General features: G+C 64.7%; 43 protein-coding genes (1 of these 43 running past the window's edge). 19 read left to right on the forward strand and 24 right to left on the reverse strand.

The annotated features are described in order from the left end of the window. Positions 1–757 carry the 3' portion of an AraC family transcriptional regulator gene (locus AC1DHL_RS10070; RefSeq protein ID WP_478161904.1) on the forward strand. It extends 311 nt beyond the left edge of the window, so the window shows 757 of its 1068 coding nt (coding positions 312–1068); its start codon lies off the left edge, out of view; the stop codon is at positions 755–757. Positions 758–762: 5 nt separating this feature from the next. Here the strand turns inward: AC1DHL_RS10070 and AC1DHL_RS10075 are convergent, their stop codons facing one another. The 8 genes from AC1DHL_RS10075 to AC1DHL_RS10110 form a co-directional block, all read right to left on the reverse strand. Beyond that, the gene (locus AC1DHL_RS10075) at positions 763–1128 is read right to left on the reverse strand and encodes a hypothetical protein (protein ID WP_478161905.1); all 366 of its coding nucleotides are present in this window, start codon (positions 1126–1128) and stop codon (positions 763–765) included. Then, positions 1125–1583 carry a hypothetical protein gene (locus AC1DHL_RS10080; RefSeq protein ID WP_478161906.1) on the reverse strand — a complete coding sequence of 153 codons (459 nt, stop codon included), beginning with the start codon at positions 1581–1583 and terminating at the stop codon, positions 1125–1127. The genes AC1DHL_RS10075 and AC1DHL_RS10080 overlap by 4 nt, the downstream gene beginning before the upstream one ends. Before the next feature lie 6 nt (positions 1584–1589). Next, positions 1590–2579 (reverse strand): Bug family tripartite tricarboxylate transporter substrate binding protein, encoded by a 990-nt coding sequence (locus AC1DHL_RS10085; RefSeq protein WP_478161907.1) that lies wholly within the window; start codon positions 2577–2579, stop codon positions 1590–1592. Between the two features lie 35 nt (positions 2580–2614). Beyond that, complete coding sequence (locus tag AC1DHL_RS10090; RefSeq protein ID WP_478161908.1) at positions 2615–3673, reverse strand: beta-keto acid cleavage family enzyme; 1059 nt, start codon at positions 3671–3673, stop codon at positions 2615–2617. 208 nt (positions 3674–3881) lie between these two features. Further along, a complete protein-coding gene (locus tag AC1DHL_RS10095) occupies positions 3882–4580 on the reverse strand; it encodes a glutathione S-transferase (protein ID WP_478161909.1) in 699 nt (232 codons plus the stop codon). Continuing rightward, on the reverse strand, positions 4547–5893 hold the full coding sequence (locus AC1DHL_RS10100) for an MATE family efflux transporter (RefSeq protein ID WP_478161938.1): 1347 nt from the start codon (positions 5891–5893) through the stop codon (positions 4547–4549). The genes AC1DHL_RS10095 and AC1DHL_RS10100 overlap by 34 nt, the downstream gene beginning before the upstream one ends. 143 nt (positions 5894–6036) lie before the next feature. After that, on the reverse strand, positions 6037–6624 hold the full coding sequence (locus AC1DHL_RS10105) for a DUF2239 family protein (RefSeq protein WP_478161910.1): 588 nt from the start codon (positions 6622–6624) through the stop codon (positions 6037–6039). A 64-nt stretch (positions 6625–6688) separates the two neighbouring features. Continuing rightward, positions 6689–7186, reverse strand: coding sequence for a hypothetical protein (locus AC1DHL_RS10110; RefSeq protein ID WP_478161911.1), 498 nt, complete (start codon positions 7184–7186; stop codon positions 6689–6691). 177 nt (positions 7187–7363) lie between these two features. On the opposite strand from AC1DHL_RS10110, the gene AC1DHL_RS10115 reads away from it, so the two are divergent. Genes AC1DHL_RS10115 through AC1DHL_RS10125 form a run of 3 tightly spaced genes read left to right on the forward strand, consistent with a single transcriptional unit; the run spans position 7364 to position 11108 of the window. Beyond that, entirely contained in the window at positions 7364–9718 is a 2355-nt protein-coding gene (locus AC1DHL_RS10115) for a Tex family protein (protein ID WP_478161912.1), read from the forward strand. A 43-nt stretch (positions 9719–9761) separates the two neighbouring features. Further along, entirely contained in the window at positions 9762–10832 is a 1071-nt protein-coding gene (locus AC1DHL_RS10120; protein ID WP_478161913.1) for a patatin-like phospholipase domain-containing protein, read from the forward strand. 54 nt (positions 10833–10886) lie between these two features. Next, positions 10887–11108 (forward strand): hypothetical protein, encoded by a 222-nt coding sequence (locus AC1DHL_RS10125; protein WP_478161914.1) that lies wholly within the window; start codon positions 10887–10889, stop codon positions 11106–11108. A 29-nt stretch (positions 11109–11137) separates the two neighbouring features. Here the strand turns inward: AC1DHL_RS10125 and AC1DHL_RS10130 are convergent, their stop codons facing one another. From AC1DHL_RS10130 to bla, 4 genes are read right to left on the reverse strand one after another with little or no spacing between them, the layout of a single operon-like run. Further along, a complete protein-coding gene (locus AC1DHL_RS10130) occupies positions 11138–11503 on the reverse strand; it encodes a nitrile hydratase accessory protein (RefSeq protein WP_478161915.1) in 366 nt (121 codons plus the stop codon). Further along, the gene (nthB, locus tag AC1DHL_RS10135) at positions 11500–12162 is read right to left on the reverse strand and encodes a nitrile hydratase subunit beta (RefSeq protein WP_478161916.1); all 663 of its coding nucleotides are present in this window, start codon (positions 12160–12162) and stop codon (positions 11500–11502) included. The genes AC1DHL_RS10130 and nthB overlap by 4 nt, the downstream gene beginning before the upstream one ends. Next, positions 12159–12788 (reverse strand): nitrile hydratase subunit alpha, encoded by a 630-nt coding sequence (nthA, locus tag AC1DHL_RS10140; protein ID WP_478161917.1) that lies wholly within the window; start codon positions 12786–12788, stop codon positions 12159–12161. The genes nthB and nthA overlap by 4 nt, the downstream gene beginning before the upstream one ends. A gap of 38 nt (positions 12789–12826) precedes the next feature. Next, entirely contained in the window at positions 12827–13705 is an 879-nt protein-coding gene (gene bla, locus AC1DHL_RS10145) for a class A beta-lactamase (protein ID WP_478161918.1), read from the reverse strand. Positions 13706–13799: 94 nt separating this feature from the next. Between bla and AC1DHL_RS10150 the strand changes: the two genes are divergently transcribed. Then, positions 13800–14675, forward strand: coding sequence for a LysR substrate-binding domain-containing protein (locus AC1DHL_RS10150; protein ID WP_478161919.1), 876 nt, complete (start codon positions 13800–13802; stop codon positions 14673–14675). An 81-nt stretch (positions 14676–14756) separates the two neighbouring features. On the opposite strand, the gene AC1DHL_RS10155 is transcribed toward AC1DHL_RS10150, so the two are convergent. Together AC1DHL_RS10155 and AC1DHL_RS10160 are read right to left on the reverse strand one after the other, a co-directional pair. Further along, a complete protein-coding gene (locus AC1DHL_RS10155) occupies positions 14757–15317 on the reverse strand; it encodes a dihydrofolate reductase family protein (protein WP_478102796.1) in 561 nt (186 codons plus the stop codon). Between the two features lie 65 nt (positions 15318–15382). Next, complete coding sequence (locus AC1DHL_RS10160; protein ID WP_478102798.1) at positions 15383–16369, reverse strand: serine hydrolase domain-containing protein; 987 nt, start codon at positions 16367–16369, stop codon at positions 15383–15385. An 827-nt stretch (positions 16370–17196) separates the two neighbouring features. Between AC1DHL_RS10160 and AC1DHL_RS10165 the strand changes: the two genes are divergently transcribed. Continuing rightward, the gene (locus AC1DHL_RS10165; protein WP_478105859.1) at positions 17197–17448 is read left to right on the forward strand and encodes a type II toxin-antitoxin system Phd/YefM family antitoxin; all 252 of its coding nucleotides are present in this window, start codon (positions 17197–17199) and stop codon (positions 17446–17448) included. Beyond that, positions 17435–17800: a type II toxin-antitoxin system RelE family toxin gene (locus tag AC1DHL_RS10170; RefSeq protein WP_478161920.1), complete on the forward strand. Its 366-nt coding sequence runs from the start codon at positions 17435–17437 to the stop codon at positions 17798–17800. Before AC1DHL_RS10165 ends, AC1DHL_RS10170 begins: the two co-directional genes overlap by 14 nt. Positions 17801–17946: 146 nt before the next feature. On the opposite strand, the gene AC1DHL_RS10175 is transcribed toward AC1DHL_RS10170, so the two are convergent. Next, entirely contained in the window at positions 17947–19083 is a 1137-nt protein-coding gene (locus AC1DHL_RS10175; protein ID WP_478161921.1) for an iron-containing alcohol dehydrogenase, read from the reverse strand. Positions 19084–19208: 125 nt separating this feature from the next. Between AC1DHL_RS10175 and AC1DHL_RS10180 the strand changes: the two genes are divergently transcribed. The 3 genes from AC1DHL_RS10180 (at position 19209) to AC1DHL_RS10190 (ending at position 21837) form a co-directional block, all read left to right on the forward strand. Further along, entirely contained in the window at positions 19209–20144 is a 936-nt protein-coding gene (locus AC1DHL_RS10180) for an alpha/beta hydrolase (protein WP_478161922.1), read from the forward strand. After that, positions 20141–21010 carry a YbgC/FadM family acyl-CoA thioesterase gene (locus AC1DHL_RS10185; RefSeq protein ID WP_478161923.1) on the forward strand — a complete coding sequence of 290 codons (870 nt, stop codon included), beginning with the start codon at positions 20141–20143 and terminating at the stop codon, positions 21008–21010. Before AC1DHL_RS10180 ends, AC1DHL_RS10185 begins: the two co-directional genes overlap by 4 nt. A gap of 98 nt (positions 21011–21108) precedes the next feature. Beyond that, positions 21109–21837 (forward strand): alpha/beta fold hydrolase, encoded by a 729-nt coding sequence (locus AC1DHL_RS10190; protein WP_478105864.1) that lies wholly within the window; start codon positions 21109–21111, stop codon positions 21835–21837. A gap of 16 nt (positions 21838–21853) precedes the next feature. Here the strand turns inward: AC1DHL_RS10190 and AC1DHL_RS10195 are convergent, their stop codons facing one another. Continuing rightward, entirely contained in the window at positions 21854–22942 is a 1089-nt protein-coding gene (locus tag AC1DHL_RS10195) for a YeiH family protein (RefSeq protein ID WP_478161939.1), read from the reverse strand. 176 nt (positions 22943–23118) lie between these two features. Between AC1DHL_RS10195 and AC1DHL_RS10200 the strand changes: the two genes are divergently transcribed. Beyond that, entirely contained in the window at positions 23119–24030 is a 912-nt protein-coding gene (locus tag AC1DHL_RS10200; protein WP_478105865.1) for a LysR family transcriptional regulator, read from the forward strand. Here the strand turns inward: AC1DHL_RS10200 and AC1DHL_RS10205 are convergent. Genes AC1DHL_RS10205 through AC1DHL_RS10240 form a run of 8 tightly spaced genes read right to left on the reverse strand, consistent with a single transcriptional unit; the run spans position 24018 to position 30941 of the window. Continuing rightward, a complete protein-coding gene (locus AC1DHL_RS10205) occupies positions 24018–25238 on the reverse strand; it encodes a porin (protein ID WP_478161924.1) in 1221 nt (406 codons plus the stop codon). The genes AC1DHL_RS10200 and AC1DHL_RS10205 overlap by 13 nt on opposite strands. Before the next feature lie 32 nt (positions 25239–25270). Then, on the reverse strand, positions 25271–26023 hold the full coding sequence (locus tag AC1DHL_RS10210; protein WP_478105867.1) for an SDR family NAD(P)-dependent oxidoreductase: 753 nt from the start codon (positions 26021–26023) through the stop codon (positions 25271–25273). 2 nt (positions 26024–26025) lie between these two features. Next, positions 26026–27195 carry an acyl-CoA dehydrogenase family protein gene (locus AC1DHL_RS10215; protein WP_478161925.1) on the reverse strand — a complete coding sequence of 390 codons (1170 nt, stop codon included), beginning with the start codon at positions 27193–27195 and terminating at the stop codon, positions 26026–26028. A 21-nt stretch (positions 27196–27216) separates the two neighbouring features. Then, positions 27217–28296, reverse strand: a complete 1080-nt coding sequence (locus AC1DHL_RS10220) for a phosphotransferase (RefSeq protein WP_478161926.1) — start codon at positions 28294–28296, stop codon at positions 27217–27219. Beyond that, a complete protein-coding gene (locus AC1DHL_RS10225; protein WP_478105870.1) occupies positions 28293–29096 on the reverse strand; it encodes a TauD/TfdA dioxygenase family protein in 804 nt (267 codons plus the stop codon). The genes AC1DHL_RS10220 and AC1DHL_RS10225 overlap by 4 nt, the downstream gene beginning before the upstream one ends. 25 nt (positions 29097–29121) lie before the next feature. Continuing rightward, complete coding sequence (locus AC1DHL_RS10230) at positions 29122–30093, reverse strand: quinone oxidoreductase family protein (protein WP_478161927.1); 972 nt, start codon at positions 30091–30093, stop codon at positions 29122–29124. Positions 30094–30125: 32 nt separating this feature from the next. After that, positions 30126–30488: a hypothetical protein gene (locus AC1DHL_RS10235; RefSeq protein ID WP_478161928.1), complete on the reverse strand. Its 363-nt coding sequence runs from the start codon at positions 30486–30488 to the stop codon at positions 30126–30128. Positions 30489–30491: 3 nt separating this feature from the next. Then, the gene (locus AC1DHL_RS10240; protein WP_478161929.1) at positions 30492–30941 is read right to left on the reverse strand and encodes a hypothetical protein; all 450 of its coding nucleotides are present in this window, start codon (positions 30939–30941) and stop codon (positions 30492–30494) included. Positions 30942–31098: 157 nt separating this feature from the next. Between AC1DHL_RS10240 and AC1DHL_RS10245 the strand changes: the two genes are divergently transcribed. The 8 genes from AC1DHL_RS10245 to AC1DHL_RS10280 form a co-directional block, all read left to right on the forward strand. Continuing rightward, the gene (locus AC1DHL_RS10245; protein ID WP_478105874.1) at positions 31099–31389 is read left to right on the forward strand and encodes a UxaA family hydrolase; all 291 of its coding nucleotides are present in this window, start codon (positions 31099–31101) and stop codon (positions 31387–31389) included. A gap of 11 nt (positions 31390–31400) precedes the next feature. Further along, complete coding sequence (locus tag AC1DHL_RS10250; RefSeq protein WP_478105875.1) at positions 31401–32555, forward strand: UxaA family hydrolase; 1155 nt, start codon at positions 31401–31403, stop codon at positions 32553–32555. A 7-nt stretch (positions 32556–32562) separates the two neighbouring features. Beyond that, positions 32563–33255 carry a GntR family transcriptional regulator gene (locus AC1DHL_RS10255; protein ID WP_478161930.1) on the forward strand — a complete coding sequence of 231 codons (693 nt, stop codon included), beginning with the start codon at positions 32563–32565 and terminating at the stop codon, positions 33253–33255. A gap of 23 nt (positions 33256–33278) precedes the next feature. Further along, positions 33279–34310 (forward strand): Ldh family oxidoreductase, encoded by a 1032-nt coding sequence (locus AC1DHL_RS10260; RefSeq protein WP_478105877.1) that lies wholly within the window; start codon positions 33279–33281, stop codon positions 34308–34310. A 40-nt stretch (positions 34311–34350) separates the two neighbouring features. Continuing rightward, positions 34351–37920 (forward strand): indolepyruvate ferredoxin oxidoreductase family protein, encoded by a 3570-nt coding sequence (locus AC1DHL_RS10265; protein ID WP_478161931.1) that lies wholly within the window; start codon positions 34351–34353, stop codon positions 37918–37920. A gap of 119 nt (positions 37921–38039) precedes the next feature. After that, positions 38040–39362: an MFS transporter gene (locus AC1DHL_RS10270; protein ID WP_478105879.1), complete on the forward strand. Its 1323-nt coding sequence runs from the start codon at positions 38040–38042 to the stop codon at positions 39360–39362. A gap of 48 nt (positions 39363–39410) precedes the next feature. Next, on the forward strand, positions 39411–40409 hold the full coding sequence (locus AC1DHL_RS10275) for a tripartite tricarboxylate transporter substrate binding protein (protein WP_478105880.1): 999 nt from the start codon (positions 39411–39413) through the stop codon (positions 40407–40409). Positions 40410–40481: 72 nt separating this feature from the next. Continuing rightward, a partial coding sequence (locus tag AC1DHL_RS10280; protein WP_478161932.1) for a Rossmann-fold NAD(P)-binding domain-containing protein occupies positions 40482–41157 on the forward strand: 676 nt, incomplete at its 3' end.

Genomic DNA, 41157 nt, shown 5'->3' on the forward strand with positions numbered 1-41157 from the left:
CACTCTTTGCCGCTACCTGAAGCTGGTGAACACCTCGCTGACGATCCGAGTTGAAGACACCGCCAGCATGGTCATCATCCGGGAAGACTTGCTGCCAAGCCCCGGGCTGGCGATGCGACAGTCGATGGAACTCGCTGTGGGCGGCACGTTTCGCATGCTGAGCGAATTGATCGGGCCGCATTGGCAACCGCTTGAAGTCTGCTTTACACATCGCCCACCCAAGGACGTCTCCGCACATCGGGCATTCTTCGGACGGAACGTCAAGTTCAATCAGGAATTCAACGGCTTGGTCTGCATGGCGATCGACTTGTCAAAGCCGCGCGAGTCCGGAGACCAGGTGTCGGCGGGATTCGCGCGCAAATACCTGGAAGCGGCCCTGAAGGATCGGAGCGAAAGCGCGCAAGAAGCCTGCCGCCAGATCATCCTGGCACTGCTGCCTGGTGGCACGTGCAGTGCACAGGAGGTTGCACGCCTCCTGCGCGTCGATCGTCGCACGCTGTACCGTCAACTCGATGCGGAGGGTCTCGCCTTCAGCCGCGTGCTCGACCAAGTGCGATCGGATCTGGTCAAGCGCCATTTGCGCGAGAGCGACCTGCCGCTTGGCGAGGTGGCCGAGCTGCTGGGCTTCTCCAGGCTCAGCAGCTTCAGTCATTGGTTCCGCAGTCTTTTCGGCTGCAGCGCCTCGCAATGGAGCAAACAAGCCGCTGATGCGGCCGCTCTCGGCGAATACGGGACTGAATCGTCCAGTCGTCTGTAGGTGCCTCAGGCAATTTTTCGCGCTTGTTCTGCGATCAGGTCCAGCAACTCAAGTGCTCTGTTCGCAGCGTCCGCACCTCCGTCCATGTCTCCGCGGACGAACTGCGGGCGAAGTTCCTCGATTTCTTCAAGTCGTGCGATCAAATCAGGCGCCGCAAGCTTGTACTTGCGAAGTACGCTGACTGTGCACATGGATGCATGCACCATGTCTTCCGACGGCTCACTGACGCCGCTTTCATGCAGCACATGGTTGACCCAGTGCGTACCTGCAAGCATGGCAGCTTCAATCCGAATTTCCCAATCCGAATCAGTGAGCTTGACAAGCGATCGTTCAATTCGTTCTGCCTTGTCGCGGTGATTTCCTGGGGTCATGGATGTGTGCCCTGAGGGACCAATGCCTCGTAGACGGATAGTGCTTGCGACAGCGCGAGATTGCAGTCATCGACAATCGCTGGGGTTGGGGTGCGATCTCCGCGCAAGCAAGGATCACGGTGTTCTTCCAGTGCATGCAATGCTGCCTCCAGGCGCTGGATGGGCTCTGGCATGTCGCCAGGAATGGGCGGCCAGCCGACATGGCTCACATCCCCCGGACCGCGCAGTTCCCTGCAGCAGCTTCCGTCACTCTGGGGTACGACGTGCACACCGGGGATCGTGGAAAAAGCGCGATCTTCGCTGGTAAATCCTGTTGCATGCAGCGAGGCGTTCCACATGTTGGTTCCCGCGGTAAGGCTCGTCCAGTACCAGAGTTCAAAGTCTGCAAGAGGGTCGAGTCGATCGCGGAGCTGCAGAAGGCGACTGATCTTGTCAACGTGAGAGGCGATCTTCATGGTCTCTCAATCCGGCCTGATATTTCCGTCCACGACGACCTTCCGCCAGGTCACCAGGTCGCTCTCTATCATTTGCGCGAATGCCTGACGACTCACGGGGGTTGCAGGCGGGATATTCATCTGGCGAAGGGATTCTCCGAATTCTGGCTGCACCAATTCATGATTGATGGCCGCATGCAGGCGCTCAAGCAACCCCGATGGCGTATTTTTGGGTGCAAAAACACCTTGCCAACCCGTGGCGGTAAATGGATAGCCTTGCTCGGAAAGCGTTTTGACATCGGGCAGTTTGGGGCTGCGCATCGTGCCTGACAATGCGATGCCGCGCAGCTTCCCTTGCGCAATAAAGCCCAGCGGAGAAACCACGTCCACCCAGCCGATGGGAATCACGCCGGAGACAATGTCAGTCAGCAACCCGGGTGATGTCTTATAGGGGACGTGATTGATGGTCAGGCCTGTTCGTTGCTTGATCCACTCCATCGTCAGGTGGCCGTTCGAACCGACGCCCCAACTTCCATACGATTGGTATTTTTTGGGATCGCTTCGCAGCAGATCAACCAGTTCGGGGAGCGTGTTCGCGGGCACCGAAGAGTGCACTGCAAGCAGCACACCACCTACGGAAGATAGCGCCAAGGGCTCCAGGTCTCGCAAGGTTTTAATCGGAAGGTCTGGATTCAGGGCCTCAGCCATCACCATGGATGAGGCTGTGCTGTGCAAAAGCGTATAGCCATCCGGTGCGGCGGTTTTGACCGCGGAGGTACCGATCAATCCATTCGCGCCAGAGCGATTTTCTATGACAAATGGCTGGCCCAGCGTTTCCCCAAGCTTGGTGTAGAGTTTTCGCGCCATGGCGTCCAACACGCCGCCTGCTCCCCCTGGCACGATGACTTTAATGGGGCGTGATGGCCAGCTGTTGCTACCTTGAGCGCCGGCCAAATTGCTCATCAGAGATGCTGCCGCGCCAAGTACCAGCTCCCTGCGAGTCAATGATGTAGTCATCTATTGTTTCCTTGAAGGTTCGCGTGCCTGAGGCTTCAGGTCGGCTTGCGCAGGAATCCCTGGTTGCCGCCATTGCGATTGGGCGCGAAGCCATTGGCCTGAAGCGTCTCTTCCGTCGTTTCGTAGAAGACCCCGATCTTCATGATCTCTCGTGCCTGCTGCGCTGTCGCGATGGGGCGGCCAAATTCGCCAGAGATACGCACCAATTGCTTGATCTGCTCGACCGAACTCATCTTGCCCGTGCGAGTCTGGTTCCAGAGCACGTCCTCGATGCCGCACCGCACATGCAGGCCCAAGGCGATCCCGATCATGTTCACGGGCAGCACATTGAGCACCGAACTCTCCACCGTCACCACCGCGCCGTCGGGCGCAGCACGCAGGAAGTTGGCCAGGTTGTAGATGTTCGCTTGATCCATGCCGCCGCTGATGGCGACCCAGTTCATCACCAGTGGGCCCTTGTAGACGCCGCGGCGAATCATCCGCTCGATCGTTTCAAAGCTGTTGATGTTGTAGCACTGGAACTCGCTCTGAATTCCGGCAGCGGTCAGGCGTCGAATGTGCTCTTCGGCCCAGCTGGGATTCGAGGGCACGACCATGTCCTTGTAGGTTGCATAGAGGTGAGGGAATCCCCGCGAAACTCCCTTGAAATCATCAATGCCCGCATGCTCCGTCACATTCATCTGCGTCGTGTTGACGGTCACCGTCACCTGGTCGGGCTTCGGAGTAAGTTCAGCCAACATATGCCGCGTGTCATCGCTCAGCCACTTGGCGGCGGCGCCATCATCCTCGGGCGCGAAACTGATGGAGCCGCCCACCTGGATGATCATTTCCGGCACCCGGGCGCGCACCCCGGCGATCAGCTCATTGAACATGGACAGGCGCTTGCTGCCCTTGCCATCGGCTTCACGCACATGCAGATGCAGCACGGTGGCACCGGCTTCGTAGCAATCCACGGCCTTCTGGATCTGCTCCTCCATCGTGACCGGGATGTCTTCCGGGAAGTCCGAGGGAATCCAGCCCGGCGCATAGGGCGCGGCGGTAATGATCAGCGGCTGCTGGTTCTCGGGATACAGGTGGCCGTCAAGGAAGTTCATGGCGATGGGTCTCCGGGTTGAAGGGTGAATGTCGAGAATGGGTTGCGTGTGCCGGTCCGTTCGGGAGCTGGGCCCATGCAAGCAGTATCTGGCGCGTCGGCGACAAGCCCTTGCTTATTTGGGACACAAGTTTGTCAATTTGGGCGGGAAGAATCGCGAGCCAAGACACAGGCGTTGCCCCGCGCCAGTCGGGCTCGGAGACCCGAGCTCAAAGCTGCCGCGCCGGAAAGGCAATGCCAGGCTCGCCGGCACGCCACTGCGGATACTTGTCCATCACCTGCGCGAAGACTGGCGCGCTCAATCGCGCCGAAAGCCATTCGCGCAATCGTGGCCACGGCTGCGCATCGAACCACGTTGCATCGACTTGCGCAAACTGCCGCACGAAGGGTGCGATCGCGATATCCGCGAGGGCAGGGTGCTCGCCGTGCAGGCAGCGTGATGCTTGCAATCGCGCATCGAGCCGCATCAGGAATGCAGCGCCGCGCGTGCGGTGCGCGGAGGCGTCGCCGTCCGGCTGCCGTTCCGGATACTTGTAGCCATCGAGGTGCCGCTTGAATTCGCCATCGCATTCGACAATGAGCGACAGCGTCTCGTCGAGCCGCTTTCGATCCGTCGGCAACCAGTGCGCCGGGTCGTTGCGCCGCAAGGCCCAGAGCATGATGTCCAGGCTCTGGTCGATCACACGGCCGTCCACGTCGACCAGCACCGGCACGGTGCCCTTGGGCGAAGCGGCGAGCAGTTCCGCCGGCTTTTCGCGCAGGACGACTTCACGCAGCTCGCACTGCTGGCCGCTGGCCGCAATCGCCATGCGTGCCCGCATGGCATACGGGCAGCGCCGGAATGAATACAGGACGGGCAGTGCGTCCGAAGATTTCAGATCAGCCGACGAATCGTCTTCTTGCGCCATACGAAGCGGTAGTAGCACGCCTGCATCGTGAGCATGGCCGTGAAGGCCACCGGATACGCGATCCAGATTCCGTTGAGACCCATCCGATGGCTCATCCACCACGCGACCGGCACTTCGATCAGCGCGATGCAAAAGATCGAGATGCTGGTGGGCACCAGCACCGAGCCGCTGGCGCGCATGATCCCCGAGAGGGCGGAGCCCATGCCGAAGATCACCGTGCTCCACAGCATGATGTGCAGCAGCGTTTGCGCCACGTCGATCACCGGCTCGCTGGTGATGAAGAAGCCCATCAGCGGGCGCGAGAACAGATAGCCGAGCACAACGAGCGACCCCGTGAGCACGAGGTTCATCTGCAGCGCGGTGCGCGTGATCGCGCCGAGGCGATTCACCTGACCGGCGCCGATCGCCTGCGCGCCGAGGATGGACGCCGTGATCGCGATCGAGATCGCCGGAAACTGCACATACGCCACGACCTGGTTCACTGCGCCGTATGCTGCCGTCGCGTGCGAGCCGTAGGCATTGACGAAGGAGAGCAGGGCGATTTCGGCCAGCGACACGACGATCATCTGCACCCCGGTGGGCACGCCGACCTTGAGCACAGCCTTGAGCAGTGCGGGCCGCACCCGCAGATGGCGCACGAAGTCGGCATCGGGCGCGAGCGGGCTCTTCTTGTGCCTCAGGTGAAAGGCCAGCCAGATCGTCGCGACCACGAACGCGATCACCGTGGCGCACGCGCCGCTTGCCACGCCCAGCTTGGGCAGGCCGAACCAGCCGCGAATCAGCGCCGGCGTGATCACCAGTCCGAGAAGCGTGGAGATCATCAGCGTGTAGAGCGGCGTCACCGTGTCGCCCACGCCGCGCAGCATCGCCGTCGACAGCAGGAACACGAAGAGGCCGGGCATCGCGATCAGGATGATTCGCGCATAGCTCGTGGCGTCGGCCAGGATGTCCGGCGGTGTGCCCAGCAGATTCAGCATCGGCTCGGTGAAAGCACCGCCGAAAAGCGCCACGCACAGCCCGAACAGCACGCCGACGGTGAGCGTGGTACCGGCGACGGCCCGCGCCTTGTCGGGCTCGCGCGCACCCCAGGCCTGCCCGATCAGCACCGACGCACCGGCACCGAGGCCGATGGTGAAGGCGATGAAGAAGAACATCACCGGGAAGAAGCTCGACACCGCCGCGAGCGCGCCGACACCGATCATTTGTCCGAGATAGACGTTGTTGAGCGTGCCCGACAGCGACTGCAGGATGTTGCTCAGCAGCATCGGCGCGAGGAACAGAAGGAAGGTCTTCCACAGCGGCCGCGACGCCATGGCCGCCGCGCGCGGATTGGCGTGCGAGGCAATCGGCGGCGGCACCGGGTCGGCGACCGATGCGGGCGGTGCGGCGATTTCGCCCGCGTGCTGGATGTCGTCTGCGTCGATGGCGGTGGTTCCGGCTGTCTGGATCGGCGGCTTCATGCGGCGCTCCAGGCCGCGGCGGCGAGTTTGTGCAGGTGCGACCGCAGATCGTCGGGCCAGGGGCCGATGAGTTCGTCGAAGCGCTCGCGCTCGCCGGCAAAGAGCGCGCGGGTGGCTTCCTCGAAGCCAGGCAGGTCGCCCGCGATGGCCGTCATGAAGCGATAGGTGGTTTCGCGTGCGGCGCGCTTCGCATCGCGGTCGGCATGCACGTGGCGCGCCTCGTCGACCAGACGCCGCAGGGCCACCGAGGCGCCGCCGGGTTGCCGCGCGAGCCAATCCCAATGGCGCGGCAGCAATGTGACTTCGCGGGCGACGACGCCGAGCTTCGGGCGCCCGACGCTGCGTGCAGACTGTTCTTCGGATGACGAAGCTTGCGGCTCGGGGGCGGGTTCGTCGCGCAGATCGAGATCGAGGCGCTCGCCCGTGGCGTCGTCGAATACGAAGGGCAGCGCCGTGTCCGTTCGGCCGCATTGCTTGCGCAATTGCGCGATGACCTGCGAGCGCGGACCCGAGGCGATGCGCCGGAAGCCCGCGAAGGCCGTGAGATGGGATTCGGAAGGGGATTCTGAGGCGGATGGGGTCATGGGGCGCGAATAATACCCGGGCAAAAAGCAATCCGCAATCTACCCGGATGAAATTTCTTCAGGATCACGGTGTCCGTCGCATGCTGCGCCACCAGCGGCACGTGCTGCTCTTCAAGCGACGACCTGCACGCCAAGGCGCGCTTTGCCGCACGAGGGAAAGCAGGTTGTCTTTCCACGCTTTCCAGCGCGGATACCACTGTGCGAACCAGGGGATGCGCATCAGCGCCGGCTCGACGAGTTGGAACAGGCGCGCGAGGATCGCCGTCCCGGCCACCTTGGCCGTGAGCAGCAGGATCACGGCGCTCTTGGCGTGTCCCTCGGCCAGCAGGAACAGGCCCGCCAGCTTGACCGGCAACAACAGCAGCATCGGCGAGAAGAAGACCAGCACGGCGCCCCATGGCGGCAAGCCTCGCACGACGCTTTCCACGCGCGCCCAGATGGGCAGACGGGCCAACAGCGCCCCAACCTTGGCAAGCGGTTCCCAGCCCCATTCCTCGAACAGCAGCACCGGCACCAGCAATGCCGTCAAGATCGCCCGCAGGATATTTTTCAGGAAGCGCATTGCGGGCCATTGTGGCCGGCCCGACATGGCGATCCGGCGGTCGATCGTCGCGAGTCGCTACACGAAGTAATTACACGAAGAAATGCGGGCCGGACCACACTTTGCCTATGGCAAACTTCGCCGCTTTATCCGCAAGGCGCCCGATGGCGGCGCCGGACCCAGGGACGTCCTTCAGACATGCAAAAAATCATTCGCCAGCTCGCCGCCGAGATCAAGGTCGGTGAGCACCAGGTGAAGGCTGCCGTCGACCTGCTCGACGGTGGCGCCACCGTGCCCTTCATCGCGCGCTATCGCAAGGAGGCCACGGACGGTCTCGACGACATCCAGCTGCGTGAACTGGAGGTGCGCCTCTCTTACCTGCGCGAACTCGAAGATCGCCGCGCGGCGGTGCTGAAGAGCATCGAGGAGCAGGGCAAGCTCACGCCCGAACTGCGCGCTGCGATCGACGCCGCGCCGACCAAGCAGGAACTGGAAGACCTCTACCTTCCCTTCAAGCCCAAGCGCCGCACCAAGGGCCAGATGGCGCGCGAAGCGGGCATCGAGCCGCTGGCCGACAAGCTCTTTGCCGACCCGACCTTGAACCCGGCCGATGAGGCCGCGGCATTCGTCAAGCCGGCCGCCGACGGCCTGGATTTCTCCACCGTGCAACTGGTGCTCGACGGCGTCCGCGACATCCTCTCCGAGCGCTGGGCCGAAGATGCCGCACTCGTGCAGCGGCTGCGTGAGTGGCTGTGGGCCGAGGGCCTCTTCAAGTCCAGCCTGATGGCGGGCAAGGACGAGAACAACGCCGACGTCGCGAAATTCCGCGACTACTTCGACTACGACGAACCCATCGGCCGCGTGCCTTCGCATCGCGCATTGGCGGTGTTCCGTGGTCGCGCGCAGGAATTCCTCGATGCCAAGCTCGTGCTGCCGGTCGAGCCCGAACCGGGCAAGCCTTCGATCGCCGAAGGCAAGATCGCGCTGCACCTGGGCTGGAGCCATGCAGGCCGCGCGGCCGACGACCTGATCCGCAAGTGCGTCGCCTGGACGTGGCGCGTCAAGCTGGCGCTGTCGACCGAGCGCGACCTGTTCACGCGTCTGCGCGAAGAGGCGGAGAAAGTCGCCATCAAGGTCTTCGCCGACAACCTGCGCGACCTGCTGCTGGCCGCGCCGGCCGGCCAGCGCGTGGTGATGGGCCTCGATCCGGGCATCCGCACCGGCGTCAAGGTCGCCGTGGTCGATTCGACGGGCAAGTTGGTCGAGACCGCCACCGTGTTCCCCCACGAGCCCCGCAAGGACTGGGAAGGCTCGCTCCACACGCTGGGTAAGCTGTGCGCCAAGCACAGTGTGAATCTGATCGCCATCGGCAACGGCACCGCCAGCCGCGAGACCGACAAGCTGGCCGCCGATCTCATCAAGCTGCTGGCCAAGATGAGCGCCCAGGCGGGCGTCGAGCCGCAAAAGATCGAGAAGGTGGTCGTGAGCGAGGCCGGCGCTTCCGTCTATTCCGCGAGCGAATTCGCGTCGCAGGAAATGCCGGATGTCGACGTGAGCCTGCGCGGCGCCGCCAGCATCGCTCGGCGCTTGCAGGACCCGCTGGCTGAATTGGTGAAGATCGACCCGAAGTCGATCGGCGTCGGCCAGTACCAGCACGACGTGAACCAGAGCGAACTCGCACGCACGCTGCATGCGGTCGTCGAGGATTGCGTGAACTCCGTCGGCGTCGACCTGAACACCGCCAGCGTGCCGCTGCTGTCGCGCGTGTCCGGCCTGTCGGCAAGCGTCGCCAAGGCCGTGGTGCGTTGGCGCGAGGCCAACGGCGCGTTCGCAAGCAGGCAGCAGTTGCTCGACGTGAGCGGCTTCGGCGCCAAGACCTTCGAACAAAGCGCCGGCTTCCTGCGCATTCGCGGCGGCGCGAATCCGCTCGACATGACCGGCGTGCACCCGGAAACCTATCCGGTCGTCGAGAAAATGATCGAGAAGACAGGCAAGCCGGTGGTCGAGTTGATGGGCCGCGCGGAGATGCTGAAGACGCTCAAGCCAGAGCTTTTCGCGAACGAGAAATTCGGTGTCATCACCGTCAAGGACATCCTCGGCGAACTGGAGAAGCCCGGCCGCGATCCGCGCCCGGATTTCAAGGTGGCGCGCTTCAACGACGGCGTCGAGGACATCAAGGACCTGGTCGAAGGCATGGTGCTCGAAGGCACGGTGAGCAACGTGGCGCAGTTCGGTGCCTTCGTGGATCTTGGGGTGCACCAGGATGGGCTGGTCCACGTCAGCCAGCTTTCGCACAAGTTCGTCAACGATGCACGCGAGGTCGTGAAGACCGGCGACATCGTCAAGGTCAAGGTGATGGAAGTCGACGTGGCGCGCAAGCGCATCGGCCTGTCGATGAAGCTCGATGCGGCACCGTCGCGTCGCGACAGCCCACGCGAGAACCGGTTCGAAGGCGCAGGGCGCGGACAGCAGGGTCCGCGCCGCGACAACTCGCCGCAGCCGACTGGGCAAATGGCGTCGGCCTTCGCCAAGCTGCAAGGCCTTCGCAAGTAGGCGTCATGGCGGTGGGCGCACGATTCTTGCCAGCGGTGGAGGCATGAAGGCGCTTCGCATCTACGCAGGGCCGGTTGCTCGGGAACACATCGCTGCACAAGGACTGCGACCGCAGGACGTGCGCACCGTTCCTGGCGCGGCGGGCGGGCCCAAGGGCCTGATCCTCGGTCCGATCGATTGCTTCCTGTTTGGCGAATGGCTGCCGCAGTCCACGCAGGCCATCGATCTGGTCGGTGCGTCGATCGGCGCATGGCGGCTTGCCAATGCCTGCCTCACCGATGCGAAGACGGCCTTCGAGCAGTTCGAGCACGGCTACATCCATCAGCATTTCGAGGTGCCCGTGGGCAAGAAGCGCCTGAGTGCCAGGCAGATCAGCGCCTTGTTCGGCGAAGGGCTGCGCGACTTCTATGGCGGTCGCACGCAGGAAGTGCTTGGCCATTCGCGCTACAGCCTGCACGTGATCACCGCGCGGGGGCGCCACATTCTGGGCCGCGAGGGCCGCGCTCGCACGCCCGTCGGCTACCTCGGCGCCTTCATCACCAACAGCGTGCGCCGCAAGAGCCTGGGCGCCTGGCTCGAACGCGTGGTGTTCTCGACGCCGGGTGCGAAGCTGCCTTTCGGCACGCAGGATTTCCGCACGCGACAGGTCGACCTGATCGAAGCCAACTTCGAGTTGGCCTTGCAGGCTTCGTGCTCGATCCCGTTCATGCTCGAGGCGGTGCACGACATTCCCGGCGCACCGCCCGGCGCGTACTGGGACGGCGGCATCACCGACTACCACCTGCACCTGGACTACGCCAACGCGGACGGCATCGTGCTGTATCCGCATTTCCAGAAGGCCGTGGTGCCGGGCTGGCTGGACAAGGGATTCAAGTGGCGCCACAAGGCCACAGGCTTTCTCGACCGCATGGTGGTTTTGGCGCCAAACCCGGAATGGGTCAAGTCGCTGCCGAACGGCAAGCTGCCGGACCGTAACGACTTCTTGCGCTACGGCAACGATGTGCCGGCGCGCGTCAAGGCATGGAGCACGGCGGCGAAGGAATCGCAGCGGCTGGCGGACGAGTTTGCTGAATGGCTCCACAAGGGCAGGGCGGACGAGGTCCTCTCGCTCTGATGGCGCGACCTCGCGCTCCGGCTAAAGTCGAGGGCACACCGGAGACATACCCCCATGACCGTCACCCGAATCGTCGGATTGATCCTGATCGTTGCGGGCATCGCCGCGCTCGGCATGGGCGACTTCAGTTTCACCAAGGAAACCCATCAGCTCAAGATCGGTCCCGTCGAACTCTCGGTGAAGCAGAAGCAGGAAGTCGATTTCCCGATCTGGGCCGGCGTGGCCGCGATCGTGGTGGGTGGGGCGTTGCTCGTATTCGGCGGCAAGAAGGGCTGAGACGTCCGCTTCCTCGGCTCGACGGGCCCTCAGCCGAAATCCTGTTCACGAAGCTCGATCGGCTGGCCGTGCGGCGTGCGGTCGGCGGCGTGGTCCCAGGCATCACGGTAACGCGCCAGTTCTTCGGACGAACTTGCCCCCTTGCTGGCGACCAGCGTCTCCAGCGCGGCGAGCCAGTGGCGGTAGTAGGTGTCGCCCCTGTCGGCGTCGCCGGCCGCCTGCGCGGCGCTGATCTGGAGGGCGAGTGCGTCCGCCCATTCGGGCCAGGTGAACAGCCCGCGCTGGTGGAGCGACACGGTCATCGCGAAGGCGTGCGCCTCCCATGGTTCGCGGAAGACGGGCTCGACGCCGTCGTTCGTCGGCATATTGGGCAACAAGGGCGTTGCGGCGATCATGTGGCGGGCTCCAGGTAGCTTTCCCACGCATCGACCGACACGCTGAGCCCGGGCCCGGCGCCCGCGCCCCACAGCGTGTCTCCATCGAAGACCACCGTGTAGAGCCATTGCGGCTGTTCGCCCAGGCCCTGCGCGTGCGCGTCGGCGAAGACGTGCATGCCGTGCAGATGTTCGATGGTGCCGACCTTGCCCTGCACATACCCGGGAAGGCGGGTGTGATGCTCGACGTGGCCGGCGCGCGTGCGCACGCGTTGACCGATGGCGAAGCGTGCCGGTGCGGTGGCTGGCCGCTCGACGGACGTGCCTCGCGCCAGCGCCGCCGGAACGTCGGCTGCCTGCAGCACGCGCTTCACCGGCTGCGGCGGGTGCAGCATGCGGCCGGCGGCCAGTTCGTCTGGCAGCACCTGCGAGCGTTCGGCCATGAGCTTTTCGAGTGCGGCCAGCCAGATCTGGTAATAGCTCAGTCGCGAATAGTTCGGTAGGGTTTCCCGCGCGCTGCGGCTGGCGTCGATGTTCCAGGAGCCGGTGCCGCCCATGGCCAGCGTCAGTGCCAGCACGCGCGCTTCCCATGCCGAATGAAAGGGCTCGCCTTCGTGTTCGGGCACGATCGCGTCAGGCATGTCGCGGCCTCCGAGGTCTGCATGGGAGGTGTAGGTCATTGCGTGGCCTCCGGTGTGCGCGGCAGGCCGGTGCCGATCATGGCGTCGCGCGTCACCAGTTCTGCCAATGCCTCTTCGCTCCAGCCTTCGGTGCCGGCAGGCCGTTGCGGAATCACGAGATAACGCACCTCGGCCGTCGAATCCAGCACGCGTATCGCGGTCGATTCGGGCAGATCGACACCGAACTCGGCCAGCACGCCGCGCGGGTCCCTGACGGCGCGCGAGCGGTAGGGCGCGCTCTTGTACCAGGTCGGTGGCAGGCCGAGCACGGGCCACGGATAGCAGCTGCACAGCGTGCAGACCACCATGTGATGACGGTCATCGGTGTTGGCCACGGCGACCATGTGCTCGCCCTGGCGACCGGTGTAGCCGAGCGAGGCGATCGCGGCGGTGGCGTCTTTCAGCAGCCAGTCGTGAAACGCCGGGTCGACCCAGGCCTTTGCGACGACTCTGGCACCGTTGCGCGGGCCGATCCGGGTCTTGTAGGTGTCGATGAGCACGTCCAGCGCGGCCGGGTCGATGTAGCCCTTTTGCGTGAGCACGGTTTCGAGTGCGCGCACCCGAAGGTCCATCTCGCCCAGCTCGCTGTGGTCGTCGTCGTGATCGTGGTGGTGATCGTGTGCCATGGCCGCATGCTAGCGCCGCACGGCGATTTCGGGCGATCTCAGGACGCTGCTGCGATCGCCGCGCCGACCGAGGCAATCGTGGCGTTGCGCGCCTCCATCGAGGCGGTGCTCTCGGTCAGGTAGACCGTGACCAGGATCGGCGCGCGCCCCGGCGGCCGCAGGATCGCGATGTCGTTGGCCGTGCCGCGGTCACCCGATCCGGTCTTGTCGCCGACCTTCCAGTCGGCCGGTACGCCGGCGCGCAGACGTTGTCCGCCGGTCTGGTTGGCATCGAGCCAGCCCAGCAGGTCGGCGCGCGACGACGCCAGCAACGTATCACCCAAAAGAATTTTTCGCATGTTCGCCAGCATCGCGCCTGGCGTGGTGGTGTCGCGCGGGTCGCCCGGAAGGGCTTCGTTGAGCGCAGTCTCCGTGCGGTCAAGGCGTGTCTGCGCGTCGCCGATCGAGCGGGCGAAGCGCGTCAGGCCGGCCGGCCCACCGATGCTGGCGAGCATCAGGTTGCCGGCCGTGTTGTCGCTCTGCGTGATCGCTGCCTTGCAGATTTCCGCCAGTGTCATGCCCGCGCCGCCGACGCGCTTTTCCGTCACGGGTGAATAGTTCACGAGATCGCTTGCGCGAAAGACGATGCGGCGATCCAGTCGTTCTTTCTTCTGGTCGACACGAGCGAGGATCGCCGCGGCGGCCAGGAGCTTGAAGGTGCTGCACATCGGAAAGCGCTCGCTGTCGCGATGCCCCGCGCGCAGGCCGCTGCCGGTGTCGAGCACGGCGATGCCGAGCCGGGCGCCCGCGGCTTTCTCGATCTCCGCGAAACGCTGCGAGAGTTTGGGTTCGTTGCCAGTGCGGGCGAGGGCCGAGGTGCAAGCCAGGGAGCCGAGAGAGGCCAGCAGGCCGGCCGAAAACAGTCGTCGATGAATCATGCGTTCTCCTGAAAGCGGATGACTTTCGGCGCTTTCGGGCGGTTTCACAAACGATGGTATTTTCTGGCTCGCAAAAGAAAAGCTTTGGTCAGCGATGGCACGCACTCATCTTCCCCTCAACGCCTTGCGCGCCTTCGAATGCGCTGCGCGCCATTCCAGTTTCACGCTTGCGTCGGCGGAACTCAACGTGACCCAGGCCGCGGTGAGCCAGCAGGTGCGCGGACTGGAATCGCGGCTCGGCGTCGCACTGTTCAGGCGCCTGCCGCGCGGCCTCGCGCTCACGGACGAGGGCCATGCGCTGCTGCCGGTGCTGGCCGATGCCTTCGGGCGCATGGAGGCGGTGGTCCAGCAGTTCGACAACGGTCATTTCTTCGAGGTGCTGAGCATCGGCGTGGTCGGCACCTTTGCGGTCGGCTGGCTGATGCCGCGGCTGCGGATGTTCCGGGAAAACTGTCCCTTCATCGACCTGCGCTTGATGACGCACAACAACGTGGTCGACCTGGCCGCCGAAGGGCTGGATTTCGCGATCCGCTTCGGCGACGGCAACTGGCAGGGCCTGCAGGCCGATCACCTGATGGCGACGCCGCTGACGGTGCTTTGCGCGCCCGCGACGGCAGCGCGCGTGCGTCGCGCGCAGGACCTGTTGCACGAGACACTGCTGCGCTCCTATCGGGCCGAGGACTGGCCGGGATGGTTCACCGCCGCCGGGCTCGATGCCCCCGCGATTCGCGGCCCGGTGTTTGATTCGTCGCGACTGATGGTCGAAGCCGCCATCCAGGGCGCAGGCGTCGCGCTCGCGCCGGCCTCGATGTTCGAGCGCGAGCTTCAGGAAGGCCGGCTGCTCCGCCCGCTGGCCACAGAGGTCATGACGGGCAGTTACTGGCTGACGCGGCTGCGGTCGAAACCCATGAGCCCGGCGATGAAGTTGTTCCGCGATTGGCTGCTGGAACAGACCGGCAACGTCGACTGAAAGTCCGTCGCTGTCGACGCGCGAATAGCGCGCTGGGCGCTCCCCGGAAGCAGTCGTCCAACGCTCCGCTGCAACCGATTGTTAGCCGCGCGCGCGCCGGTAGTGCATGGCGACCGCGCCGTTGCTGAGCGGCTTCGCCGAGATCAACTCAAGCCGTCGCGTGCTGGGCAGCCCGCTCTGGTACAGGGTCGGGCCGTGGCCGGCGATCCTGGGGTGAACGAGGAACTTGTACTCGTCGATCAGATCCAGGCGGTCCAGCTCGGTCGCGAGCTTGCCGCTGCCGAGGAGCACTCCGGCCGGGGTCGCGTCCTTGAGCTTTTGCACGCCCGAGCGCAAGTCGCCGGCGATGTGGTGGCTGTTGGTCCACGGGAAGTCCGTTCGTGTCGACGACACGACGTACTTCGGCTTGATCTCCAGTTTGACCGCCCATTCGCGCACCGTCGGCGGCGCCTCCACATCRCCGCGGGCGACCGCCGGCCAGTAACTCTCCATCATCTCGTAGGTGGCGCGGCCCCACAGCATCGCCCCACCCTCGTCCATGAGGCGGGTGAAGAAGGCGTGCGTCTCGTAGTCGGCGATTCCCTCCTGGTGGTCAACGCAGCCGTCCAGGGTGACGTTGAGGCTGAAGGTTAGAAGTCCCATGCGAGTCTCCTCCGAGTTGGGCGGTCCGCTGGACCGTCGCCCCTAGTCAGCGATACCGCCCGTACTCAGCCTTGGGGCGGAATGGATCGTAGGACGTCCCTGAAAACGCCAAACTGCAATTTGAATGCTTGCGGGCTGTAGTCTTGGTAGTAGCCTGCCGTCACCGCGACAACGAGTTTGCGCTCCGGGACGATGCGAATTGACTGGCCGCCGCGACCCAGTGCGCCAATCCAGGTAACCACACCGTCGTTGGTCCGGGCGCGGCCGAGCCACCAGAGATACCCATAGTATTGATCGTCCGTCGCCTTGATCTTTGATGTCGTCGAGGTCTCGATCCAATCTCTGGAGACGATTTGACGGTCGTTCCACCGCCCGCCCGCGAGGACAAGCTGGCCGATCTTTGCCATGTCGCGCGGTCGCAAGCGTAACCCTCCTCCGGCATCGGTATCGCCCTTGACCCGGCTCCACTCCACGTCGGTAATGCCCAGCGGTTCGAACAGCACTTCTCGGGCAAATTCGTCCAAGGGCCGTCCGGTCGCCTTGCGAACGATGACGGACGCGAGGGTCAGCGCCCCGGTGTTGTAAAAGAACTCCTGGCCTGGCGGCGAAGTCGAGGCCAAGCCGAGGACATAGCGAGACGGGTCCGCCGACCTGTGCATGCGCGATTCGTCGTTGTTCTCCCCGGTGGCTGGAGTCGCCTCCACCCACTCCAGACCCATCGTCATGGTGAGCACGTGCACCAGTTGAATGCGATCCTTCTCAGGCGAACGCAAGTCTGCGCACTCGGGGAAGAAGTTGAAGATCGGTTCGTTGACGCTGCGGATCAGTCCCCGATCGATAGCGATCCCGATTGCAAGCGACGCAACGCTTTTTGAAACCGACTTCATGTTGTGCAGGGTGTCGACATCAAAGACGACTTCTTTCACCCGACTGCCAAAAAACAGGCTGGGTACCTCGTCGGGACCGCTGAAGTACCGCTCGAACACCAGCTTGTCGCTGCGTGCTACCAGCACGGCATGTATGTTGGATGAGACCGCGAGTTGAGCAGCCATCCTGCACAGCGCTCCGCCGTCGATGAGCTTGTCGTCAATGTTGGCGGAGACCGCCCACCCATCGTCTCGCGCAGGTGGAGCACCGCAACCATCGGACGGGCCCGCGAACGCTGGCAACCCAGGGAGCGATGCAAGCGCAGTTCCGCCGAGAAGTGAAGCAAACTGGCGCCGCCTCATATTCCGTCCTTTCGTCCAGGTGAAGCCCGACGCTGGGAGTGTAGGACCGCCATTGGCTGAAAGCCGAGATCACTTTGACCACCGGTTGCTTGCGCCACCGTCCTTAGAGGCTGTTGGTCAGCCTTCTTGCCAGGATTCTGACCGACAAAGGAAGGTCCGGTCTTGGCCGCTTCTGCCCTCCGAGGCACGCGCATCAGCCTTTTGAGCCGAGCCCCTTTCGCACGGGCTGGCCCTCGATACCGAACGCCAGAACTGCGGGCCCGTCAGGTACGAATCCATTGCGGAGGTAGAACGTTCGAGCTGTGCGCGTGCTCTCCAGGCGCAATGCCTCGACCCCTGCCCGAGTCGGCGGTCCAAGACACCGCGTCGGGACCCACAGCCATCGCGATGGACGCGACAGCGCAGAGAGAGGCGAAAACGACAGCTTTGCGCATTTGACGTCCACTCGACTACAACATGAGCGCACGGCTTCGCTATCCACGACCGAACAATCCAGGCCGAGTGCTTGCCTTCGGAGGTGCCCGCGCGCATTAGCCTCTATCTTGACTTGTCCGGCGGTGCGCCTGGAGACCAGTACTACCGCACCGCAGGAACGCGCTTGACCAAGGCTTAGAGTGTAGCTATATTTAGCTCCAAATACGGAGCTATTTATGGAAGCCATTCTCGCCGACGTCGCCGTAAGCATGTCCGAGTTCAAAAAGAACCCGGCCGCAGTGCTAAGGGAGGCGAACAACCGTCCCGTTGCGGTACTCAACCACAATCGCGCCGCGTTCTACATGATCGAGCCTCGCCTCTTCGAGGCCATGATGGAGGAACTCGCCGACCAGGAGCTGTACCGCAAGGCCGTCAGCCGCTTGGCCGAGAAGTCGCGAGCCGTCGAGGTCGACATTGACGACCTCTAAAGGCAAGCCGAAGCACAAATACAAACTTCGCTTCATGCCGGAGGCCTTGGAGGAGTGGCGCAAGCTTGATGGCTCTGTTCAGGCGAACCTCAAGAAGCTGCTCGCCAAGCGACTCGACAACCCTCATGTGCCTGGAGGAGAGCTGCATGGACCGCTCGCGGGCTGCTACAAGATCAAGCTGCGGCAGCAAGGCGTGCGCCTGGTCTACTCGGTCGAGGACGACCACTTGCTGGTGACTGTTGTGGCCGTCGACAAGCGAGAGAACGGCGTGGTCTACCAGTCCGCGCTTGCACGCCTTTCTGTCGCGGCGGTTGCGCTTTCGAAAGCACTGCGCGAGAAGTTGAAGAAGTAGTCAGCAGGTTGGCGCGGTCTGCTCGGCACAAAGCAACTGCATGAACGCTGTGGCGCAGACAAGCTTCAACCTCGGGTAACGGAAGCGGTTCATGTGGCGTCCTTTTAGGATGAATCGTTGAACGTTCGCATGGCCTTGCTTTGCTTCTACATCGACGCTTCAAGCATCCGCCGATAGTCGTCCCGTGTGGCGAGCCGCGGGTTGGTCTTGTGGCAATGGTCGACCATCGCGCCGTCGATCACCTGCTCGAAGATGTCCGGCGTCACGCCGACTTCAGCCAGGCCCTTGGGCAGTCCCAGGCGCGCGCACATTTCACGGATCGCGTCGCCGAGGTCACCGGCCGAATCCAGATGCATGGCGTGCGCCATGCGCTGGAGGCGCTGATCCTTCTGAACCGATTCGGCGCCGGCATTGAAGTGGATCACCGCCGGCAGGAAGAGGGCGTTCAGCGTGCCGTGGTGCAGCCGGGGATCGATGCCGCCCAGGCTATGGCTCAGCGAATGCACGCAGCCCAGGCCCTTCTGGAAGGCCATGGCGCCCTGCATCGAAGCGCTCATCAGGTTGAGCCGTGCCTCGCGGTCGCTGCCGTCCTTGGTGGCGCGTTCGATGTAGCCCCAGGCCCGTTCGAGCCCGTCGAGCGCGATGCCGTCGGCCGGCGGATTGAAGGCGGCCGACATGAAGGTTTCCATGCAGTGCGCAATGGCGTCCATGCCGGTCGCGGCGGTCAGCCGGGGCGGCAAGCCGAATGTGAGTTCGGGATCGCAGATGGCGGCCTTGGGCATCAGGAACCAGTTGTGGAAGCCGAGCTTGCGGTGGTCGTCGACGATCACGATTGCGCCGCGCGCGACCTCGCTGCCGGTGCCGCTGGTGGTGGGCACGGCGATCAGCGGCGCGACGCGCTCGGTGATCTTCGTCGAGCCGCCCTCGATGGTGGCGTAGATCTTGAGCGGGCCTTCATGCGTGGCCGCGATTGCGACGCCCTTGGCGCAGTCGATGGCGGAGCCGCCGCCGACGGCGATCAACCCGTCGCAGTTCTGCGCGCGGTACTGGGCGGCGGCGGCGCGCACGGCGGCTTCGGTCGGGTTGGAAGGTGTCTGGTCGAACACGGCCGCCGGCATGTCGCCGAGCGCGTCGAGCGCCTTCTGCAGGATGCCGGCCGCGCGCACGCCTGCGTCGGTCACGACCAGTGGCCGCTGGATGCCGATGCGTTCGCATTCGCTGCGAAGCAACTGGATGGCGCCGAAATCGAACTGGATCTGGGTGAGGTATTGAATAAGGGCCATGGTGCTTTTGGGTTTGTGCGGACGGTACGATGCGAGCCCTCGAATCTAACAAGCACGAAGCACTTTGGACACTCAAGAAACCCCTGCGCCAGACGCGATCGGGACAGCCGGCGGGGACTGACGAAATGGTCGCGCTCACCCCCAAGATGGCCAGCGTGGTCGAACGCATGGCGCGCGCAGGGCGTCCGCCGCTGCACGCGCTGCCCCCCGCCGAGGCCAAGGCCGCCTACGAAAAAGGCGCCGGTGTGCTCGAAGTGCCCAAGCCGCAGCTTGCGCGCGTCGAGGATTTCACCTTGGCCGCTCGCGACGGCTACGCACTTCCGGCGCGCTTGTATGCGCCGTCGAACGCGGTGTTGCCGGTGCTGCTGTTCTTTCACGGCGGTGGTTTCACGGTCGGCAGCATCGCCACGCACGACATTTTGTGCCGCGTGCTGAGCGAGAAGAGCGGCTGCGCGGTGGTTTCGCTGGACTACCGGCTGGCCCCGGAGCACAAGTTCCCGACGGCGTCGAACGATGCGTGGGATGCGTTCGAACACCTCGCCGGGAACGCAGGGCAGTGGGGCCTTGACGGCACGCGCATCGCGGTCGGCGGCGACAGCGCCGGCGGCACGCTGGCGGCGGTGTGCGCCATCCTCGCGCGAGATGCGGGAATTCCACTCGCGCTGCAACTGCTTTTCTATCCAGGCACCGCCGCGCACCAGGACACGCCTTCGCACAAGAAATACGCCGAGGGCCCACTGCTCGGCGAGGCGCTGATCAGCTATTTCTTCAACCTGTATGTGAATTCGCCCACCGATCGCGACGACTGGCGTTTCGCGCCCCTCAACGCCGAAGACGTCGAAGGCGTCGCGCCGGCGTGGATCGGCTTGGCGGAATACGATCCGGTCGTGGACGAAGGCATCGCTTATGCCGACAAGCTGCGCGCCGCGGGTGTGCCCGTCGACCTTGAAATCTATCGCGGCGTGATCCACGAATTCGTCAAGATGGGCCGCGCCATCCCCGAAGCGCTGCAGGCGCATGCCGATGCAGCCCGCGCACTCAAAGAAGCCTTGCAACCATGACTGAACAGCTCAAGAAATCCGACTTTCGTTTCTTCCACCGCCTGCGCGTGCGCTGGGCCGAGGTGGACATGCAGAAGATCGTCTTCAACGCGCACTACCTGATGTATTTCGACACGGCCATCGCCGACTATTGGCGCGCGATGGCGTTGCCGTATGAAGAGGCGATGCAGTCCCTGGGCGGCGACCTCTATGTGCGCAAGGCGACGGTCGAGTTCAATGCCTCGGCGCGGGTGGATGACCTGCTCGACGTCGGCATGAAGTGCGTGCGCGTGGGCAATTCGTCGATCTTGTTCGTCGGCGGCCTGTTCCGCGGCGATGAACTGCTGGTGAGCTGCGACCTGGTCTACGTGTACGCCGACCCGGCCACGCAGACCTCCAAGCCCGTGCCGCCCCTGCTGCGCGAGATTCTCGCGGGCTACGAGGCGGGCGAGCCGATGCGCGACGTTGCCACCGGCAACTGGGATTCGCTCGGGGAGGGCGCCGGCAAGGTGCGGCGCGAAGTCTTCATCGAGGAGCAGCGCATTCCCAAGGAACTCGAATGGGACGAGCACGACGCAAACGCGGTGCATGCCGTCGCGCGCAATCGGCTCGGACAGACGATTGCGACGGGCCGGTTGGTGGCGGAGTCAGCCGGTATCGGGCGCATCGGACGCATGGCCGTGCACCGCACGCTGCGCGGTGGCGGCCACGGAGAGGCGGTGCTGCGTGCGCTCGAAGCCGTTGCGGCAGCGCGCGGCGACCGCGAGGTCACCCTGCATGCGCAGCGCAGCGCCGAGGCTTTCTATACGCGGCTCGGATACGCACCGCACGGCGAGCCCTTCGAGGAAGCGGGCATCGCCCACATCGAAATGCGCCGGAAGCTCTGACCTCGCCGGCATCTGCCGGCATCGGCCGGGATTACCCGATGGCACGCGGCACAGGCGCCGCTCAAGATGGCCGCTCCTCATTTTTCGGAGACACAGCGATGGCCAACTTTGTTCTCGTCCATGGCGCCTGGCACGGCGGTTGGTGCTACCGGGAAACGGCGGATGCGCTGCGCGCGGCCGGACACACGGTGTTCACGCCCACGCACACGGGCGTCGGCGAGCGCGCGCACCAGTCGGCGGAAAACATCACGCTCGAAACCCATATCCGAGACGTCTGCGGCTGCATCGAGTGGGAAGAACTGAGCGACGTGATCCTGGTCGGCCATTCGTATGGCGGCATGGTCATCACCGGCGTGGCCGACCGCATGAGCGACAAGATCCGCTCGCTCGTCTATCTCGACGCCTTCGTGCCCGAGCATGGCGATTCGCTGAACGGCCTGCTGAACAAGGCGCTGGCGCCTGAAGTGGCCGCGCAGTTTCTCGGAGCCTTCCGTGGCACCGCCTTGCAGGACCACAGCGGATTGATGCAGCCGATTCCCGCCGAGATGTTCAACATCGCCCCGGCCAACCGCGCGCGCGTCGACCGCCTCTGCCGGCCGCAGGCGCTCGCGACCTTCGAGATGCCGCTGCTGCTCACTGGCGCGCTCGACAAGATCAAGAACCGCCTGTACATCCTCGCGGACAACTGGGACCCGAGCCCGTTTCGCTATTTCGCTGCCAAGGTCGAGAAAGCGTCGGGTTGGCGGCTGGTCAAGATGCCGGTAAGCCACGACGTGATGGTCGACATGCCCAAGGAACTTGCGGCGGAACTGCTCAAACTGGCCTGAACGCCGTCGCTGCCGCTCAGTTCAGCAGAGCCGTCACGCCAGTGTTGATGGCGAGACCGCCGAAGATCAACCAGGCGAACAACACGGCTGCCAATGCCAGCGGCTTGATACCGGCCTTGCGGACCGCTGAAACGTGGGTGGAAAGGCCCAGACCCGCCATGGCCATCGCGAGCAGTACGCCATCGATGCTGGTGATTTGACTCACGACGGCAGGCGGCAGCACGGCGAGCGAATTCAATCCCGCCACGGCAACGAAGCCAAACGCGAACCAGGGGATGACGAGGCCGCCGCCTTGCTTGGCATCGCCGCGGTTCTCGGTGCGGTCCGACGCGTCGTCGCGTCGTGACGACCGGGACAACCACGCCGACAGGATGATCAGGAATGGCGCCAGCATCATGACGCGGACCATCTTCGCGATCACTGCCGTGTTCGCGGCTTCTTCGCCGACCGCGCGTCCGGCTGCGACCACCTGGGCCACCTCGTGGATGGTCGAACCCGCGAATACGCCGTAGGCGTCCTGCGACATCGGGATCAGGTGGTATTGCGCATTCAGGTGGTGCAGGACGGGGTAGAGAAACATGGCGAGCGTGCCGAACACCACCACCGTGGCGACGGCGACCATGACCTGCTCGGCGCGGGCGCGCACCACGGGTTCGGCAGCCATCACCGCGGCCGCGCCGCAGATCGAACTGCCGGTACCGATCAGCATCGCCGTCTTGCGATCGAGGCCAAATACCCGTGTGCCCAGAAAGCAGGCCAGCCCGAAGGTGCTGCAGATCACCAGCGCGTCGATCGCCACGCCTGCCCAGCCCACGTTGCCGATGTCCTGGAAGGTGAGGCGCAGGCCGTAAAGAATGATGCCCAGCCGCAGCAGCTTTGCCTTGGACAGCGTCACGCCCGCGTCGGCAACCGTGCTGATCCGCGAATACACGGTGTTGCCGACCACCATGCCCAACACGATCGCCAGGGTGAGCGCGCTGATGCCGTTGGATTGCAGCCAGCCCAGTTGCGCCAGATGGATCGATGCGAAGGCGATCGCGCCCGTCAATGCGAGGCCCGGCGCCATCCCGCGCCAGCGTGTCCAGGCGCCGGGGCGCTGCTGCATCACGGCATCTGCGGCGGTCGACTGGGAGGGGAGGGTGAGGTCGGCGACGGAGGACATGGGGTTCTGCAATGCGTTGATTGGATAGGTGCAGACGAACTTTGACGCCCCGCGCCTTATCTGACAAACGGATAGTTCAGCTATAAATAAGCGATAAAACAGGTATAGAGTTCAAAACCATGCGATTGACCTTGCGCCAACTCCTCATCTTCACGGCCATTGCCGACGCCGGCAGCACCACCGCTGCAGGGTCGCGTCTGGCGCTGTCGCAATCCGCGACCAGCGGAGCGCTGAACGAACTGGAAAACCTGCTTGGCGCGCAACTGTTCGATCGCGTCGGCAAGCGCCTTCTCCTGAACGACAACGGGCGATCCTTGTTGCCGCAGGCGAGGGCGCTGCTGGACAGCGCGCAGGACATCGAGGCCCAGTTCGGGCTCGGCAGCGCGGCGGCCGGCCAGGACGCGATGGCAACCCGGTTGCGAATCGGCGCCAGCACCACCATCGGTAACTACCTCTTGCCGCAATTGGTGGCCAGCTATCTGAGGACATGGCCTGCCGCGGGCGTCGATGTGCAGATCGGCAATACGCGCGACGTGGCGGGATCCGTGGCCCGACTGGAGGTGGACCTGGGACTGATCGAAGGCCCCTGCCGCGAAGCGGAGCTTCGCGCGGTGCCGTGGCGGGAAGACGATCTGGTGATCGTGTGTGCGCCGACGCACCCCCTGGCGCAAAACGGGGCGCAACGGGTGCCGCTCAAGGCCCTGCGGCAGACGCGATGGCTGCTTCGCGAACCCGGCTCAGGCACTCGCGAAGCAACGGAGCAGGCGTTGCTGTCGCATCTGCATCACCTCGACGGCGAAATGCTCCCGGGCAGCACGGAGGCCATCAAGCAAGCAGCGGCAGAGGGGCTGGGTCTTGCCTGCCTGTCGCTTTGCGCAGTGCAAGACCTTTTGACCCTGGGCAGGCTGGTGGTCCTGGAAACCACGCTGCCGCGCCTCACGCGTCGGCTATACCTGATCCATCATCGCCGGAAGCGGTTCTCGGCCAACCTGCAGCGCTTTGTCACGCACTGTGAGGCTCAGAACGCGTGACGGATGCCCAGGTCGTAGCCTCGTGACGTCCTGGCCTGGAAGGTGCCGCCCGAGACGAACGGCACGCTGCCAACAGCCAGGTCGTAGCCGTTCTTGTTGTTGAGCTGAGCGATGGTGGCGTAGAGCGCGGTGCGCTTGGACAGGTTGTAGACATAGCCGAGCGCCCACTTGCTGGCGGTCGGATCGCCGGTGAGCTGCGCGATCACTCGGTTCGGATCGATCTTCACTTGCGAGTAGGAGGCCCGGATCAGCCCGGCGCCGATGGGCACCGTCGCGCCGAGCAGGTAGCCTGTGGCGCGCGGCGAAGCGTTGATGGCGCCGATGGGGACGATGCCGTCGTTGTCCGTATTCAGCTTGGCTTTCGAGAATTCCCCGAACAGCTTCACGGGGCCGAAGTCGTACGAGGCGCCGAGGTTGGCGGAGTCGAGCGTCGTTGTCAGTCCGGCAAAGTAGTCGTCGGCAATCGTGGCCTCGCCGTATGAGACAGCCACGTCCAACGGACCGTTGGCGTAGCCGACGCGACCGCCCCAGTATGCGCCCGCACGCGAATTGTTCGGGACCTTCGGCGGCGTGAAGACGCCAGGGTCGTACTTGACCTGCTCGTTGAAGGCATACATGGCCTGGCCGTAGAAGCCACCGAGGTTGGGTGGCAGGAAATAGCCGACAGAATTGCTGGCGCGGATGTAGGTGCTGTTGGCCCGGAAGCCGCTGACCGACGCCCCGGTGCTGCTGAAGCCGTTGGCCGTGGCAATGACATTGGTGCCCACGCCGTTGGCGCTGAACGGGTCGAACACGAGGTCGTTCCAGAAGGTCGGCGTGTAGTCGCGGCCGAGGCGCAACTCGCCGGCGACGCCCGACAGGCTCACCGTCGAGCGGCGATTGAAGAAGCCGTTCGCACTCGGGCCTGAGTTCGCCACATTGCCGCCGGTCGTTCCATCGTCCGGAAAGAGCGCGGATTCGAGCCAGAAGCTGGCAGCCAGACCGCCACCAAGGTCTTCCGTTCCGCGGAACCCAAGGCGGCTCTGGTTGTAGCCATTGCTTGCCAGCACCTGGCGACTCGTCCGGGCGCTGACGCCCAACGGGGTCTCCGACGTGTTTTGGTAGCCGCTGACCGATTCATCCAGCACGCCGAACAAAGTGACGGATGACTGCGCGGAAGCGACTCCGAGAACTGCCAGGGCAGCCAGACCAACCAGGGACTTTTTCATTTTTGGGTTTTTCATGGTTTTGAGAATTCGCACTAGAGTGAACTGACCAGATGTCCGCCATCGACGGCAAGCACGGCACCCGTCATGTAGCGTGATGCGTCGGAAGCGAGCAGGAGCAGCGGCCCGTCCAGCTCATCGAGCTGCCCGAGGCGCCTCGAAGGAACGCGCTTGATCAATGCCTGGCCGGCGTCGCCTTGCCAGAAGTCATGGTTGAGTTCCGTGTCGAAATAGCCCGGCGCCAACGCGTTGACGCGGATGCCTTCGCGCGCCAGTTCAAGCGCCATCGACTTGGTGAGCTGGATCAGCGCCGCCTTGGACACGGCGTACGCAGACACGTGGCCGGCCTGCCGCAAGCCGAGGATCGAAGCGACGTTGATGATCGAGCCGCGTGTCTCCAGCGCCTTCATGCGCCGCGCCGCAGCCTGGGCGACCATCGCCGCGCCGCGCAGGTTGGTGTCGAGCACGCGGTCCCAGTCCTCGTCGCTTTGTTCGAGGAAGGAGCGCGTCAGCGTCACGCCCGCGTTGTTCACCAGCACGTCGAGCCGGGGCAGGGCCTGGATGCACGCGCGCACCTGCTCGGGCTGGCTGACATCGAGTTCGAGCGCCTGCGCGCGGGCGCCGCCTTCCTTCAGTTCGGCGACGATGGCCTCGAGCGCAGCGACTCGCCGGGCGGCCAGCAGCACGTTCGCGCCCGAACGCGCCAGCAGGCGCGCAAAGTGGGCACCGAGTCCGCTCGACGCGCCCGTGACGAGGGCGGTGACGCCCGTCAGATCTGCCTTCAACATGCTCAGTGCTCCTTCATGCGGCGCTTGATGCTCTTGGCCAGCGACCAGCGGTGAACCTCCGACGGGCCGTCGTAGATGCGGAAGGCGCGGATCTCGCGGAACGCCTGCTCGACCACCGTGTCGCGCGTGACGCCCAGGCCGCCGAGCACCTGCACGCAGCGGTCGGCGATCCGGTACAGCGCCTCAGACACGGCGACCTTGGCCATGCTGCTTTCCTGCGTTCCCTTGGCGCCGGTATCGAGCACCGCGGCGCACCAGTCGATCATCAGCTCGGCCTGCTTCAGGTCGATCTCGTTGTCTGCCAGCATGAATCCGACGCCTTCGTGATCGATCAGCGGCTTGCCGAAGGCATGGCGGCGACAGGCGTAGTCGGTGGCGATGTCATGCGCCCGGCGTGCCGTACCCCACCAGCGCATGCAGTGCGTCAGGCGTGCCGGCGCGAGGCGAACTTGCGCGTAGTCGAAGCCTCGGCCTTCTTCGCCGAGGATCTGGTCCGCCGGCACGCGCACGCGGTCGAGCGCGATGACGGCATGCCCGCCGGGCATCGAGTTGTCGATGGTGTCCAGAATGCGCTCGATCTTGATGCCGGGGCTGTCCATGTCGACGAGGAACATCGTCGCGCGTTCCTCGGTGCGGGCCATCACGATGCCGAAGCCGGCACCGACAGCGCCCGTGATCAACCACTTCCGGCCGCTGATCAGCCAGTCGCTGCCATCGCGCACGGCCTCGGTCTTGAGCATCGACGGGTCGGAGCCGGCGCCGCCATCGGGCTCGGTCATGAAGAAGGCCGAGCGCACGTGACCGGCTGCCAGCGGGCGCAGGAAGCGCTCCTTCTGTGCCGTCGTGGCGACCCGCTCCAACAGGTGCATGTTGCCTTCGTCGGGCGCCATGATGTTGAGCGCGACCGGACCCAGCGGCGAATAGCCGGCGGCACGGAAGACCGCCGCGGTCTGGAGGTGCGTGAGCCCATGGCCACCGTATTCCGCAGGCAGATGCGGCGCCATCAAGCCGGCCTCGCGGGCCTGCGTGCGCAGCTCTTGAACGAGATCCTCGGACGGCCCGTGCCCGTGGTTGCGCGGGTCTTTCTCGTAGGGGATCACGGTTTCGCGCACGAAACGCAGGACGCGCTCCGGCAACTCCGCGGCGGCCGCGGAAGGCAGGTGTGGAGACATGGTGTGTTTTTCTGTTGAAATTCAGCCGGCTTCGCGCATCGCGATTTCGGCTTGTTGCCAAGCCAGCTTGGCCAGCGGCTCGACGTTCTTCGCCATTTCGACGGCCTGCGCCGACGATGCGGTCCCGCGCAGCAGGCGCCCCTTGATGCCATGCAGGATGGCGGCGAGGCGGAACATGTTGAACGCGATGTAGAAGGCGTAGTTGGGGATGCCGTCACGCCCGGTGCGTCTCACGTAGGCGGCAACGTAGTCGGCTTCCGAGGGCAGGCCGAGCGGCTCGAGGTCTTCGCCAAGCAAGCCATTCATGATCGATGGCGGCAGCCGGTACATCATCGCGTGGTAGGCGAAGTCGGCAAGCGGATGGCCCAGCGTCGAGAGCTCCCAGTCCAGCACCGCCAGGACGCGCGGCTCCGTCGGGTGGAAGATCATGTTGTCGCAGCGGAAGTCGCCGTGCGAGATCGTCGTCTCGTCGCCCGCGGGAACGTGTTGCGGCAGCCATTCGACCAACCGGTCCATGTTCGGATCGCGGCCTGCGAGCGCGTCGTCCCGATACTGGCCGGACCAGCGTGCGATCTGCCGTTCGAAGTAGCCGCCGGTGCGGCCGTAGTCGCCCAGGCCGATGGCCGACGGATCGATGCCGTGCAAGCGGGCGATCGTTGCGTTCATCGCGTCGAAACAGGCCGCGCGCTCGGGCGCGGCCACCTCTGGCAGGCGCGGGTTCCAGAACACGCGCCCTTCGATGCGGTCCATCACGTAGAACTCGGTCCCGATCACGCTGCGATCCACGCACAAGGCGTGTACCCGTGGCACCGGGAACTCCGCTTCGTGCAAGGCTGCGAGCACGCGGTACTCGCGGTCGATCGCATGGGCGCCCTTGAGCAAGTCGCCCGGCGGCTTGCGCCTGAGGACGTAGCTGCGGCGGTCTGTGTCGACACGGTAGGTCGGATTCGATTGGCCGCCCTTGAATTGACTGACCCGCAACTCGCCGGCCCGGTCGTCGACATTCGCGTGCAGCCAGTGCGCCAGGCGCTGCTCGTCGAAGCGAAAGGCTTCGCGCACGGGCTCGACGTCCTGCGCCAGCGCGCAATCGTCGCGCTTCATTGCGGCACTTCGCCTTCCATGGTGATGCGGTTGAGCACTCGCTCGGCTTCGCCGTAGTCGTGGACGGCGTAGTGCATGGTGCAGCGGTTGTCCCACATCACGACATCGCCTTGCTGCCACATGTGCCGATAGATGTTGTCCGGGCTCGTCGAGTGCTCATACAGGAAGTCCAGCAGGGGGCGGCTTTCCTCGTCGGTCATGCCCTCGATGAGCTGCGCCGTCTCGCGGTGGCCGACGTACAGTGCCTTGCGGCCGGTTTCCGGATGGGTGCGCACCAGCGGATGCACGGCGGTCGGCAGGCTGGCCGCATCGGCGCCCATCATGCGGCCCAGGCGCAACCCGACGAACTTCACGCGCAGGCCTTCGAGCATGCGCTTCATCGTGGGCGACAGCCGTTCATAGGCCTGGTACTGGTTGCACCACATGGTGTCGCCGCCGTTGGGCACTGTCACGGCCGACAGGATCGAGATCTTGGGCGGGACCGGTGTGTAGCACGAGTCGTAGTGCCACGCCTCGGTCGATGCTGTCGCCTTGGGGATCTTGGTGACTTGCACGATCTCGGGATGGCCTTCGAGGTGCTTCAGCAGCGGGTTGGTATTCAACGGCTTGCCCCAGCGCCGGCCGAATTCGACCTGGGCCGCGGGCTTCAGTTGCTGGCCGCGGTAGATCAGCACGCAATGCGTGAGGAAGGCGTCGTGCAGCGCGGCGAACGTCTCGTTGTCGATGGAGCTGTTCAGGTCGATGCCTTCGACGCTGGCGCCGATGGAACCGGTCAACGGTGTCACTTTGAGTTTCGTCATCTTTGTCTCCGGGCTAATGGGTCAATCAATCAATGGTCAGAACGATCTTTCCGAAGTGCTGGGCTTGCATCATGTAGGCGTGTGCTGCATGGATGTCGTCCAGCGCAAAACTGCGGTCAATGGCCCAGCGGATGCGGCCGTCGTTCAGGAACGGAAGCATGTCGCGCGCGCAGGCCTGAATGCACTGCAGCCGCTCCTGCTCGGAGCGTGTGCGGAAGGTGACGCCAATCAGCTTCAGGCGCTTGAGCCAAAGTTGTTCCAGGTCGATCTGCGCGGTGCGCCCGCCCAGCCGGGCAATATTCACGTAGCGTCCGCCCACCGCCATGCTTTGCACGTTGGCCTCGAACACCGGCGCGCCGACCAGGTCGATCACGACATCGACGCCGCGCTTCTCGGTCGCGGACATCACCTTCTCGAGCTGTGACTCTTTCGAGGAATCAATACCCACCTCGACGCCGAACTCCGCCAGTCGCGCGAGTTTTTCCGCCGAGCGAGACATCGCCATCACAGGATGAGCCTTCCAAAGCGATGCGATCTGCAGCGCCGCCCAGGCCACGCCGCCCGACGCGCCGTTGACAAGGATCGACTCGCCCGGGCGCAACTGTCCGTTAGTGATCACCGCGTCGTGCGCAGTGATGAACGCGTTGGGAAACGACGCCGCCTCGATCCATGAAACTGTCGAAGGCACCGGCATGATGGCCAGCGGATCCGCAAGGACGTACTGCGCCTGGCACTCGCGCCCATGCCCCATGACACGGTCGCCCTCGCGCCAGGCAGCGACTTCGCTCCCGACTTCGGCGACTTCGCCCGCGAACTCCACGCCGACCGTCATGGGGTCGCCGGTGCGCTTGTCCTTGGCCTGCGTGATTTCGCCGCGGTTGAGCCCGGATGCGCGTACGCGCACGAGCACCTGGCCGGGCCCGACCTTGGGCCTGGCGATCTCCTGAACTTCAATGCGCCCGCCGTCGGGATGCGGAATGACTCTGACTGCCTTCATGTATTTCTCCGTGTTTGGGTAGGTTGCCGGCGTCACGAGGCACGAGCGCTGGCGCGTATGAGTTCGAGCAGCGAGAGCGCGCGTTGCGCGGCATTCTTCCCGCCCGAAACGGCGCCTCGCACATAGGCGGGGCGCAGGTCTTCGATGGCGCTGAGGGAAGCGACGCCCTCCGGGTCGGCCACGCTCAGCCGACGCAACTCGTTCACGACGAGAAGGTAGGTGTGCATGACGTCCTGCGCGGGCTGTGTCGCGCCGAGCCGATGCAGATGGGCATTGAGCCAGTGCGAGCCGGCGAGCATCGACCCCTCGATGATGATTTCGTAGTCGTCAGGCCCGCACTTGCGCAAGGAGTTCTCGATGCGCTGTGCCGCTGCTTCGTGTTCCTGGGGCTTCATGGCTTACTCCAAAGGGCAGCGGTGGTTGAGGATGGCCATGCATTCGCCGTAGGCCCGCTCGCAGGCATCGACGATCTCTTGCGTCGGCTTGCAGCCCTCGCGCACACAGGGATCGCGGTGCTCTTCGATGCGCTCCATCGCGTGCATCATTTGATGGACGTCCTCGGGCACCGGGGCCTCGATGACCGGGCGCCCGACGTGCAGCACATCGCCCAGCGCGGCGAACTTCGACACCAGGCGGCCGTCGGGCTGCGGCACCAGGTAGACACCCGGTTGCATCGCATAGGCCTCCACGGGCTCGGTCACTCCAGAGTGGTGAAGGGCGGCATTGACCGCATGCGTGCCCGACATCATGGTTGCCCAGAACCACAGCTCGAAATCCTCCAGCGGGTCGAGCCGTGCTCGCAACTGGTTCAGCTTGTTGACCTTGTTCAGATGACCTGGGATCTGCATGACTTTGCTTTCAGACGATGGAGGCGACTGTAGTTAGCCGATTCGGTCATGTCAACAAGTCCTATATAGGACAAGTACCTACGCTTGCTCTCTATTTACTTGTTGCGGTACGAAGAAGCAGTGCCTATAGTTGCGATGTCCTCTATAGGAGTCAAACATGCCAAGAAGCATCATCCTTCACCCTTCCGACAACGTAGCCACCTTGATCGATCCCGCCAGAGAAGGCGAGACCTGCTCGCTGCAAGGCGAGATTTCCGGTCAGGTCATCGCGCGGCAAGACGTCGCGTTCGGTCACAAGATCTGCATCTCGCCGATCCCCTTGGGCGCCAACGTGCTCAAGTACGGGCAAGTCATCGGTCGCGCCACGCGGGCCATTGCCCCCGGAGAGCACGCCCACGTACATAACTTCGATTCGGCTCGCGCTCGCGGCGATCTGGAAGAGCGCTAGGAATTCCGACCATGACCAAATCATTTCTCGGCTTTCGGCGCGAACACGGCCCCGCAGGCGTGCGCAACTGGATCGCCGTCATCTCGGTGATGGACAACTGCAATCCGGCGACGCGCGCAATCTCGCAAGCAGTGGGCGGGACCCTTCCCGTGACCACGCTGTTCGTGCGTGGCCAGTTCGGCGCCGACCTCGAGTTCGCGCTCGATTCGCTGGCAGGACTGGGTCGCAACCCCAACATCGCAGGCGTTCTCCTGGTGGGCCTCGAAGAATCGTCCACTGAAGAAGTGGCGCGCCGCATCCGTCCCACAGGCAAGCCGGTGGAAGTCGTTCACCTGCAGCCGAACGGCACGATCGAGTGCGTGGCGCAGGGAACGCGGCATGCGGCACGCATGGTGCTGCAGGCTTCGCAGATGAGGCGCCAACCCTGTCCGATGTCGGACCTGGTCATGGGCGTCGAGTGCGGGGGGTCGGACACCACGTCCGGCCTGAGCTGCAACCCGACGATCGGGCGCGTGGCCGATCGGCTGATCGATGCCGGCGGCACGGTCATCATCTCGGAGACGTCCGAGTTCATCGGCGCCGAGCATCTCTTCGCAGCGCGCGCAGTGGACGACACCGTCAAGCAGGCCTTCCTGAATGCCGTACAGGGCATGGAAGCCATGGCGGTACAGCGCGGCGTCAACATGCGTGACTCGCAGCCCGCGCCCGACAACAAGCGCGGCGGGCTCACGACCGTCGAGGAAAAGGCGCTGGGCGCGTTGGCCAAGGCCGGCAAGAGCCCGCTCGTGGGCGTGCTGGGCTACGGCCAGGCGCCAGCGCGCAAGGGACTGCACTTCATGGACGCTCCCTCGGGCGCGGTCGAGAACCTGACGGGCTTCGCCGTCAGCGGCTGCCAGCTGATCTGCTTCGGCACCGGCGTCGGCAACCCGATCGGCAACATGGTGGCGCCGACGATCAAGATCTGCGGCAACGTCAACACCGTGAATTCGATGCGCGACAACATCGACTTCGATGTCAGCGCGATCTTCGAGTCCTCGGCCAAGATCGCGGACCTGGGCGACCGGCTCTACGACTACGTGGCCGAAGTCGGATCAGGCACCCGCATCACGAGCGAGATCCTGAATATTCGCGAAACGGCTGTCAGCCGCTTCGAACGCAGCCTGTGAGTGCACCATGACCAAGCTTGAACGCGTCTCCGACGCCATCATCGAAGCCATCGAATCGGGTGCATTGCGCGAGGGCGATCGCCTGCCGTCCGAGGAAGAATTCGCCGCCCAGCACAGCGTCAGCGTGGGCACCATGCAGAAGGCACTGGCGCGGCTGGCGAATGCCGGCCTCATTCGGCGCGAGCATGGGCGCGGGACCTTCATCTCCGGTCACAAGGTGGCCCCGGCCGACGTGCGGCACCTGCGCTTTCTCGACGGGCAAGGGCTTCCGCTCACGTCGTATGTGCACGCCCTTGGCGTCAAGCGCTTGAAGCGCAAGGGCCCCTGGTCGGACTTCCTGGAGGGGGAGGCTTTTGTGCGCGTCGATCGCACGATCAATGTCGGCGGAAAGTTCGACCTCAGCAGCGAATTCTGGTTGCGCGAGGAAGATTTCGAAAAGCTCGGTGGCGTGGAGCGCCAGGAACTGGAAACCAATCTGCGCGAACTCCTGCTGCAACGACTCGCTTTGCCCACGCTGCGGGTCGATCAATGGATCCGCTTTGCGCCGCCCACCGCCGCCGCGGTCCGCTCGCTCGATCTGGACCCGGAAAAGCCGAGCTTCCTGATGGAACTGCGCGGCTACACGCTCAGCGACAAGCCGCTGTACTACCAGAGCGTCTGCGGGGGACCTTTCTCCGAGCGGCTGGTGATTGTTCGCTAGGTCCCTCACGTCGATTTCCTTCCATGACGAATCATTCCATCGAGTCCTTGACGGACTGGACCGCCCAGATCCTGACGTCGTGCCAGGTTCCGGCCGAAGATGCGCTGCAGGCGGCCCAACTGCTGGTGCGCAGCGAACTGCGCGGCTACGCGACCCACGGCATGACGCGCCTGCCGTCCTATGTCGAGCGCCTGCTGGCCAAGGATTTCAACCCGCACGCGCAGTTGCGCCACCGCGAGTTCCCCGGTGGCGTCGTGCTTGATGCCGACGGGGCAATGGGCCAGATCGCCGGCGCTCGCGCGGTCCGGCTCGGGTTGCAGGCACTCGAGCAATCCGCCAGCGTTCTGGTGGCTGTTCAGTCCTGTGGGCACATGGGCGCGCTCGGTGTCTACGCGCTGCAGGCGGCTGAAGCCGGCGCGATGTGCCTGGTCGGGCAACGTACCCCGCCGCTGCTCGCCATGGAAGGCTTCAAAGGAGCGGCGATCGGGCATAACCCGATCGCGTTCGGTTGCCCCGCGCAGGGCGAGTCGCCCATCGTCTTCGACATCGCCTGCAGCGTGGCGGCGCGTGGGCACGTATTGCTCGCCGCGCGTGAAGGGCGCGACATTCCTGCCGGCTGGGCTCTCGATCCCGAAGGACGCCCGACCACCGACGCCAAGGCGGCATTGGCCGGCTCGCTGCTGCCCATGGGCGGACACAAGGGCATCGGCATCGCGATGATGGTCGAGTGCCTGGCCGGCGCACTGGCGGCCACCGCCGAGTCCTTCGCGCCGGAGTGGCAGGATGTGCCGGCTTCCGGCGCCATGGGCCGGCAAAGCGCGTTCGTCTGGATGGTCAAGCCACAGGCCTTTGCGCCGCAGCCCCTGCTGGCCGACTACATGCACCAATGGATCGACCACTACCGGGATTGCGGCGGCGAGCACGCGCGCCTGCCGGGACAGCGCGGCGCCGAACAGGAACAGCGCGCGCAACGGAAGGGCATCGAACTGCCCGAGAGCCTGACGCGCGAGTTGACTGCGCTCGGCGCACGCCGGCAACTGGCTTTTCCCGCCTGACCGTCCCATTCACACAAGACATGACCAGCGAGACAACCCCATGAACGCACCGGTTTCCAAACTGCAACGCGAGGCCCTCGAGAAGGTGACTCTCGACGACCGCTACGCCCTCACCACCGGTCGTGCGTTCATGAGCGGCGTGCAGGCCCTCGTGCGGCTGCCAATGATGCAACGGGCGCGCGATGCGAACGCCGGCCACAACACCGCCGCGTTCATTTCCGGCTATCGCGGATCGCCGCTCGGCACCTATGACCAGGCGCTGTGGCAGGCGAAAAAGCATCTGGCCGACAACCATGTGGTCTTCAAGCCGGGCGTCAACGAGGAGCTCGGCGTCACCGCTGTGTGGGGATCGCAGCAACTGGAGTTCGATGCGGCCAGCAAGAAGTACGACGGTGTCTTCGGCATCTGGTACGGCAAGGGACCGGGCGTGGATCGCAGCGGCGACGCGCTCAAGCACGCCAACCTGGCCGGCACCGCGCCCCTGGGCGGCGTGATCGCACTGGCCGGCGACGACCACGTGTCCAAGAGCAGCACGCTCGCGCATCAAAGTGACCACACGTTCATGGCCTGCGGACTGCCGGTGTTCTTTCCCTCCAACGTGCAGGACATTCTCGACCTTGGCGTGCATGCCTTCGCCATGAGCCGCTTCAGCGGACTGTGGGCCGGCATGAAGACGGTGCAGGAGGTGGTGGAATCGGGCGCGTCGGTGCTGACAGATGCAGACCGCGTACGCATCGTCCTGCCCGAAGACTTCACCCCTCCCGAGAGCGGCATTCACATCCGGTGGCCCGATGACCCGCTGGGGGCCGAGGCCCGAATGATGGAGTTCAAGTGGCCGGCCGCGCTGGCCTATGTGCGGGCGAATCGCCTGAACCACAACGTCGTGGCGAGTCAGAACGACCGGCTGGGCATCATCGCCAGCGGCAAGGCCTATAGCGACACGCGACAGGCGCTGCTCGACCTCGGGCTGGATGACGCGGCATGCCGCGCGCTCGGCATCCGCGTGCATAAAGTCAACGTGGTGTGGCCACTGGAGCCGACCAGCGTCCGCGAGTTTGCCCACGGCCTGCGCGAAGTCCTCGTGGTCGAAGAGAAGCGGCCCATCATCGAGCAGCAACTCAAGGATGAGCTGTACCACTGCCCGCCGCAGCATCGCCCTGCCGTATTCGGCAAATACGACCACACGGAAGGGGCGGGTGGCGAATGGAGCCACAGCAGGCCCGCCGAAAGCTGGCTGCTGCGCGCCAAGGCCGACCTGTCGCCCGCGCTGGTGGCGAAGGCCATCGCCCACCGTCTCAAGTTCCTTGGCGTGCCGGCCGATGTGGCGGCGCGCATGGACGTTCGCCTGATGGAGATCGAGGCGAAGCAGCGGGCCACTGCGCAGGGCGACAGCCGCGGCACCGACCGCCTGCCATGGTTCTGCCCCGGTTGCCCGCACAACACCAGCACGCGCGTACCGGAAGGCTCCATCGCGATGGCCGGCATCGGCTGTCACGGCATGGTGACGTGGATGGACCGCTCGACGACCTCCTGGACGCAAATGGGCGGCGAGGGCGTGCCCTGGATGGGCCAGGCGCCATTCAGCAAGCGCAAGCACATGTTCGCCAATCTGGGCGACGGCACGTACAACCACTCGGGGCTGCTCGCAGTGCGCCAGTCGATCAACGCTGGCGTCAACCTGACCTACAAGATCCTGTTCAACAGCGCCGTCGCGATGACCGGCGGTCAACCGGTGGACGGCGGCCAGCTCGACGTGCCGGCCATGTCGCGCGAACTGGCGTCCGAAGGCGCCCGCCAGATCGTCGTGGTGACCGACGAGCCCGCCAAGTACGAGGGCGTCACCAACCTGGCACCGGGCGTGACCATTCGGCATCGCGACGAGCTCGACACCGTGCAGCGCGAACTGCGCGAGGCGGACGGCGTCACCGTGATCATCTATGACCAGGCATGCGCCACCAAGAAACGCCGCGAGCGCAAGCGCGGCACGATGGTCGATCCGGCCAAGCGCGTGGTGATCAACGAACTCGTGTGCGAAGGCTGCGGCGACTGCTCCGTGCAGAGCAACTGCCTGGCCGTGCAGCCGGTGGAGACCGAATTCGGTCGCAAGCGCAAGGTCAACCAGGACACCTGCAACAAGGACTTCTCCTGCGTCAAAGGGTTTTGCCCGAGCTTCGTGACGGTGGAAGGCGGCCAACTGAAGAAGCCGGTTTCTGCCGCCAAGGGAAAGGCTTCCATCCCGGACGCGATCCCCATGCCGAACCTGCCGGACGCCGCCACGCCTCGCCGCATTGTCGTGGCGGGCATCGGCGGCACGGGCATCGTGACCATCGGCGGCGTGCTCGGCATGGCCGCGCACCTGGAAGGGAAGGGCGTGATCACCCAGGATGCCACCGGCATGGCACAGATGGGTGGCGCGACCTGGAGTCATATCCAGATTGCCGCGAGCCCGGATGCGCTGCATGCCAGCCGGGTCGACCTCGCCATGGCGGACCTGGTGATCGCTTGCGACATGGTGGTGGCCGCCAGCAAGACCACGCTCGCCACGATGTCGGCCGAACGTACCTACGTCGTCCTGAATAGCCATCTCACGCCAACCGCGGCCTTCGTCAAGAACCCGGACTGGGACGCACAGCCCGACCAGGCCGTCGCGAGGATCGCCCAGGCTGTCGGGCATGGCGAGTTGGCCACCCTTGACGCCGAGCAGGTCGCCACGCAATTGCTGGGGCAGTCGATCTACGCGAACCTGCTGCTGCTCGGCTTCGCCTGGCAAAAGGGCAGGGTGCCGTTGTCCCATGCAGCGCTGATGCGCGCCATCGAACTCAACGGCGTGCAGGTGGAGAACAACAAGGCCGCCTTCGAGTGGGGACGCCAGTGTGCGCATGACATGTCGAAGGTGCCCTTGCGTGCTGCCAATGCCCAGGTGATCCAGTTCACGCGCAAGCCGTCGGTGGGTGAACTCATCGGCAAGCACGCGGAATTCCTCACCGGCTACCAGAACCGCGCCTACGCCGACCGGTACGAGACCTTCATCGCCGGTGTGCGCAAGAGCGAATCAGTCGTCGGCAACACGCGCTTCACCGAGGCCGTCGCCCGTTCGCTGTTCAAGCTGATGGCCTACAAGGACGAGTACGAGGTGGCGCGCCTGCACACAGGCGCGGCGTTCCGCAAGCAGATCGAATCCATGTTCGAAGGCAAGGTCCGCCTGGTGCATCACCTGGCCCCGCCGATGTTCGCCAGGAAGAACCGCGACGGCGAACCGGTCAAGGGCGAGTACGGCCCGTGGATGCGCAGTGCATTTGGCTTGCTGGCACGGCTGAAGGGCCTGCGCGGCACGGCTTTCGACCCCTTCGGCTACACCGAGGAACGCACGCAAGAGCGGACGCTCATCCTTGAATACCGCCGCTGCGTCGAGGAACTGCTGCCAAGGCTGTCGGCGCAGAACCTGGACCTGGCGCTGGAAATTGCGAGGGTGCCGGAAGAAATCCGCGGCTACGGCCACGTCAAGGCGCGCAACGCCGCCGCTGCGAACACCAAGTGGGGGCACTTGATGGCCCAGTGGCGCGACCAGGAATCGCAGCCGCAAAGCAGGAAGTCGAAGGTGGCGGCCTGAACCGAGTCGTGTAGCACGCCATTCGAATCCTTCGCTGGCCGGAACGACGGCCATGTGACTGAACCATCCCCCACAGACCCACAGTGCGGCGAACGCCAGACCGCACAAGGAGACAAGCAATGTCCATCGATTCCTCCGCCGTGGTGGCACCGCCCCACGCAACGGTCCCGGCCAAGGCCCCGACCAAGCCGATGTCCAAGGCGTCGGCAATCACCGCCATCACCATTGGCGGCGCTCTGGAGTTGTATGACTCCGGCGTGTACAACTTCTTTGCCATGATGATCATCCCGCTGTATTTCCCGGTGGGAAATCCGCTCGGCCAGTTGTTGCTGACCTTTGGAACCTTCGGTGCCGGCTACCTCATGCGGCCGCTGGGGGGCCTCGTGATCGGCGCCTACGCCGATCGCCGCGGCCGCAAGCCGGCGGTGCTGCTGTCCATGTGGCTGATGGCCTTCAGCGCGCTGATTCTTGTCGTGACACCGCCGTATGCGCAGCTCGGCGTCCTCGCCCCGATCCTGATGATCGTCGCGCGCCTGGTCCAGGGCTTTGCGATTGGCGGAGAAATGGGCTCGGCGAGCGCCATGTTGCTGGAATACGCAGACGAACGTTCCCGCGGGTTCTACACCAGCTGGCAGACGGCCAGCCAGGGAATTGCCGCGGTGTTCGCCGCACTCGTGGCGCTCTTTCTCAGCCATTCGCTGTCTCCAGCGGCGCTCGAGTCCTGGGGCTGGCGCGTGGCATTCCTGATCGGCATCCTCGTGATCCCTGTCGGACAGGTGATCCGAAAGCGCCTGGAAGAAACGCTTCCTCCCGCGCCGCGCAAGAAGGCGGCTTCAGGCGGATGGCAACTGATGCGCCAGCACCGCCGCGAATTGGCCGCAAGCGTGCTGCTGATGACCGGCCTGGCCGCTGCCATTCACCTGATTGCCTACTACCTCCCCAACTACGCAACGTTCCAGCTGCACATCCCTCGCGACGAAGCGGTGTGGGCAGGCTTTGTGGCAGCGGCCATGATGGTGGTCTTCGGCCCCATCGCCGGACGGATGACCGACAAGGTAGGTCGCCGCAAGATGGTGTGGTGGACGCGGCTTGCGCTGCTGGCGATGGCGTATCCGGCCTTCGTCATGCTCAATGCCTTCCCGTCGCTGCCCTGCCTGCTGGTGGTAGTGGGTTGCCTGGCCATTCCCATGGCGATGACGTCGCCGCCCACGCTCGTGCTCGTGAGCGAGGTGCTGCCGCAGCGCCTGCGGGCCACGGGCATGGCCGTGACGTACTACGTGGCCGTTGCCGTGTTCGGCGGCTTCGCCCAGTTGTTTTCGACGGCGCTGATCCATGTGACCGACAGCCCCAATGCACCGGCGTTCTATCTCGTCGGCTGCGGCCTGATCTCCCTGCTTGGCCTGGCGGCCGTGCCTGAGACGCTCGGCCGGAAGCTGCAGTAATTCTTGGACGCCTACGGGCGTTCCGTTGGAACAATCCAGGAGACAACCATGTTCATCACCCGTGCCCTACGCCTGTCCCTGATGGGTCTGGCTCTTTGCGCGACACAGGTCCACGCCCAGGATGCGGCCCCTTATCCCAACCGGCCACTGAAGCTGGTGGTGCCCCTCACACCAGGGACGACGACCGACCTGGTCGCCCGGGAATTCGCCGACCGAATGGCCAGGAAGCTCGGGCAACCGGTCGTGGTGGACAACAAGCCCGGTGCGGGCGGGATCATTGCGGCGCAGGCGGTGGCCAAGTCGGCTCCCGACGGCTACACCATCCTGCTGATCAATTCTCAGCATGCGATCAATCCCGCCGCATACGACGCGATGCCCTACGACACGTTGCGGGACTTCACGGGCATTGCCCTCATCGGGGACGCACCCGCGGTCATCGCAGTGCCGAGCGCTCTCGGCGTGCGCAACCTCGGGGAGTTCATCGCCCTGGCCAAGAAGCGCCCGGGCGAGATCAACTACGGCTCGTCGGGAATCGGCAGTCAGACCCATCTGGCCGGCGCCTATTTCGCAACCCAGGCCGGGGTGGCGATGACGCATGTCCCCTATCGGTCTTCGTCGGAAGTGACGGCCGACCTGATCACCAATCGGATCCAGTCGGTGTTCACGCCTCCCGCATTCGTGCTCGGGCAGATTCGCGAAGGCAAGCTTCAGGCCTTGGCCGTTACCGGGCCCGAGCGACTGAGCCTGCTTCGCGATGTACCCACCACGACCGAAGCCGGCCTGCCGGCGTATCAGTTCGCCACCTGGTTCGGCTTCGTGGCCCCCAGCAAGGTGCCGCCACAGATCGTGAGCCAGCTTGCGCGCACGATGAAGGCCGTCCTCGACGATCCAACCCTCAGGCAAAAGTTTGCCGATCAAGGCATCACCCCGAGGTTTCTCATGCTTCAGGAGTTCGACGCGTACATCAAGTCCGAGATGGACCGCCTGGGCCCGATCGTGAAAGCGTCCGGCGTCCAGGAGAAGGTCAAGGACAAGGACAAGCGTTGACATGCAGCCGGCGAGGGACACAAACACTTGGCCATGGCGTTTGTCCACGGCACCACTGAAAGGAACGATGACATGCTGATAGGCGTGCCGGCCGAAACTGCGCCAGGCGAGACAAGAGTGGCCGTGACTGCGGAGACGGCGAAGAAGCTGGTTGCGCAGGGCCACACCGTGCGAGTGCAATCGGGCGCGGGCATTGCGGCCAGCCTCACCGATGGCGCCTACGAGGCCGCTGGTGCGCAGATCACCGATGCCGCGGGGGCCTTCGGCTGCGAGATCGTGCTGAAGGTGCGCAGTCCTGACGATCGCGAGACGGCGCTGATGAAACCGGGCACGGTCCTCGTGGGCATGCTCAATCCCTTCGATGCCGACGGCCTGCAGCGCCTGGCCGCAGCCGGCCTGACCGCCTTCGCGCTGGAGGCTGCTCCGCGCACCACCCGCGCCCAGAGCATGGACGTGCTCTCCTCCCAGGCCAACATCGCCGGCTACAAGGCCGTCATGATGGCCGCAGACAAGTACCAGCGCTTCTTCCCGATGCTGATGACCGCCGCCGGCACCGTGAAGGCGGCGCGCGTCGTGATCCTGGGCGTCGGCGTCGCGGGATTGCAGGCGATTGCCACCGCCAAGCGCCTGGGCGCCGTCATCGAGGCTTCCGATGTACGTCCCAGCGTCAAGGAACAGATCGAGTCCCTGGGCGGCAAGTTCATCGACGTGCCCTACGAGACCGCCGAGGAGAAGGAAGCCGCCGAAG

Source organism: Variovorax sp. 10L426 (assembly GCF_056395305.1).

Excerpts from the sequence above, each read along its gene's own strand:
- AC1DHL_RS10265 (WP_478161931.1), top strand. The coding sequence starts at position 34,351 with ATGAACGCACCGGTTTCCAAACTGCAACGCGAGGCCCTCGAGAAGGTG.
- AC1DHL_RS10090 (WP_478161908.1), bottom strand. The coding sequence starts at position 3,673 with ATGAACTTCCTTGACGGCCACCTGTATCCCGAGAACCAGCAGCCGCTG.
- AC1DHL_RS10190 (WP_478105864.1), top strand. The coding sequence starts at position 21,109 with ATGGCCAACTTTGTTCTCGTCCATGGCGCCTGGCACGGCGGTTGGTGC.
- AC1DHL_RS10075 (WP_478161905.1), bottom strand. The coding sequence starts at position 1,128 with ATGACCCCAGGAAATCACCGCGACAAGGCAGAACGAATTGAACGATCG.
- AC1DHL_RS10130 (WP_478161915.1), bottom strand. The coding sequence starts at position 11,503 with ATGATCGCCGCAACGCCCTTGTTGCCCAATATGCCGACGAACGACGGC.
- AC1DHL_RS10180 (WP_478161922.1), top strand. The coding sequence starts at position 19,209 with ATGGTCGCGCTCACCCCCAAGATGGCCAGCGTGGTCGAACGCATGGCG.
- AC1DHL_RS10150 (WP_478161919.1), top strand. The coding sequence starts at position 13,800 with ATGGCACGCACTCATCTTCCCCTCAACGCCTTGCGCGCCTTCGAATGC.
- AC1DHL_RS10205 (WP_478161924.1), bottom strand. The coding sequence starts at position 25,238 with ATGAAAAAGTCCCTGGTTGGTCTGGCTGCCCTGGCAGTTCTCGGAGTC.
- AC1DHL_RS10165 (WP_478105859.1), top strand. The coding sequence starts at position 17,197 with ATGGAAGCCATTCTCGCCGACGTCGCCGTAAGCATGTCCGAGTTCAAA.
- AC1DHL_RS10220 (WP_478161926.1), bottom strand. The coding sequence starts at position 28,296 with ATGAAGCGCGACGATTGCGCGCTGGCGCAGGACGTCGAGCCCGTGCGC.
- AC1DHL_RS10250 (WP_478105875.1), top strand. The coding sequence starts at position 31,401 with ATGACCAAATCATTTCTCGGCTTTCGGCGCGAACACGGCCCCGCAGGC.
- AC1DHL_RS10100 (WP_478161938.1), bottom strand. The coding sequence starts at position 5,893 with ATGGCGTCGCGGCCGCTGTGGAAGACCTTCCTTCTGTTCCTCGCGCCG.
- AC1DHL_RS10245 (WP_478105874.1), top strand. The coding sequence starts at position 31,099 with ATGCCAAGAAGCATCATCCTTCACCCTTCCGACAACGTAGCCACCTTG.
- AC1DHL_RS10230 (WP_478161927.1), bottom strand. The coding sequence starts at position 30,093 with ATGAAGGCAGTCAGAGTCATTCCGCATCCCGACGGCGGGCGCATTGAA.
- AC1DHL_RS10110 (WP_478161911.1), bottom strand. The coding sequence starts at position 7,186 with ATGCGCTTCCTGAAAAATATCCTGCGGGCGATCTTGACGGCATTGCTG.
- AC1DHL_RS10185 (WP_478161923.1), top strand. The coding sequence starts at position 20,141 with ATGACTGAACAGCTCAAGAAATCCGACTTTCGTTTCTTCCACCGCCTG.
- AC1DHL_RS10175 (WP_478161921.1), bottom strand. The coding sequence starts at position 19,083 with ATGGCCCTTATTCAATACCTCACCCAGATCCAGTTCGATTTCGGCGCC.
- AC1DHL_RS10125 (WP_478161914.1), top strand. The coding sequence starts at position 10,887 with ATGACCGTCACCCGAATCGTCGGATTGATCCTGATCGTTGCGGGCATC.
- AC1DHL_RS10275 (WP_478105880.1), top strand. The coding sequence starts at position 39,411 with ATGTTCATCACCCGTGCCCTACGCCTGTCCCTGATGGGTCTGGCTCTT.
- AC1DHL_RS10085 (WP_478161907.1), bottom strand. The coding sequence starts at position 2,579 with ATGACTACATCATTGACTCGCAGGGAGCTGGTACTTGGCGCGGCAGCA.
- bla (WP_478161918.1), bottom strand. The coding sequence starts at position 13,705 with ATGATTCATCGACGACTGTTTTCGGCCGGCCTGCTGGCCTCTCTCGGC.
- AC1DHL_RS10160 (WP_478102798.1), bottom strand. The coding sequence starts at position 16,369 with ATGGCTGCTCAACTCGCGGTCTCATCCAACATACATGCCGTGCTGGTA.
- AC1DHL_RS10215 (WP_478161925.1), bottom strand. The coding sequence starts at position 27,195 with ATGTCTCCACACCTGCCTTCCGCGGCCGCCGCGGAGTTGCCGGAGCGC.
- AC1DHL_RS10080 (WP_478161906.1), bottom strand. The coding sequence starts at position 1,583 with ATGAAGATCGCCTCTCACGTTGACAAGATCAGTCGCCTTCTGCAGCTC.
- AC1DHL_RS10235 (WP_478161928.1), bottom strand. The coding sequence starts at position 30,488 with ATGAAGCCCCAGGAACACGAAGCAGCGGCACAGCGCATCGAGAACTCC.
- AC1DHL_RS10270 (WP_478105879.1), top strand. The coding sequence starts at position 38,040 with ATGTCCATCGATTCCTCCGCCGTGGTGGCACCGCCCCACGCAACGGTC.
- AC1DHL_RS10195 (WP_478161939.1), bottom strand. The coding sequence starts at position 22,942 with ATGCAGCAGCGCCCCGGCGCCTGGACACGCTGGCGCGGGATGGCGCCG.
- AC1DHL_RS10240 (WP_478161929.1), bottom strand. The coding sequence starts at position 30,941 with ATGCAGATCCCAGGTCATCTGAACAAGGTCAACAAGCTGAACCAGTTG.
- AC1DHL_RS10210 (WP_478105867.1), bottom strand. The coding sequence starts at position 26,023 with ATGTTGAAGGCAGATCTGACGGGCGTCACCGCCCTCGTCACGGGCGCG.
- AC1DHL_RS10115 (WP_478161912.1), top strand. The coding sequence starts at position 7,364 with ATGCAAAAAATCATTCGCCAGCTCGCCGCCGAGATCAAGGTCGGTGAG.
- AC1DHL_RS10200 (WP_478105865.1), top strand. The coding sequence starts at position 23,119 with ATGCGATTGACCTTGCGCCAACTCCTCATCTTCACGGCCATTGCCGAC.
- AC1DHL_RS10255 (WP_478161930.1), top strand. The coding sequence starts at position 32,563 with ATGACCAAGCTTGAACGCGTCTCCGACGCCATCATCGAAGCCATCGAA.
- AC1DHL_RS10225 (WP_478105870.1), bottom strand. The coding sequence starts at position 29,096 with ATGACGAAACTCAAAGTGACACCGTTGACCGGTTCCATCGGCGCCAGC.
- nthA (WP_478161917.1), bottom strand. The coding sequence starts at position 12,788 with ATGGCACACGATCACCACCACGATCACGACGACGACCACAGCGAGCTG.
- AC1DHL_RS10095 (WP_478161909.1), bottom strand. The coding sequence starts at position 4,580 with ATGGCGCAAGAAGACGATTCGTCGGCTGATCTGAAATCTTCGGACGCA.
- AC1DHL_RS10260 (WP_478105877.1), top strand. The coding sequence starts at position 33,279 with ATGACGAATCATTCCATCGAGTCCTTGACGGACTGGACCGCCCAGATC.
- AC1DHL_RS10105 (WP_478161910.1), bottom strand. The coding sequence starts at position 6,624 with ATGACCCCATCCGCCTCAGAATCCCCTTCCGAATCCCATCTCACGGCC.
- AC1DHL_RS10120 (WP_478161913.1), top strand. The coding sequence starts at position 9,762 with ATGAAGGCGCTTCGCATCTACGCAGGGCCGGTTGCTCGGGAACACATC.
- nthB (WP_478161916.1), bottom strand. The coding sequence starts at position 12,162 with ATGACCTACACCTCCCATGCAGACCTCGGAGGCCGCGACATGCCTGAC.